The 57,671-nt window shown below is 47.8% G+C and carries 47 protein-coding genes and 1 tRNA gene (1 of these 48 running past the window's edge); 30 read left to right on the top strand and 18 right to left on the bottom strand.

Going from position 1 to position 57,671, the window contains the following annotated elements; all coding sequences use genetic code 11:
* Nucleotides 1-70: 70 nt before the first annotated feature.
* On the bottom strand, nucleotides 71-1,231 hold the full coding sequence (locus OCV81_RS00705; protein ID WP_148327750.1) for a site-specific integrase: 1,161 nt from the start codon (nucleotides 1,229-1,231) through the stop codon (nucleotides 71-73).
* 380 nt (nucleotides 1,232-1,611) lie between these two features.
* Here OCV81_RS00705 and OCV81_RS00710 point away from each other — a divergent pair, with 380 nt between their 5' ends.
* From OCV81_RS00710 to OCV81_RS00725, 4 genes are all read left to right on the top strand, one after another.
* A complete protein-coding gene (locus tag OCV81_RS00710; protein ID WP_148327751.1) occupies nucleotides 1,612-2,775 on the top strand; it encodes a serine hydrolase domain-containing protein in 1,164 nt (387 codons plus the stop codon).
* Between the two features lie 238 nt (nucleotides 2,776-3,013).
* Nucleotides 3,014-3,994 (top strand): aldo/keto reductase, encoded by a 981-nt coding sequence (locus OCV81_RS00715; RefSeq protein ID WP_394802507.1) that lies wholly within the window; start codon nucleotides 3,014-3,016, stop codon nucleotides 3,992-3,994.
* Nucleotides 3,995-4,182: 188 nt separating this feature from the next.
* On the top strand, nucleotides 4,183-4,779 hold the full coding sequence (locus tag OCV81_RS00720) for a DapH/DapD/GlmU-related protein (protein ID WP_148327753.1): 597 nt from the start codon (nucleotides 4,183-4,185) through the stop codon (nucleotides 4,777-4,779).
* Nucleotides 4,780-4,785: 6 nt separating this feature from the next.
* Nucleotides 4,786-5,820 (top strand): amidohydrolase family protein, encoded by a 1,035-nt coding sequence (locus tag OCV81_RS00725; protein WP_148327754.1) that lies wholly within the window; start codon nucleotides 4,786-4,788, stop codon nucleotides 5,818-5,820.
* Here OCV81_RS00725 and OCV81_RS00730 read toward each other — a convergent pair.
* The gene (locus OCV81_RS00730) at nucleotides 5,783-6,682 is read right to left on the bottom strand and encodes a helix-turn-helix domain-containing protein (RefSeq protein WP_072542140.1); all 900 of its coding nucleotides are present in this window, start codon (nucleotides 6,680-6,682) and stop codon (nucleotides 5,783-5,785) included. The genes OCV81_RS00725 and OCV81_RS00730 overlap by 38 nt on opposite strands.
* Nucleotides 6,683-6,892: 210 nt before the next feature.
* On the opposite strand from OCV81_RS00730, the gene OCV81_RS00735 reads away from it, so the two are divergent.
* Nucleotides 6,893-7,993: a carboxymuconolactone decarboxylase family protein gene (locus OCV81_RS00735; protein ID WP_394802508.1), complete on the top strand. Its 1,101-nt coding sequence runs from the start codon at nucleotides 6,893-6,895 to the stop codon at nucleotides 7,991-7,993.
* 55 nt (nucleotides 7,994-8,048) lie between these two features.
* Here the strand turns inward: OCV81_RS00735 and ispE are convergent, their stop codons facing one another.
* Entirely contained in the window at nucleotides 8,049-8,873 is an 825-nt protein-coding gene (ispE, locus tag OCV81_RS00740) for a 4-(cytidine 5'-diphospho)-2-C-methyl-D-erythritol kinase (protein ID WP_148327756.1), read from the bottom strand.
* A 111-nt stretch (nucleotides 8,874-8,984) separates the two neighbouring features.
* On the opposite strand from ispE, the gene dnaB reads away from it, so the two are divergent.
* Entirely contained in the window at nucleotides 8,985-10,547 is a 1,563-nt protein-coding gene (gene dnaB / locus OCV81_RS00745) for a replicative DNA helicase (protein WP_022353813.1), read from the top strand.
* Between the two features lie 78 nt (nucleotides 10,548-10,625).
* Here the strand turns inward: dnaB and OCV81_RS00750 are convergent, their stop codons facing one another.
* Complete coding sequence (locus OCV81_RS00750) at nucleotides 10,626-12,449, bottom strand: alpha-L-fucosidase (protein WP_148327757.1); 1,824 nt, start codon at nucleotides 12,447-12,449, stop codon at nucleotides 10,626-10,628.
* 446 nt (nucleotides 12,450-12,895) lie between these two features.
* Here OCV81_RS00750 and pheT point away from each other — a divergent pair, with 446 nt between their 5' ends.
* The 12 genes from pheT to OCV81_RS00810 all read left to right on the top strand — a co-directional run bounded on the left by pheT (nucleotide 12,896) and on the right by OCV81_RS00810 (nucleotide 33,116).
* On the top strand, nucleotides 12,896-15,358 hold the full coding sequence (gene pheT / locus OCV81_RS00755) for a phenylalanine--tRNA ligase subunit beta (protein WP_148327758.1): 2,463 nt from the start codon (nucleotides 12,896-12,898) through the stop codon (nucleotides 15,356-15,358).
* Between the two features lie 280 nt (nucleotides 15,359-15,638).
* On the top strand, nucleotides 15,639-16,376 hold the full coding sequence (locus OCV81_RS00760) for a YebC/PmpR family DNA-binding transcriptional regulator (RefSeq protein ID WP_148327760.1): 738 nt from the start codon (nucleotides 15,639-15,641) through the stop codon (nucleotides 16,374-16,376).
* A 106-nt stretch (nucleotides 16,377-16,482) separates the two neighbouring features.
* Entirely contained in the window at nucleotides 16,483-16,728 is a 246-nt protein-coding gene (locus tag OCV81_RS00765; protein ID WP_148327761.1) for a TIGR03905 family TSCPD domain-containing protein, read from the top strand.
* 130 nt (nucleotides 16,729-16,858) lie between these two features.
* Nucleotides 16,859-19,378, top strand: coding sequence for a DUF4962 domain-containing protein (locus OCV81_RS00770; protein WP_148327762.1), 2,520 nt, complete (start codon nucleotides 16,859-16,861; stop codon nucleotides 19,376-19,378).
* A gap of 25 nt (nucleotides 19,379-19,403) precedes the next feature.
* Nucleotides 19,404-20,672, top strand: a complete 1,269-nt coding sequence (locus OCV81_RS00775) for a DUF4995 domain-containing protein (RefSeq protein ID WP_022054397.1) — start codon at nucleotides 19,404-19,406, stop codon at nucleotides 20,670-20,672.
* An 83-nt stretch (nucleotides 20,673-20,755) separates the two neighbouring features.
* Entirely contained in the window at nucleotides 20,756-23,917 is a 3,162-nt protein-coding gene (locus OCV81_RS00780) for a SusC/RagA family TonB-linked outer membrane protein (RefSeq protein ID WP_148327763.1), read from the top strand.
* A gap of 11 nt (nucleotides 23,918-23,928) precedes the next feature.
* Nucleotides 23,929-25,611 (top strand): RagB/SusD family nutrient uptake outer membrane protein, encoded by a 1,683-nt coding sequence (locus tag OCV81_RS00785; RefSeq protein WP_148327764.1) that lies wholly within the window; start codon nucleotides 23,929-23,931, stop codon nucleotides 25,609-25,611.
* Between the two features lie 6 nt (nucleotides 25,612-25,617).
* A complete protein-coding gene (locus tag OCV81_RS00790) occupies nucleotides 25,618-26,991 on the top strand; it encodes a sulfatase family protein (RefSeq protein WP_148327765.1) in 1,374 nt (457 codons plus the stop codon).
* Between the two features lie 13 nt (nucleotides 26,992-27,004).
* Entirely contained in the window at nucleotides 27,005-27,751 is a 747-nt protein-coding gene (locus OCV81_RS00795; RefSeq protein WP_258362020.1) for a DUF3575 domain-containing protein, read from the top strand.
* A 21-nt stretch (nucleotides 27,752-27,772) separates the two neighbouring features.
* Complete coding sequence (locus tag OCV81_RS00800; protein ID WP_148327766.1) at nucleotides 27,773-28,792, top strand: DUF6562 domain-containing protein; 1,020 nt, start codon at nucleotides 27,773-27,775, stop codon at nucleotides 28,790-28,792.
* A 44-nt stretch (nucleotides 28,793-28,836) separates the two neighbouring features.
* The gene (locus OCV81_RS00805; RefSeq protein ID WP_148327767.1) at nucleotides 28,837-30,444 is read left to right on the top strand and encodes a DUF6562 domain-containing protein; all 1,608 of its coding nucleotides are present in this window, start codon (nucleotides 28,837-28,839) and stop codon (nucleotides 30,442-30,444) included.
* 116 nt (nucleotides 30,445-30,560) lie between these two features.
* Nucleotides 30,561-33,116 carry a DUF4962 domain-containing protein gene (locus OCV81_RS00810; RefSeq protein WP_449581877.1) on the top strand — a complete coding sequence of 852 codons (2,556 nt, stop codon included), beginning with the start codon at nucleotides 30,561-30,563 and terminating at the stop codon, nucleotides 33,114-33,116.
* 166 nt (nucleotides 33,117-33,282) lie between these two features.
* Here OCV81_RS00810 and OCV81_RS00815 read toward each other — a convergent pair whose 3' ends face one another.
* Together OCV81_RS00815 and OCV81_RS00820 are read right to left on the bottom strand one after the other, a co-directional pair.
* On the bottom strand, nucleotides 33,283-34,695 hold the full coding sequence (locus OCV81_RS00815) for an alpha-L-fucosidase (protein ID WP_148327768.1): 1,413 nt from the start codon (nucleotides 34,693-34,695) through the stop codon (nucleotides 33,283-33,285).
* Nucleotides 34,696-34,717: 22 nt separating this feature from the next.
* Entirely contained in the window at nucleotides 34,718-37,264 is a 2,547-nt protein-coding gene (locus OCV81_RS00820; protein WP_148327769.1) for a DUF4962 domain-containing protein, read from the bottom strand.
* Nucleotides 37,265-37,469: 205 nt separating this feature from the next.
* Here OCV81_RS00820 and OCV81_RS00825 point away from each other — a divergent pair, with 205 nt between their 5' ends.
* On the top strand, nucleotides 37,470-41,513 hold the full coding sequence (locus OCV81_RS00825; protein ID WP_148327771.1) for a hybrid sensor histidine kinase/response regulator transcription factor: 4,044 nt from the start codon (nucleotides 37,470-37,472) through the stop codon (nucleotides 41,511-41,513).
* A gap of 51 nt (nucleotides 41,514-41,564) precedes the next feature.
* On the opposite strand, the gene OCV81_RS00830 is transcribed toward OCV81_RS00825, so the two are convergent.
* The 3 genes from OCV81_RS00830 to OCV81_RS00840 all read right to left on the bottom strand — a co-directional run bounded on the left by OCV81_RS00830 (nucleotide 41,565) and on the right by OCV81_RS00840 (nucleotide 43,822).
* Nucleotides 41,565-42,719: a DUF3667 domain-containing protein gene (locus tag OCV81_RS00830; RefSeq protein WP_148327773.1), complete on the bottom strand. Its 1,155-nt coding sequence runs from the start codon at nucleotides 42,717-42,719 to the stop codon at nucleotides 41,565-41,567.
* A 25-nt stretch (nucleotides 42,720-42,744) separates the two neighbouring features.
* Nucleotides 42,745-42,903: a hypothetical protein gene (locus OCV81_RS00835; RefSeq protein ID WP_262639882.1), complete on the bottom strand. Its 159-nt coding sequence runs from the start codon at nucleotides 42,901-42,903 to the stop codon at nucleotides 42,745-42,747.
* A 217-nt stretch (nucleotides 42,904-43,120) separates the two neighbouring features.
* Nucleotides 43,121-43,822, bottom strand: coding sequence for a Crp/Fnr family transcriptional regulator (locus OCV81_RS00840; protein ID WP_148327775.1), 702 nt, complete (start codon nucleotides 43,820-43,822; stop codon nucleotides 43,121-43,123).
* A gap of 116 nt (nucleotides 43,823-43,938) precedes the next feature.
* On the opposite strand from OCV81_RS00840, the gene OCV81_RS00845 reads away from it, so the two are divergent.
* Nucleotides 43,939-46,128: a DUF5686 family protein gene (locus OCV81_RS00845; protein ID WP_148327777.1), complete on the top strand. Its 2,190-nt coding sequence runs from the start codon at nucleotides 43,939-43,941 to the stop codon at nucleotides 46,126-46,128.
* Between the two features lie 14 nt (nucleotides 46,129-46,142).
* On the opposite strand, the gene lysA is transcribed toward OCV81_RS00845, so the two are convergent.
* The 7 genes from lysA to hisH form a co-directional block, all read right to left on the bottom strand.
* Complete coding sequence (gene lysA, locus OCV81_RS00850; RefSeq protein WP_022353822.1) at nucleotides 46,143-47,303, bottom strand: diaminopimelate decarboxylase; 1,161 nt, start codon at nucleotides 47,301-47,303, stop codon at nucleotides 46,143-46,145.
* A gap of 94 nt (nucleotides 47,304-47,397) precedes the next feature.
* Nucleotides 47,398-48,723, bottom strand: coding sequence for an aspartate kinase (locus tag OCV81_RS00855; RefSeq protein ID WP_022353823.1), 1,326 nt, complete (start codon nucleotides 48,721-48,723; stop codon nucleotides 47,398-47,400).
* Between the two features lie 115 nt (nucleotides 48,724-48,838).
* Nucleotides 48,839-49,519 carry a cell division ATP-binding protein FtsE gene (locus OCV81_RS00860; protein ID WP_022353824.1) on the bottom strand — a complete coding sequence of 227 codons (681 nt, stop codon included), beginning with the start codon at nucleotides 49,517-49,519 and terminating at the stop codon, nucleotides 48,839-48,841.
* An 8-nt stretch (nucleotides 49,520-49,527) separates the two neighbouring features.
* Nucleotides 49,528-50,139: a bifunctional phosphoribosyl-AMP cyclohydrolase/phosphoribosyl-ATP diphosphatase HisIE gene (hisIE, locus tag OCV81_RS00865; protein WP_148327779.1), complete on the bottom strand. Its 612-nt coding sequence runs from the start codon at nucleotides 50,137-50,139 to the stop codon at nucleotides 49,528-49,530.
* A 31-nt stretch (nucleotides 50,140-50,170) separates the two neighbouring features.
* Nucleotides 50,171-50,926, bottom strand: a complete 756-nt coding sequence (gene hisF, locus OCV81_RS00870) for an imidazole glycerol phosphate synthase subunit HisF (RefSeq protein ID WP_022353826.1) — start codon at nucleotides 50,924-50,926, stop codon at nucleotides 50,171-50,173.
* A gap of 22 nt (nucleotides 50,927-50,948) precedes the next feature.
* Complete coding sequence (gene hisA, locus OCV81_RS00875; RefSeq protein ID WP_148327781.1) at nucleotides 50,949-51,671, bottom strand: 1-(5-phosphoribosyl)-5-[(5-phosphoribosylamino)methylideneamino]imidazole-4-carboxamide isomerase; 723 nt, start codon at nucleotides 51,669-51,671, stop codon at nucleotides 50,949-50,951.
* Nucleotides 51,672-51,701: 30 nt separating this feature from the next.
* Nucleotides 51,702-52,292, bottom strand: a complete 591-nt coding sequence (hisH, locus tag OCV81_RS00880) for an imidazole glycerol phosphate synthase subunit HisH (RefSeq protein ID WP_148327783.1) — start codon at nucleotides 52,290-52,292, stop codon at nucleotides 51,702-51,704.
* Nucleotides 52,293-52,555: 263 nt separating this feature from the next.
* On the opposite strand from hisH, the gene OCV81_RS00885 reads away from it, so the two are divergent.
* Nucleotides 52,556-52,629: transfer RNA gene (locus tag OCV81_RS00885), tRNA-Asp, on the top strand.
* A 731-nt stretch (nucleotides 52,630-53,360) separates the two neighbouring features.
* Here the strand turns inward: OCV81_RS00885 and OCV81_RS00890 are convergent.
* Together OCV81_RS00890 and OCV81_RS00895 are read right to left on the bottom strand one after the other, a co-directional pair.
* Nucleotides 53,361-53,555 (bottom strand): hypothetical protein, encoded by a 195-nt coding sequence (locus tag OCV81_RS00890; RefSeq protein ID WP_148327902.1) that lies wholly within the window; start codon nucleotides 53,553-53,555, stop codon nucleotides 53,361-53,363.
* A 236-nt stretch (nucleotides 53,556-53,791) separates the two neighbouring features.
* Complete coding sequence (locus OCV81_RS00895) at nucleotides 53,792-54,223, bottom strand: hypothetical protein (protein ID WP_262639884.1); 432 nt, start codon at nucleotides 54,221-54,223, stop codon at nucleotides 53,792-53,794.
* Between the two features lie 27 nt (nucleotides 54,224-54,250).
* On the opposite strand from OCV81_RS00895, the gene OCV81_RS00900 reads away from it, so the two are divergent.
* The 9 genes in view from OCV81_RS00900 to OCV81_RS00940 are tightly spaced (at most 27 nt apart) and all read left to right on the top strand, a layout consistent with a single transcriptional unit that may run on beyond the window.
* Complete coding sequence (locus tag OCV81_RS00900; RefSeq protein ID WP_148327785.1) at nucleotides 54,251-54,469, top strand: hypothetical protein; 219 nt, start codon at nucleotides 54,251-54,253, stop codon at nucleotides 54,467-54,469.
* An 11-nt stretch (nucleotides 54,470-54,480) separates the two neighbouring features.
* A complete protein-coding gene (locus OCV81_RS00905; RefSeq protein ID WP_148327904.1) occupies nucleotides 54,481-54,702 on the top strand; it encodes a hypothetical protein in 222 nt (73 codons plus the stop codon).
* Nucleotides 54,703-54,720: 18 nt separating this feature from the next.
* On the top strand, nucleotides 54,721-55,017 hold the full coding sequence (locus OCV81_RS00910; protein WP_148327799.1) for a hypothetical protein: 297 nt from the start codon (nucleotides 54,721-54,723) through the stop codon (nucleotides 55,015-55,017).
* On the top strand, nucleotides 55,014-55,262 hold the full coding sequence (locus OCV81_RS00915) for a DUF6926 domain-containing protein (RefSeq protein WP_148327801.1): 249 nt from the start codon (nucleotides 55,014-55,016) through the stop codon (nucleotides 55,260-55,262). Before OCV81_RS00910 ends, OCV81_RS00915 begins: the two co-directional genes overlap by 4 nt.
* A gap of 11 nt (nucleotides 55,263-55,273) precedes the next feature.
* Nucleotides 55,274-55,690 (top strand): PcfK-like family protein, encoded by a 417-nt coding sequence (locus tag OCV81_RS00920; protein ID WP_148327802.1) that lies wholly within the window; start codon nucleotides 55,274-55,276, stop codon nucleotides 55,688-55,690.
* A gap of 4 nt (nucleotides 55,691-55,694) precedes the next feature.
* Nucleotides 55,695-56,978, top strand: coding sequence for a PcfJ domain-containing protein (locus tag OCV81_RS00925; protein ID WP_148327804.1), 1,284 nt, complete (start codon nucleotides 55,695-55,697; stop codon nucleotides 56,976-56,978).
* A gap of 27 nt (nucleotides 56,979-57,005) precedes the next feature.
* Nucleotides 57,006-57,263, top strand: coding sequence for a hypothetical protein (locus OCV81_RS00930; protein WP_148327806.1), 258 nt, complete (start codon nucleotides 57,006-57,008; stop codon nucleotides 57,261-57,263).
* Between the two features lie 11 nt (nucleotides 57,264-57,274).
* Nucleotides 57,275-57,496: a DUF3873 domain-containing protein gene (locus tag OCV81_RS00935; protein WP_148327808.1), complete on the top strand. Its 222-nt coding sequence runs from the start codon at nucleotides 57,275-57,277 to the stop codon at nucleotides 57,494-57,496.
* Nucleotides 57,493-57,671, top strand: the 5' portion of a protein-coding gene (locus tag OCV81_RS00940; RefSeq protein ID WP_148327810.1) for a DUF6956 domain-containing protein. It continues 67 nt past the right edge of the window; 179 of the gene's 246 nt are visible here — the first part of the coding sequence; the start codon lies at nucleotides 57,493-57,495; its stop codon lies beyond the right edge, outside the window. Before OCV81_RS00935 ends, OCV81_RS00940 begins: the two co-directional genes overlap by 4 nt.

The following is a 57,671-nucleotide window of genomic DNA, read 5'->3' on the forward strand; positions in this document are numbered from 1 at the left end:
CGTCGGATAAGCTGATTGACGATAGGATTATATTGAACCCAATCCTAACTTCTTACTACAGAAGTATTTATCAAGCGACCAATCTGGGCGCACTCGCATAGATTTGCGTGGTCTCAATGTTCGTATGCCCCAAAATACGGCTGACGCTCTCGATTGGCATCCCTTTGCTGAGAGCCAGGGTCGCAAATCCGTGCCTTGAGCAATGAAAGCTGATTTTCTTGGTGATGCCGCATTCCTTTATCATCTTTCCCATACGCTTGCATATTGACCAATAGTTGAGATTGGGGAATACAAGATTGTTTTCCTGAAAAGCCTTGTAACGCTCGATTATCTGCAAGGGAATATCCAGCAGCTTTACCTGAAACGGTACGCCCGTCTTATGCCGTTTGGAAATAATCCATTTTTCACCGTTTACTTCCACAATCTGGTCGTTGCTTAATTCCTTTATATCCACGAATGAGAGGGCGGTAAAACTGGCGAAAATAAAAATATCACGGAGATAGAAGTTCTTGGGGGCTTTGAACTGAAATTCCATCAATGTTTTCAGCTCATTCTCCGTCAGATATTCACGCTCTTTCGTGTTCGGGCTTATATGGAACTGGGCAAACGGATTTCTCGGTATATGCCCGTTGAAATGTGCCCGCATCACCACACCTTTCAGCCACATGCAGTTTTCCCATATCGAACCGTTGTGCAGTCCGGCTTCGTTGGAAAGGAACACGGCGAACTCCTTGATGAAGTCGGGCGTAAGTTCAGGCATGGAGATGTCGTTCCGCTTGTAATGTGACCTGATGAATGCCGCCACATGGTTTCTTGCCCGTACCCTTGCCATATAGGTAGCCCTGACCCTGTCTTTTCCGACACGCTTCTTGAACACTTCATTTTCCTTGTCGAAAGCACCGAGCAATGTTTCATACTCACCGCCCAATCCCTGATAGGCATTGCGTACCATTTCTGCCGTTACATACGCTTCACGGTCGGATATACGCTGGTAATGCTTGATGATTTGAGCCTTGATGTTGTCAAGCGCAAGATTGGTTTCCCTCGCTTCCATACTCTTGCCCTTTGCCTTGTTCCCTTTGGCATCCCAAAGCTCTTTCGGGATAGTCCGTTTGCAGCTGAACTGTGCTACCGTTCCGTTGATTGTAACTCGTCCCATGATGGGGACAATTCCGTTCTTTTCCTTACTGCCGTTCACGTAGAACAGCACCTTGAATGTGCTTCTTGCCATACTCGTTTCTTTTTGGTTGCAAAACTATAAATCAACGAGTTACCTATTGATAAGCAAAGCTGCGCAGAACGCCGCAAAATGAAACAGGGACTGTTAAATCTGCACTTTCATCGGGTAATGATTAGGAAACCGTTCTTTTGCTTTAATCTGCTTTAAGACGGTTTTCAACTGTCCGCCCAACTTCTGCGTTTTTCCTATAACTCCCTAATTATCAAATCCTGTTGCGTTAATCTGCTGCAATTCGGCGGATATCCCAGAGATTTTATGTAAGTTTGTAAAAACAGTATACCTCATTTCAGACAAGAAACCGAATCTATCCCGCTTGGTATACAGGCTTCTGAAGAGCTACGGAAAGAAAACATTCCTTACAGCATATCCCTATGAAAACAAAGAAGAAAACCATTCTCCGCCTGCTCATCGCCCTGGTAGTGGTGCTGGGGGTGGTGTATGCCTCCTTGCCCTACTATGCCCGTCAGGCGCTCATTCACTGGATGCCCGTTATCGATGACTTGGAAACCTTTCACCGACACACGGTGCATCATAATCCCGATGACGTGTGGTACTGGCCCCTTTCTGCCGACTATAACCGCTACCGACTGACGGAGCAGGATGCGCACTATCTGGACAGCCTGCGCACCGTGTCGTTTCTCGTCATTCATCGTGACAGCATCCTTTTTGAGAGTTACCGTGACGGGTGGAACGACACGCTGACCTCGAATCTCTATTCTGCCACAAAGACCATCGTGGGACTGTTGGCGGGTGTGGCCCTCGATGAAGGAAAGATTCACAGTTTGGATGACCCTGTATCGCGCTATATTCCGGCCTATACGAAAGGGATGCAGGCCGATGTCACCCTGCGCGACTTGCTGACCATGAGCGGCGGCATGGCGTGGGATGAGGCATACACCTCGCTCTTCTCCGTTACCACGCACGGCTACTACGGCAATGATCTGTACGACTTGGTGATGGGCTTGGACGTGACGGAAAAGCCCGGCGTGCAGTATTCTTATCGTAGCGGTGAGACCCAACTGCTGGCTTTTGTGATTGAAGCGGCCACCGGGAAAACACTAAGCGACTATGCCGAAGAGAAACTCTGGCGTCCGATGCAGGCCGAACGTGATGCCTATTGGTTGCTCGACAAAAAAGACGGCGACGAGAAAGCCTTTTGCTGCTTCCATACCACGGCCCGCGACGTAGCCCGTTTCGGAAGTCTCTTGTTGCATCGCGGCAATTGGCACGGCCGCCAACTGGTATCCGAAGCCTATATGGACGAGCTGATGCGTCCCGCTTCGTACCTGAAAGACCAGTGGGGAAAGGATTCTCTCAGCTACTATGGTTTCCAGACGTGGGTCATGGATTATCGCGGGATGCGTTGTCCTTACATGCGCGGTATGCTGGGGCAATACATCATCGCCATCCCTGCACTGGATGCCATCGTGGTGCGCTTGGGTCGCAAGCGTAGGGATGTCTATCACCGCGAACTTACGACCGACATCACGCGGTATATGGACATCGCCCTGAAGATGCTGAAAGAAAATCAGTGAAACGGGTACACACCTCCGAGTTATTGTTACATACCTACGGCCTGTTCTCCGCTACCTTTGCATAAAGACTAAAAAACAGGAGATGATGGACCGAAGGAAATTTTTGAAACAGGCTTCCAGCTACACCTTGGCCGCAATCGGAATGATGACAGGCATAGGGCAGGCCTTTGCCGGAACGAGGCTGATGGGGGAGAGCGCAGCAGATGCGTCGTCAAACAATCGGGCACAAAGAAAAGAGATGGAACACCGCAAGCTGGGTGGAATGGAAGTTTCTGCCATCGGCTTGGGTTGCCTGCCGATGGTGGGCTACTATGGAGGTAAATACGAGAAGAAGGAGATGATAGACCTGATTCGGAGGGCATACGACCAGGGGGTTACGCTGTTCGACACGGCAGAGGTTTACGGGCCTTACACCAGTGAGGAATGGGTGGGTGAGGCCGTTGCCCCATTTCGTGACAAGGTCAAAATCGAGACGAAGTTCGGCTTCGGGGTAGAAGAGGGGCAGCCGACCGCCCTGAACAGCCGGCCGGACCATATCCGGCGGGCGGTGGAAGGTTCGTTGCGCCGTTTGCGTACAGACCACATCGACCTGCTCTATCAGCACCGTGTGGATCCGAATGTGCCGATGGAAGAGGTGGCTGAGGTGGTAAAAGACTTGATGCAGGAAGGGAAAGTCTTGCATTGGGGATTGTCGGAGGCAAGTGCCCGCTCCATACGCCGGGCACATGCGGTATGTCCGCTTTCAGCCGTGCAGAGTGAATATGCCATCTGGTGGCGTGAACCGGAGACCAAGATTTTTCCCACGCTACAAGAGCTGGGCATTGGCTTTGTGCCTTATTGTCCGCTGGGGCGGGCTTTCCTGACGGGAACAATCAACGAACACAGCCGTTTCCAAAAGGGAGACAGGCGGTATAATCTGCCGCAATTCCAGCCTGAAGCATTGAAACACAATATGCCGCTGGTTTATCTCGTGGAGGAATGGGCGAAACGTAAAGGGGTGACTCCGGCGCAGTTTGCTCTGGTTTGGATGCTCTCGCGTAAATCATGGATTGTCCCTATTCCCGGAACAACCAATCCTGACCATCTGGATGACTTCCTAGGTGCCGCTTCCGTACGGTTGACTCCTTACGAAATGGAGGAGTTCGACGCCGCCTATGCCAAGATAGACCTGATGGGGCACCGTGCCGACCCGTTCACGGAGAGTCAAATAGATAAATAAATGATTCTACCATTATACAGATAATTTGGAGGTCATCATCCAAGAAGAGAGGTGCATGAAAGTGTTTGTGGGGTTTATAAGTTCATTTTCAGTGAAATTGGTATAAACACAGAGGATATGTCTACTCTGTATCGGGTGGTATTGTCGTATCTTTATCACATAGAAAGAACTAATCAATTAAAGACAATATGGAAGATATTTTCAAGAAAGACTTGTCGGGAGAAATGGTTTCTCCTAATGAACCGGGATATGACAAATTAATCAATGTGATTTGGGACACCATGAAGCTGGCAAATGAATTGAATACCGGCTGGCACACGCCTGAAGAAGTGCGCGACTACCTGTCTCGTATCACAGGCCGTGAGATTGATTCGTCGGTCACGCTGCTACCTCCGTTTTATGTGGATTACGGGAAGAACATCCGCATAGGGAAAGGTTGCTGGATACAGCAGGGATGCACTTTCTTTGACAGGGGTGGCATCACGTTGGGCAACGGCGTGTTCATCGCCCCGAAAGTGAACCTTATCACCATCAACCATGACCCTAATCCGGACAACCGCAGTGCCACTTACGGGCGTCCCATCGTCATTGAAGACAAAGTATGGATAGGCATCAATTCCACTATCCTGCCCGGTGTGACCATTGGTTACGGTGCCATTGTAGGGGCAAACAGCGTGGTGACGCACGATGTGCCGCCGATGACGGTAGTAGGAGGCAATCCGGCGAAGGTCATCAAAGAAATTAAATGCAGAGCAACAACGACAAGTACAATAACCGGGGAATAGAAGGTAATGAATAAATTGATTCTGACAGGGGCATTGTGTGCGGCATTCGCTACTGTATCTGCACAGATGGTGGATGTACACAGCCACATCATTCTTCCTGAATACAGGGAAGTGCTGAAAGCACACGGGGCAGAATTGGAAGAAACTTTTCCGTTGCCTGAGTGGAATGTAGAGCGGCACATCGCTTTTATGGACAGTGCAGGCATCCGTACCGCTGTGCTGACCATGCCAGCTCCACAACCTTATTATGGCGATGCGGGGGAAAGCGCTGCATGTATCCGCAGAGTGAACGAGGTTTCTGCAGAAATAAAACAGCGATACCCTGAAAGATTCAAGTTCTGTGCCTCACTGCCGTTGCCGGATGTGGAGGCTGCCATACGGGAAGCGGTGTATGCACTCGATACGTTAGGGGCCGATGGTGTGAAACTAGCGACCAACAGTCGCGGGCAGTACTTGGGGGATGAGGCATTGGACCCGTTGATGGAAATCCTGAACGAGCGTCATGCGGTCGTTATCCTCCATCCGCATCGTCCCACGCCTTATCCGAAGGAAATCATAGCCACCACACCGCTGGCGATGTATGAATATCCGGCGGAGACCACTCGTGCCGTGGTGAACATGCTGGCACGAAATGTATTGGTGCGCTATCCGAACCTGAAAGTGGTTGTGCCCCATTGCGGTTCGTTCCTGCCGTTGGCTTTACCTCGCATGAAATCCATTCTCCCGGCAATGGTGAAGCAGGGCTATATGCAGCCGATAGATTGGGAAGGCAACCTTTTGCGCCTTTATTTCGATCTGGCGGGCAACCCGACCATGGAAATCTTGCGCTCGCTGCTTACCCTCACCACGCCCGACCACATTCTTTACGGCTCGGACTATCCTTACCTGCCTGATGCCGTGCTGAAAGCCAACCTGCAAAGGCTGAAGCAGACGCTTGCTTCTGATAAGGAACTTGCCGGATATGCCGACTTGTTTCTGTGGAAGAATGCGGATGGCTTGTTTGTTAAGTGTGCAGCTGCTGGCAGTATTCGGAAGGAGTGATGCCTTCTTGCTTCTTGAACATGCGACTGAAATGCTGGGGATATTCAAAGCCGAGTCTGTCGGATACCTGCGATACGGTTTCGCCCGCTGCCAGTCCGTTCTTGGCCAGCCGGATGATGAATCGACGGATGTGATTGCTTGCCGTATCGCCAGTGGTTTTCTTGATGACGTCGCCGAAATAATTGGGTGACAGGCACAGCTTGTCGGCACAATACTGCACGCTAGGCAGGCCGAGGGTCAGCTGTAGTTTGTCTTCAAAATAATCGCGAAGCAGATGGTCGAAACGGACGAGAATGTCGGAGTTCTCTACCTTACGAGTCAAGAACTGGCGGTTGTAGAACCGTTGGCAGAAGTTGAGCATCAGTTCGATGTAGCCTACAAGGATGGTGTTCTGTAGCTCGTCTGGCTTTTTGAACAACTCGTCTTGTATCTGGCGCATGAGAGAGATAAGGATGTCATGCTCCTCATCTGTCATGTGCAGGGCTTCATTGACACGGTAGTCGAAGAAAGAATATTCCTTGATGTGCTTTTCGAGTGGAAAGCCGTGCAGCAGGTCGGGATGGAACAGGAGTGCCCAACCCGTAATAGATACCTGTTCGCCGTTGTCTTCCTTGCCTCCCACTTGTCCGGGTGCCACGCACAGCAGCGTACCTTTGTGGTAGTCATACTTGCCACGGCCATAATCCAAGGCTACATCGGCATCGTCCCGCAGGAACAGTCCGTACACACTGTAATTGTTCAGGCTGTGACGTATGGGGGACACCTCGGCATAGTCTACCACGCAAACAAATGGATGTTTCGTGACGCAGCCGAGGTAATTCCCGTAATCATTGACATTTCTTACTTTCAATATAGTGCTCATACTCTTTCTTGTTATGTCTATACAAAAATAAAGTATTTAACTGACAATGTTTTATGCAGGTTGTAAATTCTGTAAAAATGGTATATTCTGCCAACTTATGGTTACGGGATTTTCGTTCATCACGATGTATTTTTGCATTTAGATAAATAACAGGAAATTATGAGAAAAGTAATCAGTATCATAGCCTTCGTGCTGGCAAGTAGCTTGTCCATGATGGCACAAACAATAAACCATAGTATGAATAGAATAGAAGTATGCAAACAGAATTACCATACGCTGTTCGGCGGGGAAGTTTTGACCGGACAGGGTACAGACCCGGAAATGATAGATATTTTGCAGAAGTTTATCTTCGGCGAGGTATTTCAAACGGGCAACCTTACCTTGAAACAGCGTGAAATGATTACCTGCATCACCCTTGCTACCATGCAGACACTTCCGCAATTGAAAGCCCATGCAGGGGCGGCACTTAATGTCGGAGTTACTCCTGAAGAGCTGCGAGAGGTGATGTACCTCACTGCACCGTTTATTGGTTTTCCAAAAATGTTGAATGCCATGTCTACGGTGAATGAAGTGTTTCAGGAGCGGGGCATCTCTTTGCCGTTGGAAAAGCAAGGCACGGTGACGGAGGAAACCCGCCATGCGACGGGCAAGGCCATTCAGGACCGACTCTATCCCGGCGGTATCGCTTCGGTGATGGAAGGATTGCCCGGTGACATGGGCAAGCAGGTGGAACAATTCCTCACGGATTATTTCTTTGGCGAAATATACAGCAGGGGCGCCATCGATTTGCCGACACGCGAATTGTTAGGCTATTGTGTGCTGACAACCTTGGAAGCCGAAAGCCAGCTTCGTTCGCACTATCATGGCAATCTCAACGTGGGAAACACACCCGAAACATTGACTGCTGCCGTCATCCAGTGTCTGCCGTATATCGGTTTCCCGGCGGCCATCAAGGCGTTGCGCATCATCAAGGAAGAATATTCCCGGCCGGTTCCTGCTGAAAACAACCTGGTGCGCCTGTCAAAGATTACGGTCGATTCGACCCAGTTGGAGGCCTACAATGCTTTCTTGAAAGAGGAAATCGAAGCTTCCATGCGGTTGGAACCGGGTGTATTGGCACTCTATGCCACTGCCGAGAAGGAGGCGCCGTATAATGTGACCATCCTCGAAATCTATGCCGACCGTGCGGCCTACGACAACCATTTGAAAACATCCCATTTTCAGAAATACAAGCAAGGGACACTTTCAATGGTGAAAGAATTGGAACTGGTGGATGTGAAACCCCTGATGCCGGGATTGAAAATCAAATGACGTGATTGGAATAATGGATTTTGCTTCGTATAGTATAAGAGAAAACCGGACTTTATCAGTCCAGTTCTCTCTGACGGCAGAAGCAGCCGCCGAATTTCTCGTCCACGTTTTCTACCGGCTGGCGGAAGATGCCGTACACCGAGGAGCCGGAACCGCTCATGCTGGCATAAACCGCGCCCAGGTCGTAAAGTTCGTCCTTGATGGCGGCAATTTCCGGGTATTGCAGGAAAACGCTGTCTTCAAAATCATTCTTCATGCTGTCTTTCCATGTTTCCACGGGCTGGCGGGCGATGTCCTTTAAAGAAACCTCCGGCTTGTGGGGAGTGATGTGGGCAAAGGCCTCGCGGGTGGATACGAAAATGTCCGGTTTCACCAGCACGAGGTAGCAGCCGGAAAGTGACAGACGGATGGGCTCAAAAATGTTGCCGATGCCGGTGGCAAAGACCGGCTGGTTGCGGATGAAGAAGGCACAGTCGGCACCCAGACGGGCGGCGTAAGCTTCCATTTCTTCCAGACTCAGGTTCAGGCGGAATTTCTCGTTCAGCAGCTTGATCATGAAAGCGCAGTCGGATGAACCGCCTCCCAGTCCCGCACCCGTAGGGATGTGCTTGAACAGGTGGATGTCGATGGGCGGCATCTCGTGGTCTTTTTTCAACAGTTCGTAGGCTTTCACCACCAGGTTGTCTTCCGGAGCGCCTTCAAGGGCGGTTCCTTTTACGTGGAGGGTATAAGGAGTATCATCTTTTTCTCTTCGCGTCACCTCCAGTGCGTCTTGCAAGTGGATGGGATAGAAAATGGTTTCCAGGTTGTGGTAACCATCGGCGCGTTTTTCAGTAATATTCAAGCCAAGGTTTATTTTGGCATTTGGAAAGGTAATCATAGTGTCGTTTGTTTTGTTTGTTTTTTGTTGCTCAAATATACACGAAAGTTTTTAGAAAAATGGGATTCACGGAAAAAATCGTATCTTTGCCCCACTTAAAAAAACAAACTAATGGCAGAACCGAGAAGAAATACACGTGTGGCAAAAACGGCCAAGACCAAGCCGATGGATGAGTACGGGCATCTGCAACCGCAGGCTCCTGAACTGGAGGAGGCGGTGCTGGGTGCGCTGATGATTGAAAAGGATGCATATTCGCTGGTGAGCGAGATTCTTCGCCCGGAATCGTTCTACGAGCACCGGCACCAGCTGATTTATGCGGCCATCACCGACCTGGCCATCCAGCAGAAACCGATTGATATCCTGACCGTGACGGAACAGTTGCGGTCACGCGGCGACCTGGAAGAGGTGGGTGGACCGTTTTATATCACGCAGCTGAGTGGTAAGGTGGCGTCGTCGGCCCACATTGAATACCATGCCCGTATCATTGCCCAGAAGTTTCTGGCGCGTGAACTGATTTCTTTCACGAGCAGCATACAGACCAAGGCGTTCGACGAGACGCAGGATGTGGACGACCTGATGCAGGAGGCCGAAGGAAAGCTTTTCGAGATTTCTCAGCAGAATATGAAAAAGGATTACACGCAGATTAATCCGGTCATTCAGGAGGCCTACGAGATGTTGCAGAAGGCAGCGGCCCGTACCGACGGTCTGAGCGGACTTTCAAGCGGTTTCCATCAGTTGGACAAGATGACTTCGGGTTGGCAGAATTCCGACCTGATTATCATTGCGGCCCGTCCGGCCATGGGTAAGACGGCGTTCGTGCTTTCCATGGCGAAGAACATGGCGGTGAACAACAAGGTGCCGGTGGCGTTGTTCTCGCTTGAAATGAGCAATGTGCAGCTGGTGAACCGTCTGATTGTGAACGTCTGCGAGATTCCGGGTGAGAAAATCAAGAGCGGTCAGCTGGCGCCTTACGAGTGGGGACAGCTTGACTACAAAATTAAAGAATTGTATGACGCCCCGTTGTATGTGGACGATACGCCGTCATTGTCCGTATTCGAATTGCGAACCAAGGCGCGTCGTCTGGTGCGTGAGCACGGGGTGAAGATTATCATCATCGACTACCTTCAGCTGATGAATGCCAGCGGTATGTCGTTCGGCAGCCGTCAGGAAGAGGTCAGCACCATCTCGCGTTCGTTGAAGGGACTGGCCAAGGAATTGAACATTCCGATTGTGGCCCTGAGTCAGTTGAACCGTGGCGTGGAGAATCGTGAAGGTATCGACGGAAAGCGTCCGCAGTTGAGCGACCTGCGTGAATCAGGAGCCATCGAGCAGGATGCCGATATGGTATGTTTCATCCACCGTCCGGAATATTATAAGATTTATACCGACGAGAAAGGAAACGACTTGCACGGTATGGCCGAAATCATCATTGCCAAGCATCGTAACGGTGCGGTGGGCGATGTGTTGCTGCGCTTCCGTGGCGAGTATGCCCGCTTCCAGAACCCGGATGACGAAATGATTGTGCCGATGCCAGGTGAAGAGAAGCCTGCGCCGGTGCTCCGTTCGAAGATGAACAGCGGCGGGGGACAGGATTTCGTACCGCCTCTACCTTCTGACATTCCTCCGATGCCCGATAATCCGTTTGGGGCTCCGGTGCCGGATGTACCATTCTAAGAGGCAAGACTAAAATAACACAGGCGGCTCGTTTGGATGCGGGCCGCCTGTGGCGTATCTATACGGGTCGTTTCTGAATTACTGTGCAACGGTCACCCCGAATTCCTCCAGTTCCACCGTAGCGGTAGTGGCATCGGGAGTTGTAGCTTCCAGTTTGATGAACCGGACAGATTCTGCCTGCGGAAGGGTCACGGTCTGCGGCAGTGGGTTGTGCATGATGTTACTGAACTCTCCGCGGCTGATCAGTTCCTTCCATTTCTTTCCATCCTTGCTGACAGAGAACTTATAGCGGAAAGCCATGGTCGGTTTGGCTTCTGCGTTCAGGGGGGCATAGGTAAAGGCCTTGAGGGTAACGGTCTTTCCCAAATCGAGGGTCAGCGGGGAAGCCGACAGCTTTTTCCAGGAGTCTCTGGACAGGTTGTTCCAGTTGGCTGCGCTTCCTTGTTCAGCCAGCGGCTGGGCGTAGTAAGCCGCCACTTGCTGGATGTGCGCGTTCAGTCGGCTCTGGTGAATGGTGACTTTCAAGGAGTCGGTCACGGTATCAGGAAAACGTACCATGCGTTTGTAGCCCACGGTGGTTCCTTTTCCCAAAAGCTTCCAGCTGCCGTTGTCCCAGGCTTCGAGGGTGAAGTCTTCCACTCGCTGCCCTTTGGCGATGTCTTCTTGCAGCATCACTACGTTGATGGGGCTTTGGCTTTTCACGGCATAGGTGCGTGCAGCTCCCTGCGGGGCTTCCCACGGCTGGTCTCCACGGAGCACTTTGTTGTCTTTGAACGTTTCTTGGCGATAAGCGGCAAATTCTTTCAGGCGGGCCACATCGGCTTCATGAATCCGTCCCCGGCGGTCGGGAGGAATGTTCAACAGGAGGACAGAGTTGTAACCTACCGACTGGAAATAGATGTCCGACAGTTGCTTCAGACTTTTTACCTTGTCATTTTCTGTTTCATGCCAGAACCATCCCGGACGGATGGATACGTCGACTTCCGACGGATACCAGAAAAGTTCCGTGGCATCTTTCAGCATTTCGCGGCTGCCCAGGTCCTTGGCCTGGCTGTACACTTTCAGGCGGGCATTGTTCGCTTCCGAGCGGGCGTAAATTCCCGGGGTCAGTACCGTGGCGCTCCATTCGGTTTCGCGTCCGAGGCCTTTTTCGTTGCCTACCCAGCGTACGTCGTCGCCCATGATGGCCATGACGGCTTTGGGTTGCAAGCGCTGGATGGTCTTGTAGAAGGCATCCCAGTCGTAGGTTTGTTTTTTTCCGTTGGGACCTTCTCCGTTCGCGCCGTCAAACCAAACTTCGTGTACTTCTCCGTAGTTAGTCAGCAGTTCGGTCAGCTGTTCGATGAAGAATTTGTTGTAGGCAGGCGAATCGCCATAGCAGCTGGCGTTCCGGTCCCATGGTGACAGATACACACCAAATTTCATGTCGTATTTGGTACAGGCATCACGAAGTTCCTTGACCACATCGCCTTTCCCATTTTTCCAGGGAGAAGACGCGACGGAGTGAGTGGTGGTTTGGGTAGGCCACAGACAGAACCCGTCGTGATGCTTGGCGGTGAGCAGTACCATCTTGAAGCCGGCTTCTTTCAGGGTCTTTACCCATTGTTCGGCATCCAGGTCGGTGGGGTTGAACAATGCCGGATCTTCCGAACCGTCGCCCCATTCTCGGTCTGTAAACGTGTTGATACCGAAGTGCAGGAAGGCCGTCAGTTCCATTTGTTGCCAGGCCAGCTGTTGAGGTGTGGGAACCAGGCGGGCGGCCATGGATACTTTTTGCTCCAGGGTTTCATTGCCGGAAAAAGGCAGGTGCTTCACGAAATAGGCAGTGTCTTGCTGTGCGTGCATTCCTACAGGAAGCGAAAGCATGGCACATGCCGCGAGAAATTGAGGTAGTTTTTTCATAATGTGATGATTGTCGGATTGTGATTTCATTTCATAATAGGGAAACTGTCGCTGAATTTGATTCAATGGAACGCTCCCCGAATATTTATTGAGTAAAAGTAATATAACTTGTTCAATTTTCTGCCATTTCAGCGAATAAAAGCGGTTTGTATAAGAATTTTTATGTTTGAAGAATAAGATTTTCGTTTGGGAAAAATACCTGTCGTTTGCAAAATGAGGATATAAATATTGGATAAGAGGAGGTTCCCGATATTGGAAATGAACGAGTAAGGGTGGGGCATACGGGTCATGCATTCTGCTTTTTGACTTAGGAGTGTTGAATATTTGTTAGGCTAATTCTTTAGTATTCAGTTGAAATTAAAGCAATCTGTGGATTTTATTAGAATATTCCATCTAATTTTTATAACTTTGCGCATCATTCTTAGGAAATTATAAATAACAACAATATGAATATCTCTTATAACTGGCTGAAAGAATACGTCGACTTCGACCTTACCCCGGACGAAGTGGCAGCCGCACTGACTTCCATCGGTCTGGAGACTGGGGGAGTGGAAGAAGTTCAAACCATCAAGGGGGGATTGGAAGGCCTTGTGGTAGGCGAGGTGCTGACTTGCGAACCGCATCCCAATTCCGACCACATGCATATTACCACCGTCAACTTGGGACAGGGAGAACCTGTACAGATTGTCTGCGGTGCGGCTAACGTGGCTGCCGGACAGAAGGTCATCGTAGCCACACTGGGTACGAAACTATACGACGGCGACCAGTGCTTTACCATCAAGAAGTCCAAACTCCGTGGCGTGGAGTCAAACGGTATGATTTGTGCCGAAGATGAAATCGGCGTGGGCACAAGCCACGAAGGTATCATTGTATTGCCGGACGATGTGGTTCCGGGTACACCCGCCAAGGATTACTATAATATCAAGAGTGAATATGTACTTGAAGTGGACATCACTCCGAACCGTGCCGATGCCTGCTCACACTATGGGGTAGCCCGCGACTTGTATGCATGGCTTATCCAGAACGGACACAAGGCTACATTGAAGCGTCCGTCGGTCGATGCATTCCAGGTAGACAATCATGACATGAACATCGACATTGTGGTGGAAAATACCGAAGCCTGCCCGCGTTATGCCGGAGTAGCTATCAAGGGAGTGACGGTGAAGGAAAGTCCTGAATGGTTGCAGAACAAGCTCCGTCTGATTGGGGTGCGTCCGATTAATAATATCGTCGATATTACCAACTACATTCTGCATGCCTACGGTCAGCCGATGCACTGCTTCGATGCCGACAAGATTAAGGGTGGCAAGATTGTGGTGAAGACTTGTGCCGAAGGAACTCCGTTCGTGACACTGGACGAAGTGGAACGTAAATTGTCCGATAAGGACCTGATGATTTGCAACGCGGAAGAACCGATGTGTATCGCCGGTGTGTTCGGAGGTCTGGATTCTGGTACTACCGAAACTACTACCGACGTGTTCCTGGAAAGTGCTTACTTCCATCCTACATGGGTGCGTAAGACTGCCCGCCGTCACGGATTGAGCACCGATTCTTCTTTCCGTTTCGAACGTGGTATCGACCCGAACATCACTATCTATGCCTTGAAGGAAGCCGCTCTGCTGGTGAAGGAACTGGCGGGAGGTGAAATCGCTTCTGAAATCAAGGACAACTATCCGCATCCGATTGCTGATTTCCCGGTAGAGCTTTCTTACGACTATGTCAACTCACTGGTGGGTAAGGTGATTCCGGTAGAAACCGTGAAGAGCATCGTTACCAGCCTGGAGATGAAGATTGTGAATGAAACGGCGGAAGGTCTTTCGTTACTGGTTCCTCCTTATCGGGTGGATGTACAGCGTCCGTGCGACGTGGTAGAAGATATTCTCCGTATTTATGGATATAATAATGTGGAAATCCCCACTACGCTGAAGTCCAGCTTGAGCGTGAAGGGAGAAGTAGACAAGTCGGTGAAACTGCAGAACCTGGTCGGCGAACAGCTGGTGGGTTGTGGTTTCAATGAGATCCTGAACAACTCACTGACCGCTGCGGCTTATTATGACGGACTGGAAACGTTCAAGCCGGAAAACTTGGTGCGTGTGATGAATCCGTTGAGCAACGACTTGAACGTGATGCGTGCCACACTGCTTTTCGGCGGTCTGGAAAGCATCCAGCACAATGCCAACCGCAAGAATGCCGACTTGAAGTTCTTCGAATTCGGTAACTGCTATCACTTCCATGCCGAGAAGAAGAATCCGGAAAAGGTACTGGCTGCCTATTCGGAAGAATTGCACATGGGCTTGTGGCTGACTGGAAAGCGGGTAAGCAACTCTTGGGCACATGCCGATGAAAATTCATCAGTATATGAATTGAAGGCTTACGTGCTGAATATCTTCCGTCGTCTGGGGGTAAACTTCGGAGGACTGGTATTCGGAAATCTTTCGGACGACATTTACTCGGTAGCTATTTCCGTACACACTCGTGGCGGTAAGCTGCTGGCTACCTTCGGTGTGGTTTGCAAGAAGATTCAGAAGGCGTTCGACATTGACCATGAAGTATATTATGCCGACTTGAACTGGAAGGAACTGATGAAGGCTATCAAGAACAATGTGGTAAGCTACAAGGAAATCTCCAAGTTCCCGGCTGTAAAACGTGACTTGGCTTTGCTGATTGACAAGAAGGTACAGTTTGCTGAAATCGAAAAGATTGCTTACGAAACCGACAAGAAGCTGCTGAAGTCTGTTGAATTGTTCGACGTGTACGAAGGCAAGAACCTGGAAGCCGGCAAGAAGAGCTATGCCGTAAGCTTCATGCTTCAGGATGAAAATGCCACACTGAACGACAAGCAGATTGACAAGTTCATGCAGAAGCTGATTGGCAACCTGCAGAACAAGCTGGGAGCTGTGCTTCGGTAAGATAAAGACCTGAATGATGCGTTACGATATTCAACCAGATTATCACCTGAAAGTTAAGCGGAGATGTCTGACGGCATTCTCCGTGGGCTTGGTGCTTGCGTTTCAGGCCGTAAGAGTCCTTTGGGATTTTTCTCTCAATGCGCCATGGAAGAATGGATTGGCCATTGTGGGCGGTTTGGGATGCTTACTGATTAGCGGAATAGGGTACTGGAAATACTGGAAGCTCATTCAGCATAATAAAAAGAGAACTCATTAAAAATAAATTTAAAAATATCATCCAATGGGAAGAGCGTTTGAATATAGAAAAGCTACAAAATTGAAAAGATGGGGTCACATGGCGAAGACTTTCACTCGTCTGGGTAAACAAATTGCAATTGCAGTAAAAGCTGGTGGTCCGGAACCGGAAAACAACCCGGCTTTGCGTTCGGTAATTGCTACTTGTAAGCGTGAAAACATGCCGAAGGATAACATCGAACGTGCCATCAAGAATGCAATGGGTAAAGACCAGAGCGATTACAAGAGCATGACTTACGAAGGATACGGTCCTCACGGAATTGCCGTATTCGTAGATACTTTGACTGACAACACGACTCGTACCGTAGCCGATGTACGTTCTGTATTCAACAAGTTCGGAGGTAACTTGGGTACTACAGGTTCACTGGCCTTCTTGTTCGATCACAAGTGTGTGTTCACTTTCAAGAAGAAAGAAGGCATTGATATGGAAGAACTGATTCTGGACTTGATTGACTACAACGTAGAAGACGAATTCGATGAAGATCTGGAAGAAGGAACTATCACTATCTACGGTGATCCGAAGAGCTATGCGGCTATCCAGAAACATCTGGAAGAATGTGGCTTTGAAGATGTCGGTGGTGATTTCACTTACATCCCGAACGACTTGAAAGACGTGACTCCGGAACAGCGTGAAACTATCGACAAGATGGTAGAACGTCTGGAAGAGTTCGACGATGTACAGACCGTATATACTAACATGAAACCGGAAGAAGACGCTGAATAAGCTTTTTCTTGAAAGATAATGACGGAACGGAGTATCCGGCCGGAATAAACCGGCAAGCGGTGCTCCGTTCTCTTTTTATGTCTAACTCGAATAGAATGTGATGGCGATGAAATATAGTTATCGTACGATGGGAACATGTAGTTCTCAGATTGATTTTGAGGTAGAGAATGGCGTACTGAAAGATGTGCGTTTCATGGGAGGTTGTAACGGAAATCTGAAAGGAATTTCCGCTTTAGTAGAAGGAATGAAGGTGGATGAGGTGATTGCTCGTCTGGAAGGTATCCGTTGTGGCGGGAAACCGACTTCTTGTCCCGACCAGCTCTGCAAGGCTTTGCGGGAAACTATGGATTAACCTATAAAAAGTAGACTAAACAGCCTTACGGGGCTGTTTTTTCAACGGTTTTGAAATTGTTTGCAACAGTATTGAAAGAAGTGTCTTTCAGTGGCAGACTATCTTTGCAGAGAAAAGAATAGTATATGCCATGAAAAATAATTTGCAAAAGATTTTTGTAATCGTATGGGGGCTCTGTCTGAGTGTGATGAGTGTTTCCGGACACTCGGAGCAAAAGTGTATCCATGAGAATGTGCGGACAGTGCCTTACCCTCAGGAGAAAACTCCTTTATATATTAACCCTTCTGCTTTATTTGTTCCTTATTCTTTGAAAGGGGAAGATAAGCTTCAGTTTGCACTTTCTTCGGATGCAAGTTTTCCTGTGCATTCCACTTTTCTTTCTTCTCCTAAACCCTGGTGTATGTATAATCCGCACCGTACACTTTCCCCGGGTGCATGGTTCTGGAAATATCGTCGGGTGAGTAGGGAAGGTGTGTGTGCTGAGTGGAGTAAAGTATATCGTTTTGTGGTAGGTGAGGACGTTCCTCGTTTTGTGACTCCACCTTTTCAGACTTTTCTTTCGAATATTCCAGAATTGGGAAACCGGATTTATTGCTACTTGTCGGATAGTTTGGCTTCGGCAAGAAAGAATGTGTATGCGCATCCTGAATTTAATGATATGATAGCCCAGGCACGTATGGGACTGGCATTTAATCTGTCAACGGATACCGATCCTTATGGAAAGGTGAGTGAGATGGCAGAATTGAGTGTCAGACTGCACACGGCTTATCTGCTTTTGCAACGTCCTGTATATGCGAAGAAAATGGTACAATACGTGCGCTGGCTCCTGAAGGCACGTTTGGATGATAAACGACTTGAAAATGACTTCTTTGCCGGTGACTTAGCTTTTCTGCTGGCAAATACTTATGAGACTTGTTATACGTTTTTTACACCGAAAGAACGGGATGAGATACAACGCCTGGTGATGCAGGTGTTCCGTGTGTATCGTTCCCGTTTGTTCGGGCATGAAGAGAATCATGTGTTTGACAACCATTTCTGGCAGTTCCCGGTACGGAAATTCATGCAAGCCGCTTTGGTATTTTATGACAAAGAGCCCCTGGCTATGGAATATTTGGAATATCTGTATGAGGTCTGGACAAGCAAGGCACCGGCCTCCGGTTTCAACAGAGATGGAAACTGGCACAATGGAACCAGCTATTTTAGTGCCAATGCGGTGACTCTGTATTACATGGCTTCCCTGTGTTCTTATCTGACAAAGACCGATTTTATGAGTCATCCTTGGTACCAGAATGCGGGGAAGGGATTGGTGTATAGCTGGCCTCCACGCTCCATGTCTGCCGGATTTGGCGATGGGCATGAAAAGACCAACGACCAGCCTTTGCGCATACGGAGTGGATTTGCTGATTTCCTGGCCCGCGAAAAACAAGATGCTTATGCGGCATGGTATTCTTCCATTAATCAGAAATATGAAACAGATTACGAGTTTCGTCTTTATCGTATGGTGAGTGGAAAGCTCCGTCCGGCATCTTCTTCTTTGCCGGCAAATGCCCCTAAAGCCGTTTGGTTTCAAGATACCGGTGAAGTGATAGCCATAGACTCTTTGGCCGATTGTACTCGCGGCATGTATCTGAGTTTCCGTTCCAGTCCGTTTGGTTCTGGAAGTCACACTCATTCTAACCAGAACGCCTTTAACTTGCATTATAACGGAGTACCGGTTTATCGTTCGAGCGGTTATTACTTGAACTTTAGTGATAGGCATAATATCTTGTCTTATCGGCATACTTGTGCTCATAATACGCTGCTTGTGGATGGTATCGGACAGGGATTTACCACAAAAGCCTACGGAAACGTGACTCGGATGCTTCACGGAGAACATATTACTTATTGTTTAGGGGATGCTTCTCATGCTTATGGTGGGGTAAGTGAATATCCTATGTGGCAGAAAAATTTTGAGGCTGCAGGATTGGAACAGACTCCGGAATATGGCTTTGGAAAAACTCCTCTGACCAAATATCTCCGTCATATTCTGGTTTTGCGTCCAGGAATTGTGGTAATCTATGATGAGATGGAAGCCAGTCGGAAAGTCCGGTGGGAATGGCTCCTTCATAGTCCGGTTCGCTTTCAGATAGATGCTTCTTCGAATACCCTGGTGACTCCTCATCCGGAAGGAGGTTTTGTCTCCACGGCCCGTTTGTTTGCTACGGAAGCTTGTGAAATATCCCAATGTAATGAGTTTCAGGCTGCTCCCAATCCTGATTTGGCCATTCGGGGAGAAACACTGGAAAATTATTGGCATTTAACGGCTTCTTTTAGTCCCCGTAAGGCCAATCGTCTGCTGACGATAATCACCTTAGATGAAGAAAGTGGCAAAAGTCATGTTGTTTCCGGAGGAAAAGATGGAAAGCTGATGGTAGATGGCTGGCGTATATTTGCAGAACTGGATGTCCGGAAATCCGCTGCATTGACGGTGGAAAACGCCTCAACCGGGGTCGTGTTTAGCTACGGTGACAAAGATTGCCTCATCGAGGGAGAGACTTATCATCGTAAGGCGAAGGGTACCACGGTGTTGTATGACAGAATCAATGGGGTATGGAAGTGTGAAGAAGTGGCAGACCGTCCGGCATTGCCGACTACTTGTGCTGAAGAATAATAATTTAGAATAGATACATAATATCATGAGAACAACGACATTTTTATCATTTGTACTGGCGGGTGTGGTTTTTACTTCGTGTCAACCTTCTACGAAGAGAGAGGCCTGGATAGAAAAAGCACTCGATGTAGCCTCTTACCAGCTGAATCTGACAGCGGAAGAAATGAAAGATTCTGTCAAAATGCCCCGCTCTTTGTGGACAGGTTATACAGTCGATTTTCTGGAAGAACAGCTGGAACGCGAATCTGCTACCTTTGCCGATTCCTTATGGCCTAATCCGGCAAAAGAAAAGCTGGGAACGCTTCGTAGTTGTGATATATATGACTGGACAAGCGGTTTCTTTCCCGGCAGCCTTTGGTATGCTTATGAACTTACCGGGAATGAACGCTTGAAGGAAGAAGCCATCCGTTATACCAACCGGCTTTATCCAGTCCGTAAATACAGAGACAATCATGACATAGGTTTTATGATGAATTGCAGTTACGGAAATGCTTTACGATTGGCTCCGAATGATTCTATCATATCCGTATTGTCAGAAACCGCCGATAATCTGTGTTCACGTTTTAATGTACAGATTGGCTGTATTCGTTCCTGGGATTTCGGTACATGGAATTATCCCGTCATCATTGACAACATGATGAATCTGGATTTGCTTTTTCATGTCAGCAAGCTAACCGGTGATATGCGTTATCGTCAGGTGGCCATACAGCATGCCCGTACGACAATGAAACATCATTTTCGTCCGGATTATACTTCCTATCATGTGGTGAGTTATAATGCTGACGGTACGGTGGAAAAGCGTCAGACACACCAGGGAAAAAACGATGAATCTGCCTGGGCCAGAGGACAAGGATGGGCTGTGTATGGCTATACTGCCTGTTTCCGTGAAACAGGAGATACTTTATTCTTGCAAGAAGCAGTACATGTGGCCGATATGATTAGAAAACGCAATACAGCTCCCGACCTGATTTGTTATTGGGACTTTGATGCACCGGTGAAAGCAGATACTCCTCGTGATGCTTCGGCTGCTGCCGTGATAGCCTCGGCTTTCCTGGAGCTTAGTACGTTCGTACCCAATGGTGAGGTTTATTTTAATTACGCCGAAACTATATTGAAGAATCTTTCTGGTCCGGCTTATCTGGCCCAAAAAGGAACAAACGGAGGTTTTATACTGATGCATTCCGTAGGCTCTCTTCCACACGGTTCGGAAATAGATACTCCGTTGAATTATGCAGATTATTATTATCTGGAGGCCCTGAAACGCTATCTGGACTTAAAAAATAAACCTTTTTGAAAGAAGATAAAACGGATTTAAAACCGATATTGGGGTAAACAACCTACTTTTGTGGTGATGATCATAACTGAAATTTAAGTATTATGAGAAATATAAGAATAGTTGTTAGTTTTCTTTTGCTTTGTCTGGGACATGCTATGCTTCTCGCGCAAACATTGACCATTACAGGAAAGGTAGTGGATGAAGAAGGCCTGGAGGTTATCGGTGCCAATATTCGTGTGAAGGGCAACGCCTCGGTAGGTACGATTACCAGCCTGGATGGCACATATTCTATTCGTGCGGGAGCAAAAGACGTGTTGCAATTCTCTTACATTGGTATGGCTTCACAGGATATACCGATCAAGGGAAGGACGAAGATTGATGTGCAGTTAAAGCAGGATAACAAAGTGCTGGATGAGGTGGTTGTAATCGGATATGGCACCTCCAAGCGGAGTGACTTGACCGGCTCGGTTGTTTCGGTAAAAAGTGATGACTTGATGAAAACGCCGACTTCGGATGTTACACAGGCTTTGGCGGGACGGGTGGCCGGTGTACAGGTTACCCAGTCAGAAGGAGGTCCCGGTTCCTCCATTTCCATCCGTGTGCGTGGTGGTATCTCCATTACCCAGAGTAATGAACCTTTGTATGTCATTGATGGTTTCCCTAGTGAAGATGGAATGGCAGAGCTGGATCCAGGTGAGATTGAATCCATTGATATTTTGAAGGATGCTTCGGCGACGGCCATCTATGGTGCCCGTGGAGCTAATGGAGTCGTGGTGATTACTACGAAGAACGGAGGGAAGGAAGATTCCAGGCTGTCTGTCAGCTTTGACTCGTATATTGGTTTTGCCAAGATTGCCCGTAAGCTTCCGGTGCTTTCCTCCGAAGAGTTTGTGACACTGGATTATGAGCGAAACCTGTATCTGAATGGAGAAGAAGGAGTCACACGTTTTCAGAATGTGTATGGCTCTTTTCGGGAAATTCAGGAGAACTATGCGGAGCGAGGGATAGACTGGCAGGAGGAAGTGCTCGGACGGACTACTACCAGCCAGAATTACCGCGTCAACATCTCCGGAGGAAATAAGAATACGAGTTACAGCCTGGGCTATGCGTATTTTAAGAACCTGGGTGCCATGGTGTATAGTGGAGATGAAAAACATAATGTATCTTTGAATTTGTCTCATAAAGGAAACAAGCGACTGTCGGTGAATGCCAGGGTAAATTTTACGCAGTCCAAGGTATATGGCATGGGAACTTCCGAAGGAAATGCCAGATTCAATAAGATGGAGCAGATTCTTCAGTCGCGTCCTGTGGCAGGAATTAATGGAACGGAAGAAGAGTTGCTGCAAGGAGAAGATCCGTTGTACGTGGATGATGAGTCGAATCCGATGCAGAATCCTTTGATTTCTGCCCAGCAGGAGCAGGATGACCGTATGACACGTACCTTTCAGTTGAATGGTGGATTAAACTATCGGCTTGGGAAACGCTGGTTTTTCAGAAGTACCATAGGTACACGTTACCAGATTCTGCGCCGTGACCGTTTTTATGGAGAACTGTCTTCAACTGCCAAGCGTTCCAGTATTAACGGGAGCATTCAGTACTCGGAGAATGGAAGTTTTCAGACATCCAATGTGCTGAATTATGAATATAAGACAAAAAAACAGAAATTTACGGCCATGTGGGGACAGGAATGGGTGTCACGCTGGACACGCTGGGTTGTCTCTTCAGCCACGAACTTTCCCAATAATGACATCGGACTGGATGACATGAGCCTGGGTACTCCGGGTTCAATTACTTCCAACGTGAATTATGATGATAAGTTAATCTCATTTTTTTCTCGTCTGAACTACAATTGGGGGGAGCGTTATTTGCTGACAGCTACCATACGTGCCGATGGCTCTTCTAAATTTAGTGCCAATCATAAATGGGGATTCTTTCCTTCCGTATCGGCTGCCTGGCGGTTGAGCGAAGAAGAGTTTATCAAGAAACTGAATTTGTTTTCTGATTTGAAGTTGCGTGCCGGCTACGGATTGGCCGGAAATAACCGTATTGCGAGTTATGCTTCCTTGAATCTTCTGAAGTCGGCCAGCTATCCAAGCGGAGAAACCGTATCGCCTGGTTATGCACCTTCGGGTATACCAAGTGTAGAACTGCAATGGGAGTCAAACAAAACATTGAACGTGGGATTGGATATGGGCTTCTGGGGGCAACGTCTCATTATTTCTCCGGAATTCTATCTGAACAAAAGTTCTCATTTGCTGCTGAACTCCAAAGTTCCGTCTTCTTCCGGTTATACGACTATGTTGCGTAACGTAGGAAAGACCCGAAATATCGGTATGGACCTGACCATTTCTTCGGTAAATATTCAGCGAAAGAATTTTACCTGGTCCACAGACTTCAATTTGTCGTATAATAAGAACCGCATTGAGGCTTTGTCAGGTGAAGATTATTTTCTGGAAGAAGCACAGTTCGGATTCAATCAGAACACCCATAAGATTGAGGTAGGTCGTCCTGTCGGACAGTTCTATGGCTTTAAGACCATTGGTTTGTATCAGGTGGATGACTTTAATTATGATGCTTCCACTCAGACCTATACGCTGAAAGAGAATGTGCCTTATCGTGAAGGGGTACAACCCGGTTACTGGAAGTTTGAGGATGTAGATGGAAACGGCATTATAAACGACAATGACCGTACGGTGATTGGAAATGCCAATCCCGATTTCTATGGAGGATTGAACAATAGTTTCTCATATCGGAATTTCGATTTAAGTGTCTTCTTTACTTTCAGTTATGGAGCTGAAGTGCTGAATGCTACAAAACTGAGTAATACGTTGGCGGGTTCAACCAATAAGAACGTACTGGATGTGGCCAATAGTTCCAACCGTTGGATGACCATCGATTCTGATGGAAATGAGGTGACAGATCCGGATGTGTTGGCGAAACTGAATTCCGGTAAGACGGTTGCTTCGGTAGCCGACCTGGAGAACGGTGATTATTATGTGCATTCCTGGGCTGTAGAAGATGCTTCATTCTTGCGATTGAGTAACCTTACTTTGGGATATACATTTCCTCGGAAGTGGATAAAACCATGGGGAATCAGTAAACTGAGACTATATTTTACCGGCAGTAACCTGTTTATCTGGACTCCTTACAGCGGTTTTGATCCGGAAGTGTCTACCAAGGGAAATAACCTGACTCCCGGAGTTGATTTTGGTGCATATCCACGTAGCCGTTCGTTTGTGTTCGGATTGAATTTAACCTTATAATTAATGAAGCCATGATAAAGAGTTTGAAGATATTTTTGATGGGAGTGGGAACGCTTCTTTGGATGACAGCCTGTCAGGATACGTTGACGGAGCATCCTGATTCCTATTATGAAAAAGAAGATTTTTTCACCAGCGAGGCGAAAGCCGAGATGGGAGTCATCGGCATTTATAATGTATTGCCCACCTTGTATGGCGACAGTGAGATGGCTTTTGGTGCTTCAGACGACACGTATTACGCATCGGGTACCAATACGGATAACGCTCGACGCGACATTGCGCATTATATGTTGTCTACAACCAATAAGTACGTGGAAGCTGTTTGGCAGGCCACTTATCAGGGAATTGAACGTGCCAACTACATGATAGAAGGTATTCAGAAGATGCAAGGTTTTGCAGAAAACGAGAAACTGCAATCACTGGTGGCAGAGGCAAAATTTCTCCGTGCGTTTCTTTCATTTAATCTGGTAAAGTATTGGGGAGATGTACCTTATAAGACTACATCGACCGGAAGTTATGAGGAAGCTTATCAGCCCCGTACTTCGCGTGAGGTGATTTATGATCAGATTGTGGACGATCTGGACGATGCCAAAGAAAATATGAGCTGGGCCAATGAGACCTCTTCGCCAGAACGTGCCACTCAAGGCGCAGCCCGTGCTTTGCTGATGCGGGTATTGCTTCAGCGTGCCGGATATTCCTTGCAGATGGACGGTACAATGACTCGTCCGGAAGAAGAATTACGGCAGACTTATTTTGCAAAGGTGATAGATGAATGGGAGGCTTTCCAGGAAAACGGTTACCATGATTTCTATGAGGGAGGTTATGAGGCATTGTTCAAGTCGTTTTCAGCTGGAGAACTTCATTCGAAGGAGAGTATCTTTGAAGTGGCCTTTTATACGGTAGATGGTCGTACGGGAGCAAGGGGATATTGGGGAACGTACAACGGTCCGTTGGTCGCAGCTCCAGGAATAGAGGCTACGGAAACGGACAAGTTTATGGGGCGTGCCAATGCCTTGTTTCGCGTAATTCCGGAATGGAGAGACTTCTTTGAGGAATCGGATGTACGTCGGGATGTAATGATTTGTACGTATCAGTATGATTGGGATAAAACTCTTTACAACCATGTGAAGAAAGATAATATCAGGAATAAGAAAAACTGGTATCCTGGCAAATGGCGGAGGGAATGGATGCCTTTGGGATACAAAGACCCTAATATTACCGATGTCAATTATTGCAGCCTGCGTTATGCCGATGTGGTACTGATGGCGGCAGAGGCTTATAACGAAACGGGAGAAACTGCACAGGCCTGGAAGTTGCTTAATCGGGTACGTCAGCGTGCCGGAGCAACGGAGATAACTTCTGCTAACTATGCTTCCCTGATGAAGTCGCCGAAGGTATACGATCTTCCTTTCATAGAGGATGGAGATGAGGCCGGACGTTTTCGTACTGCACTTTATTGGGAAAGGGGCTTTGAGCTGGCTTTCGAATTACAGCGCAGATTTGATTTGTTGCGCTGGGGAGTACTGGGAGATGCCTTACAGTTGATGGCTTCAAAAACGGTGGTCAATCAGTCTGCGGAAAAATCTTTTTTGGCCGGATACAACTTTGTGTCTGGCAAACATGAGCTTTTCCCCATTCCACTGGATGAAATACAGGTGAATTATTGTCTGGAAAATAAGAATAACCCTAATTACTAAGTTGCTATGAATTATAGATTGCTTTTTATTTGTGGGGCGATGGTTCCTTTCGCAGCATGGGCGCGTCAGCATCGTCCGAACATCATTTATATCATGACCGACCAGCAGTCGGCCAACGCCATGAGCTGTGCAGGTAATGCCGACCTGCATACGCCCAATATGGATCGTCTGGCCGCTATGGGGGTGCGGTTTGAAAATGCTTATTGTTCGCTGCCTTTGAGCGGCCCTTCGCGTGCCTCTATGTTTACGGGGTATATGCCGGGTGAGGTCGGACTGACAGCCAACGGTACTCCGCTTCCCGATTCGTTGCGGACGGAGACTTTGGGGGATGTAATGAATGAAGGTGGATATACTTGTGCTTACGGAGGAAAGTGGCACGTACATACCAATTCGCTTCCATCAGCGCATGCCTTTGGTTTCGAGCGCTTGTATGAGCATAACGACTACGGGCTGGCGGAAGCCTGCGTGAAGTTCCTCCAACGGAAGCATGACAAGCCTTTCTTCCTGGTGGCTTCGTTCGACAATCCGCATAACATTTGCGAATATGCGCGGAAGCAGCCGCTTCCTTTTGCCACAATTGACGAGCCGGAAAGCATTGAGGATTGCCCGAACTTGCCGGACAACTTTTATGTCGCTCCCTATGACGCGGATGCTGTTGCCTACGAGAAGTCGTTGAAATATCGTCTGCATCCCACGCGGAGCTATACGCCCGACGACTGGCGGCGTTACCGAAACGCATACTTCCGCCTTGTGGAGGCTGTGGATGCCGAAATTGGAAAGATTGTCGACGAAATAGACCGTCAGAACTTGTGGAAGAACACGGTGATTATTTTCACCAGCGACCATGGCGACGGGCAGGGCGCACACCAGTGGAACCAGAAGTCGGTGCTTTACGAAGAAGTGGTCAACGTGCCTTTCATCGTCTGCCTGCCCGAAGGCAAGCACGCCGGAAAGGTGCTTCCTCAGCTGGTGAACAACGGAGTGGACCTGATGCCGAGCCTGTGCGACTGGGCAGGAGTGGAAGTGCCTGCCGGACGTCAGGGGGTGAACATCCGTCCGATAGTGGAAAAAGGCGATGCGTCGGTTGAAGGACAGTCGTATGTGGTTACCGAAACGGACTTCAGCGAGAACGGAGGAGGAACCATGGGATGGATGGTGCGCAGCGGAAACTACAAATACGTGCTCTACAATATGGGGCTTTACCGTGAGCAGCTCTTCGACATGACGTCCGACCGTGGCGAGATGCGCAACCTTGCCGTAGAGGAGAAGTACACGCCGGTGCTCGAGCAATACCGCCGGATGTTGGAAGAATGGATGAAAAAGCATCCGGTAAAAGGAGGGTTGCCTTATTTAAGATATATTCCAAAAGGTAAAAACTGAAAAAATTAATATCATGAGAAGGAAATACATTATGGCCGGTGCGATGCTTTACTTGTCTCTCTTGGCAGGAACGGCATCGGCAAACTCCTCGGCGCTTGTAGAGGAAACAGAAAACAGCACAGAGGTGTGGCAGGTACCTCACAAACCGAAAGGCACAAAAACCCGTCTGAAAATCCAGCCCAAGGCAGAACAGCCTGCCGCAAAGAAGGCGGACAAGCAGAAGCCGCAGGCTAAGAAGTCTGACAAGAAATCTGTTAAGAAGGTGTCTTCTTCTTCACGCTATGTGGCGATAAAGACCAATGCAGTGTACTGGGCCGGTGCCATTGCAAACATTGCGGCCGAGGTAAAGCTGCACAAGCATGTGTCGTTAGAGTTGCCGCTGGATTTCAGCCTTTGGGACATTGAGCGGGAGCACGGTGTGCGTCTCGTTCTCTTCCAGCCGGAAGCCCGCTGGTGGATGAAGGGTGTGGGTGAAGGTCATTTCGTAGGCGTGCATGCACATGTAGGAGCTTTCAACGTGAAATGGAACGAAGACCGTTATCAGGTGGCAGGCCGTCCGTTGCTCGGAGCCGGACTTACCTACGGGTATTCACTTTCGTTCGATGAGCATTGGGGTGCGGAGTTCCTCATCGGGGCCGGCTATGTCAATATGAAGTACGACCGTTTTTATAACATTGACAATGGGGCAAAGTTTGATGCCGGAACCTATAACTATTGGGGAGTGACTCGCGTGGGGGCATCGTTAGTTTACCGTTTTTAAGCACTGAAAAAGCATTATATCATGAAAAAGAATAGACTGAAAAGAGAACTCCTGCGCTGGGGAATGCTGCTGGCTTTTCCGGCACTGATGAGCAGTTGCCTGATGGAGTATCCGGAAATGACGGCAGATGGTGAGCTGGGGGTAGACCCTACATCTGTGACCGTAAAAGCGAAGATTCTGATTGACTTGAAAAGTCTGGCTGCACAGAAAACAGGCCGGCTGGCGCGTGCCGAGGATGAAGAAGCAGCCTATAGTCACCGCATTGTGGTAGCTGCGTATGAAGACCGTCAGCTGGTACAGCAGGAGGTGATTTATGAGGACCTTTCTGCCAGCAGCCGCTTGCAGACTGAGGTGCGTCTTCGTTTGCATGCCCGTCGTTACCAGCTGGTGGTGTGGGCCGATTATGTGCAGGAAGGAGAAGAACCGTTTTACGACATAGACGGTCCGGAAGGACTTGCCAGCATCATTGGTCGCGAGGGTTACACAGGGAATACGGAGTATAAGGATGCTTTTTATAGCAGTAAGGAGATTGATTTGACGGGATATAAAGACGAATGGAATGCAGAATTCCCATTGGAAGTCACTCCTGAACGTCCGCTAGCACGCTATGAACTGACAGCCACGGATGTGATGGCGTTTTTGCGGGAGTATCCTGAAGTGACGCAAGTTCGTCTGACGCTGAAATACGACGATTATTTACCCAAAGGCTTTAATGCCTTGGATGGGATTACCAAACACGCGTTTAAATATTTGCAGTATAGTCGTACGGTGTCCCTGCCGAAAGACGGAGCTACGTCACTTCCTTTGATGTTCGATTATGTATTTGCTGATTCGGAAGGAAATACTTCCGTTCCGGTCACCTTACTGGTGGAAGATGCGGATAAAGGGACACTTCTTGCCAGTTCCAGCTTCCGCCTGTCGTGTACCCAGGGAGAGAATAAAGACATTCAGTTTGATTTTCTGACAACAAGTCCGGAGGATGGAGTCGGGTTCAATCCCGGATTTGATGGAAATCAGGAAGTTGAGCTACCGGTAGAATAAAATGATTCAAACAAGCTATTTATAAAAATCTTAATATTATTATCATGAAAAAGAGTTTATTGTTTTCGGCAATGGCCCTGAGCTTAGGGTTGTTGTCATGTAATCAGGAAGATATGTCGGATGTGGAAACTGTAACCGGTACTCCGGTAACGGTGTCTGTAGAAGTCCCCGGAGTGTTGTCAGGCAGTGAATCACGTACTTTGCCTGCAGCTCCCGAAGGCCATCAGCTTCGTTGTATTATGGTAGTAGATTATAATACGGCAGCAGATGTGCGTATGGAGCAGGTAGCCGGAGAGACGATGGTCAACGAGAAGTTCCGTTTTACCTTTACTCCGGCAGAAGAAGATTATACCTGTCTTTTCTGGGCTGACTATGTGGATGGAACAACAGAGTCGGATGGTAAGTATACCGACAAATATTATAATACGGCCGATTTGACCAACGTGACCTATAAAGTTTCAGACAACACTTTGTTCAATAATCCTGCTTGCGATGCCTTCTTTGGCAAGAGTCTGGCAGGTTCTCCCAATGCCGTGTTGAAGCGTCCGTTTGTGAAACTTTCTTTCAAAGACCAGAAACATGAAACTGTGCAGACTACTTCTCCACTGAGCGTGACTTATACTGTACCTTCAGGTTTCAGTGTGAAAGATAACACGGTTTCTGGAAGCAGCAATCAAGAAATCAAACTGACTGCATCAGCTCCAGCTGATAAAGATAACGATATTTGGTTCTATAATTATGTATTCGCTCCTGCAAATGTGAATAAGTTGCCTGGTGATATTCTGATGACGGTAGGTGAGGACGATGTGATGATTAAAACAGCCTCACTGGTGCTGACTCAGAATTACGATATTACGGCAAATATCGATTTTGCATCGGGCGATGGCAATGTAGATGTGGATGTAGATATTGATGACGAGTTTAATGACCCTGATGCACCTAAGGTAGGCCAGTTTATGCAGAAAGACGGTACTTTCTCTGATATATATAGTGCGGAAAATTCCATTGCCATTGTGTTTGCCGCAGGTCCTAAAGGAGGTGATGTGGCAACGAATTACGGACAACCAGATGGTACGAAGATATGGGGGTATGCCATGGGGTTGAACAGTGTGAAACGTGCTGCTTTGACTACAGCTGAGACACCACTTGACTTAATCAGTTATGGAATCGCATCTCCATGGGCTGCAGACGATTATAATGGATATGTATATACACAACAGTTGGAGGCTGCAACAGCTAGTTTAGGAACAGAGTTGATGCCAGCATATAATGAATGGAAAACAACTAATTCAGTGGCTGAAATAACGAATGTCAGTGGTTGGTATATTCCATCGGCTCGTCAGTTATTGGATGTAATGGGAATGACTTTAGGATATGCTGGAGGAGAAGGTATAGATGTTGTTGCTCAAAATGAACAGTTTGCATCACGTTTAGCTGATTTGATGAATGAAGGAAAATCGTCCTGGTTTGGAACTCATACTTCTGCCTCTAATGTGATGTCTAGTTCTGTAAATACAGGTGGCCAGATTATGGCTGTACAGACAAGCTATGCAGATGGAAAGGAAACTATCTCAAAAGCATTAGGAGTAAATGTAAATGAAAAGGCTTCTACATTTGCCATCCGTCCTGTTCTTACCATATTTAATAAATAGTATCACTTCAAATAAATATTATTTATCAGGAGTGCTTTTTCGTTGTGGTGTTCTGTTTTGGGCAGGCGGCACAGGAGAAAGCACTCTTTGTTTTTAATGAATTTTTATAGGATATGATGAAGATGAATTTTTTATATTGGACATTGGGATGCTTTTGTCTGTTAGGGTATGCTTGTGCAGATGAGGAGGTACCCGCTGCTTCACCAGAAGAAGCCCAGGAAGTTGAAATGCCCGAGGCTTGGCATGACAAGACACGTACGCAGCCTTATCCCAAACTTTCCAATGAGTTATATTTGAATCCGCCTCCATTGATTGTGCCTCAGTCACTGAAAACAGGTGCTTTCCTTCGGTTTGCATTGTCGCAGGATGCCGGTTTTCCCGAAGCATCTACGCAACTTTCAGAACAACAGGAATGGTGCATGTTCAATCCTCATGTGAAACTTGCTCCGGGACGCTGGTTCTGGCGTTACCGGAATGTGTCTGAAGATGGGAAAGAAGAAGCATGGAGTGAACCCATTGAATTTGAGGTAAAGGAGAAAACGCCAGTTTTTGTGACTCCTGCATTTGAGGATTTTCGTCAGGGACTTCCTCTGCGTCATCCTCGGTTGTATTGTTTTCTCGATCCGAAGATAGATGAGGCTCGTCGCCACGTGACATCCCACGAAGAATATCAGGCACTGAAAAATCGCGCGGAGAATGCCTTGCAAGCCGATTATGAGTCGTTGATTGCACCGTATAGCGCCTCCCACATGGAAACGGTGGCAGCCAATGTGGAATATCTTTATCAGGCCTTTCATCTGACTCAGCGTGGAAACTATGCGCAGAAGATGGAAGAAATCCTGAATGTGCTGCTGGAGCATCCTTTCACGGATACGGAATTGTTTGCTGGGAATTTTGCTTCTACGGACATTGCCTATAGTTTCCTGGCTCCCTATGACATGTTGTATGACAAGTTGGGAACGGATGTACGCAGTCGGGTTGAAGAACAGCTGTGGCGGGTGGCCACGTATTATTTTGACGCTTATTGCGGCATGCAGGAAAATCATATTTTCGACAACCATTTCTGGCAGCAGAATATGCGTGTATTGTTTCAGATTGCTTTTTGCCTGTATGACAAGAGTGAGTATGCCGCACAGGCTTTACGTATGTTGACGTACTATTATGAGTTATGGACAGCCCGTGCTCCGGCTTCCGGATTCAATCGCGATGGAGCTTGGATTAACGGAACGGGATATTTTGAGGCGAATGTCCGTACGTTGTTTTATATGCCCATGTTACTTTCGTATGTGTCGCGTGCCGACTTTCTGCAACATCCCTGGTATCAGCAAGCCGGGCAGTCGATGGTTTATAGCTGGCCGCCTTCTTCGAAAAGTGCCGGATTTGGAGATGGCAGTGAGAAGAGAGAGGAACCAGGAAGACTGCGTGCTGCTTTTGCTGATTTTCTGGCTCGCGAAACGGGCGATGCGTATGCCGGATGGTATGCCGGAGAATGTCAGAAAGACCTCGTGCAGGATGTGGAACTGCGCTTGTATCGCATGGTAAATCCGGCTACGTATGCGACAGACTTTCCTGCTTCTGCCCCGAAACTGAAATGGTATAAGGACATCGGTGAGGTGGTGATGCACAGTAACCTGGCGTCGACGGAAAATAATCTCAGTCTTGCTTTCCGTTCGAGTACGTTCGGCTCGGGAAGTCATACGCTGGCCGACCAGAACAGTTTTAACCTGCTGTATGGAGGGAAGGAGGTATATTATCACACAGGATATTATCTGAATTTTAGCGATGCACATAACCTGATGTCTTATCGTCATACAAGGGCACACAACAGCATTCTTGTAGATGGCATCGGACAGCCTTTTTCTACCGAAGGATACGGCATGCTGCTGCGTGCAGCCGGAGGAGAACATATCGGTTATTGTCTGGGGGATGCATCGCATGCATATTGCGGCATCAGTGAGGACCCTATGTGGATAGAAAGTTTTCAGAAAGCCGGTATTGAGCAGACACCTGAAAACGGATTCGGCGAAACTCCGCTGACCAAATATCGTCGTCAGATGATCATGCTCTATCCGGACATCGTGCTGATTTATGATGAGCTGGAGGCATCCCGCCCGGTACGATGGGACTGGTTGCTGCATAGCCCGACGGCGTTCGAATGGACAGACTCACAGAAACAGTTTACGTCGCATTTGCAAGATGGAGGAGTAGCTGTGGCTGCGATGTTTTGTGAGCATCCTTGTGAAGTGTCACAAACTGATCTTTTTGCGGTTCCTCCTACCTCTGTACCCAATGACCCGCAGTATCCGAATCAGTGGCATTTGACGGTTTCTGTGCCAGGGCAGGCAAAGTGTCGCCTTTTGACACTGGTACAGGTAAAGCCGGATGCAAAATCTGTTCAGCCAATAACGCAGGAGGGTGACTGCCTTCTTTGTGGTCCTTGGAAAATAGAGGTTAATTTGTCTTCCGAAAAGCCGGAAAATCTGTGTGTGACGAATACGGAATGTGGAGCGGTCTATAGTTACGGTTCCTCCAGTCCGTGGCTTGGAGGAAAGCCTTATTATCGTCAGTATCGTAATTCTTCGTTGCTTTATGATGAGGTGGACGGGGAGTTTACGGTGAGCGAGATGACTGATTGCACACCGGTTTCAAGTCGCTCCGGAGCCGCCTTCTGAAAACGCAAGTACGTTTCAAACAAAACGCAAGTGCGTTTTGAAATAATGAAATGAGAAAGTATAAACTATTATTATTCAGCTGATTGCAAAAAAAGAAGATTCGACAGGTTTTTATAGGGTCAAATCTTCTTTTTTATATGTTTTCTATTTAGGCAGATAAAGCTTTTTATTTTCTGTTATAATAGAAGGCTATCGGTTCATTTTTTAATTCTTTGGGTAATTCTACGGTTATTATTCCGTTTTTGCAGGTATGCTTTACTTTACGATTTCCTTTTATGAGGCGTATGGCTCCTTTGGGTTCATTGCCTTTCCAGGTAATGGTGGAAGGCAGTGTTTCTCCTTCGGGAAGTGCATACAGCGCATACAGCGTCTTGTGGTCTTTGGAAGTCGTAAACCATACATTTCCGTCGTTATAGTGAGGAGTGATTCTGGTTGCATAGATTGCCTTTCCATAACTTTTCAGCCATTCTCCTACCTGTCGGAGACAGATGGCGGCCTTTTCTTCTATGGTACCTTGTGGAGTGGGGCCTACTCCCAGCAGAAGTGCTCCCCCTTTTGCGGTTATCTCAATCAGGTTATTGATAATGGTTTGTGGAGATTTATATATACTGTTTTTTCTCCATCCCCATCCGTTAGCTAATTGTAGATTGCTTTCCCAAGGATAGTTCAGTTGTGTGGAAGGGATTCTCATTTCAGGGGTCGCATAGTTTTCGTTGCGTCCGGGCACTGTGCGGTCTACTGCAAGCATACCAGGCTGTTTCTGGCGTGCCTTGTCAATAATCCGGTCCAGGTGGATGTCTTGTCCGTTGTCAGGACGTACCTGGCCTCCGTCCAGCCATAAAATATCTATTTGGCCATAGCGGGTTGTCAGTTCGTCTATTTGTCTGGCTGTATATTCCTGGAATTTCCTCCACCATTCTTTATGCAGTTTTATTTGATAATTTACGTTTCTGTCTGGGGTTGCCATGTCCGGATTCCAATAATATTCACAATGCCAGTCCGGCTTGGAAAAATAGGCTCCTATCATAAAGTCTTTTTTGCGGAAGGCATCAAACACATGGTAGGCCACATCTTTCTTGGGGTTATTGCTAAAAGGACCATGAGCAATTGAAAACGAAGTGGTTTGAGTGTCGAACATGCAGAATCCATCGTGGTGTTTGGTGGTAAATACTACATATTTCATCCCTGCGTCTTTCATTATGTCGGCCCATTCTTCGGGGTTAAATTCTGTGGGGTTAAAATTATTGATCTGTCCCCAGTACCATTGCTTGAATTCTTCATAATTCATTTGAGGCTGAATGGATTTGCGGCGTTTCAAGAATCGTTCTTCAGAGCATAGCGGCCATGATTCGTTGATACCTTTTACCGAATATAGTCCCCAGTGGAACAATACCCCGAATTTCAAATCCTGCCATTGGTCCAGCTTTTGCAGTACTGCCTGGTCTTGAGGCCAGGTATAGGTCTTAGACATTACATGCACATCTGTTTGTTTTTTGTCTACGAACTGTTGTGCCTGTACTGTTCCGGTCGTAATGGCTAATGCCATTACGGTTCCGGTGATTAGGTTGAATCTTTTCATAAATAAAATCTATTAGTATTTGTTATTTGGCAGGTCCTGCACCTGTAAATTGAGGTTCATAGTCTGACATTTCATGTACGAGCCATTCTCCGTCAATCTTATCGTATAATACGGAAGAACCTTTTTCCAGCCGTTTGTAGGTGGTACCTCCAATCTGTACGTCGTCATTTCCCAGACTGAATGTGGCATTGTTGCGGGTATTGACAACCTGAAGTGAAGCCGGTTGTGTCGGGTCCAGTTCTGCCTGGATTTTCCATCGGCCACAGGTGAAGGTGTTTCCTTTTCGGATAAGTTCCGACATTTTCTGTCCGTCAGGAAGAATGCGAATCACAGTCAGGATGCGGTTGGCGGCACTTGGCTGGAAGGTAGCCGTGAGATGCCATTGGTTGACATATTTGCTTTCCTGCCCTTTTTTCATCTTTTTCGGGTCGGGCGGGCACACAAACTGGTCGGTCTGTGTGATTTCGCACGGCTGATTGCTGAACAGTTGTGCCACGGAAGAGAATTGTTTCTGCTCATAACGCGTGGTGAGTGTGGCATTTTTTCCGTCAATCTGGAATTGTACGGGACTATGCAGCAGCCAGTCCCAACGTACCGGACGGGATGCCTCCAGTTCATCATAAATCAGTACGATGTCCGGATGCAGCAGGAAGATGTGTCGACGGTATTTGGTCAGCGGAGTTTCGCCGAATCCGTTTTCAGGTGTCTGGGTAATGCCGGCTTTCTTGAAGTTTTCTATCCACATGGGGTATTCGCTGACACCGCAGTACGCATTCGAAGCATCGCCTACTGCATAGGTGATGGTCTCACCGTTCAGCATGCGGGTGATTTTTCCGTAGGCACGTGTGGTAAAGGGCTGTCCGATACCGTCCACAAGGATACTATTGTGCGCCCGTGTGTGACGATAGGACATCAGGTTATGTGCATCGCTGAAATTCAGGTAGTAACCTGTGGAACGGTACACCGGTACTCCTCTGAAGTGCAGGTTGAAGCTGTTCTGGTCGGCCAGGGTATGGCTTCCCGAACCGAAGGGGCTGGAACGGAAGCTCAGGAAAAGATTCCGGTTGGTATTCTGAAGGGCAGAATGGGCCACTACTTCTCCAATGTCTTCCAGCCAGAGGGCATTGCCTCGGTCTTCGGGCAATTGCTTGTTGTCGGAATAAATCTTTTCACTACGCGCCATGCGGTAGAGACGGAGCTCAAAGTCTCTTCTCAGGTCTCTTTGGCAGTGGTTGACGTACCAGGCTGCATACGGATTGCCTGTCTCACGGGCCAGAAAATCGGCAAAGGCCAGGCGCTGGCGGTCGGGTACCGGCTGGCGTTCGTTCCCGTCGCCGAATCCGGCACTCATGGTGCCTACAGGGAAAGTGTAGAGTAAGGCTTTTCCGGCATTCTGATACCACGGGTGTTTCAAGAAGTCTGTGCCTGTGAGGTAAGAGAACAAGCTGGGTACATAATACAATGTATGCGTATTTGCAGTGAAGTATCCTGTGCCGTTATGCCATTCTCCGTCGCGGTTGAAGCCCGATGCCGGAGCACGTGCTGTCCATACTTCATAGCAGTATTCCAGCATTTCGCGTGCCGTTTCATTCCGGTCGGCAAACATCAGGCCAATTTGCAGCATCTGACGGAAGCAGTGCTGCCAGTAGTGGTTGTTGAAGATGTGCGTCTCTTCATTGCCAGAACGCTGTACCATGTGATGGCCTTTGGCTACTTCGAAAATCATTTGTTCCATCTGCCGAAGTTCCTGTGGAGTAAACATGTCATGACAGGAATCGTACGCATACAGCAGGCTTTCAATCAGCTCGCCGGAATAGAAGTCATCCTTCCATAGTGTCTTGTCGGGTTTTGTACGGAGCAGATGGCGGGTGTAGGATACCATCTTCTGTGCGTATTGTGTGTCGCGAGTTAGCAGCCAGGCAGTCTGAAGCCATGCGACGTATGGATTATATTTGCGGATGTAGCGATACACATTGGGGTCAGTATCGAAATTTGATTTCATGGCAGTGGCCGCACGGCTTGTCATGTCTTTGTATTCGGGATGTGACGCGATTCGCTGAGGAGCCGTTTTCAGGTCCTTCTCTAAAAAGCAATATAAGCGCGGATACCCCTTAGGCAGGTTTTGGAAAAAAGCCTGGAAAGAAGGTGTCACAAACTGAGGTTCTTCTCCGCTTATCTGGAACTTCCAGACTGTACTCCATGCTTTTTTCTCTCCCTTGTCAGTCACGGAGCGAACCCGCCAGTACCAGGTACCTTTTTCCAGTATGCGGTGAGGGTTGAACATCAGCCACGGCTTCGGAGTGTCTGTCATTGTTTTTCCGGCAGGAAAAGTAGAGTCATTACTTAACTCAAATTGTATCACTGCCTCCGTTTTCATGCTTTTGGGAACAAGCAGGGGAGTAGGGTTTATGTACACCTGATGCTCTTTCTGCGGATAAGGAGTCTCGCGCACATTCTCATGCACTCGCACAAGAGATGTTTTTTGTGCCTGGATTTTATCCGGTCCGTACAAGATGGAGAGGCATAGGATAAATGCCATTCCATGAATAAGTAAAGAGTGTTTTTTCATTTTGATAACTACTGTTTAGGTTTTAGATGTGTTTGCAAAAATAGCTTCTACCTAAGTGTACGGACTTTCGTTTCTGTTTTAAAATATACCAAATCCGTGTTTTTCATGGAAAATGAGACAGATTTGATAATATATTCCACAGAAATGACCTTTCGGGATGAGCGAAACGCTTATTTTTGTATCTGTAAATATAAGAAGTAAAACTATGAGAGTCATTATTTCCTTGATTGTTTTTTTGCTGACGATGGCCGGACTGAGGGCTGCAGATAGAATCAACTTCTTCCACATCGGACTGGAGCAGGGGCTTTCTCAAAGTACGGTGGTAGACATTATTCAGGATAAGCGGGAAAACATGTGGATTGCAACTCATAACGGATTAAACCGTTATGACGGTTACGATTTTACGGTTTATCATCACAACGATGCCGATACGTCGAGCATTGCCAGTGATGTCATCCGTTCCTTGGCTTTGGATGAGTCTGGAAAAATATGGATTGGAACGGGAGCCGGACTGTCTTTATATAATCCTGAACTGGATATCTTCTATAATTATTTTTGTGTGTGCGAGGGGAAGAAACAGCAGGTGCTGGATGTGGCTTGCCTGGAGGAAGGGAATTTGCTGGTGGCTACAGATGCCGGACTGATGCATTTTGACAGTCGCAGCGGCGTGTTTAACAGCACGCAGATTCCGACAGAATTACAGAAAATAAGTCCCAGAACATTGGCCAGATACGGGGATGAAGTATATATAGGCTCTTACCAGGGCTTGTTTGTCTATTCATTGAAAGAAGAAGTGGTGCGTACTCTTCTCACGGGAGACTACAGTTTGTCACTCATACTGGCAATTCTGAAGGAAAAGGATAACCGCTTGTGGGTAGGCACGGAAGGAGAGGGACTGTACTGCCTGAATCCGGTGACAGGAGAATGTAGGAAATACAAGGACGGACGAGGGGGACTGAGCTCCAATTACATTCGTTCGCTGGCTCTGGATATGTCAGGAAATCTGTGGGTGGGGACATTGACTTCACTGAATGTGTACGACGAAAAAACAGACCGTTTCGTGGTGTATGACAGTAACCCGATGAAAGAGGGAAGCTTGTCGCAGACCTCTGTCCGGAGCCTGTATAAGGATACGCAGGGAGGTATGTGGATAGGAACCTATTTTGGTGGGCTGAACTATTACCATCCGCTTCGTCAGCGTTTTCATAACATTCGGAACGTGCCTTATCATAATTCACTGAATGATAATGTGGTGAGCTGTATCGTGGAGGATGATGAACGGAATATCTGGATTGGAACGAACAATGGGGGATTAAACCGGTATGACCTCGGGAAAGAATGGTTTACTTCTTATACGGTGGCAGACGGACTGCTGTCGAACGACATCAAGGTGATTTATGTAGATGAGCAAGCGAAGAGGGTGTATGTGGGAGCTCACGCTTCGGGTGGACTGAATGTGCTTGACTTGAAGACGGGGCGTATCCTTAGCTTTTTGCCGGAGGAAGGCTTGCAGACGGGAAGAGGTTTTTATGGCATTCTTCCAGAACCAGACGGAGAGCTGCTTTTAGGAGCTGTAACCGGAAGTATGGTGGCTTTTGTTCCCGGCACGGGTAAATTCCGCCGGCTGTCATTTTCAGACGGCAGGTTGCTGGAGAAGCGCATTATCACTTTGTTTCGTGATTCGCGCAGCCGTATATGGATTGGTACGCAGGAAGGGGTACGTGTGTATGAACGGAAAGGTGATGTATTGTCGGTTTGTCTGACTTTACCGGTGGGCAAAGGGTTGGAATATACCTCGGTCAATGTAATTCATGAGGGAACGGACGGAATCTTCTGGATAGGAACCCGTAACGGGGTTTATTGTTTCAATGAACAGAAGAAAGAACTGCGTCATCTTTCCGTAAATCAGGGACTTCCGGATAATGTAGTACACGGTATACTGGAGGATGCGGAAGATCATCTATGGTTCAGTACGGAGCGCGGGTTGTCATGCTACTCTCCGTCTTCCGGCGAGTTCCGTAATTTTACGGATATTGACGGCATTCAAAGCAATCAGTTTACGTCTTATGCCTATTGCAAAGGGAAAGACGGGCAGATGTATTTTGGAGGAGTGAACGGGATTACCGTGTTTAATCCGGCTGTGTTCCCGGAAAATCCTTATATCCCTTCGGTGGTGATTACGGAACTGTCTGTGTTGAACCGGCAGGTTCGTCCGGGAGATGTTACGGGAATTCTGTCACGCCACATCAGCGAAACGAAACAGATTGAATTACCTGCCGGACAGTCTACTTTTTCATTGCAGTTCTCGGTGGCCGATTATATTTCGGGCATGCACAACAAGTTTGCTTACCGGCTGGAGGGATATGAAGAGGAGTGGATATATACCGACCACATGAACCGCGGGGTTTCTTATTCCAATCTTCCTCCGGGCGATTATTGCTTTATGGTGAAGGTGGCCAATCGGGATGGTTTATGGAATGAGGTACCTACTCAGCTTCGGATTGTGGTATTACCGGCATGGTATGCCACCTGGTGGGCGAGACTGTGTTTCGTATTATTGTTCTTAGGAGTCGTAGCATTGATTTTCCGCTATTTATGGATTCGTAAAAGCATGAGGGTGCAGTTGGAGATGGAACGTCTTGACAAAGAACGGATGAAGGAGGTGAATGAAATGAAGCTTCGCTTTTTTATCAATATATCGCACGAGCTGCGTACTCCGCTGACTCTTATTGTAGCTCCGCTGCAGGAGGTGATAGGAAGAATCACAGACAAGAAAATCTTGTCGAAGCTGAAATATGTCAGTGACAGTGCCAATCGGCTGCTGCACCTGGTCAATCAACTGATGGATTACCGCCGGGCTGAACTGGGAGTCTTTCGTCTGAAGGTAAAAAAGATTATGTTGCATGCGGTGCTTCAGAACATATATCAGGTATATACCGGACTGGCAGAATCCAAACAGATAGATTATCGGCTGGATTCGGATTTGGAAGGGAGAGACGTGTGGTGTGATGAAAAATACATTGAATTGATTTTGAATAATTTGCTGTCGAATGCCTTCAAATACACTTCTGCCGGTGATTGTATCGTGCTTCGGGCCCGTGAAACATCAGGAAATCTTCTGCTGGAAGTGCAGGATACAGGAGCGGGCATTCCGGTAGAAAAACAACGGCTGATTTTCGAACGTTTTTATCAGGTGGATCAGGAACATGTAGGTAGTGGAATCGGTCTGTCGCTGGTGAAGCGTCTGGTAGAATTGCATCACGGTACGATTGAACTGGAGAGCAAACCGGGCGAAGGATGTGTCTTTTCTATTGTATTGCCTGCTTTGGAAACGGCTTATGCATCGGAAGAGATAGAGAACGTGGCTCAGGAAGGTTCGGAAACTTACCATTACTCAACAAATACATCGGAGATGTATCTGATGGATGCCGGGGGGGATAGGATAGAGACCGGAGAATCAGTGGAACCGGAAGAAGTGGAGGAAGGGAAGAAGTCGTGTGTGTTGCTGGTGGAGGATAATACCGACATTCAGGCATATTTATCTGAAGGACTCTCTGCGTATTTCCGGGTATTGCGGGCCAATAACGGGAAGGAAGCATTGGAAATATTGGAAGAAAATGAGGAAGTTAATCTGATTCTTTCGGATGTCATGATGCCAGTGATGGATGGAATAAAGTTGTGCAGACAGGTGAAGCGAAACTTGAAGTATTGTCATATCCCTCTCATCATGCTTTCTGCCAAATCGGATGTGAAAGACCAGTTGGAAGGTTTGCAGACAGGTGCGGATGATTACATACCGAAGCCTTTCTTGCTGGAAATGGTGGTTGCCAAGGTCCGTAACCTGCTCCGTACATACCGGCAGGCCGTGGAACATTATTCGAAATCCATGGAGATTGAACCGGAAAAGGTGGCATTGAATCCTTTGGATGAAGAGTTCTTGCGCAAGGCGATGGAGGCTGTGAAGCGTCACCTAGATGATATCTCTTTCTCTGCCAATGCTTTTGCCAGTGAAATGAATATGTCACGCTCGACCCTACACTTGAAAATGAAGGCTGTAACCGGAGAAAGCACAATGGATTTTATTCGGAAAATTCGCTTTGGAGAAGCTTGTAAGCTGTTGAAGGAAGGGCGTTACAACGTGACGGAAATCAGTGAAATGGTAGGTTTCAATACGCCGTCTTATTTTGCAACGAGCTTCAAGAAGTATATGGGTTGTCTTCCGTCTGAGTATGTGAAGACGGGAGAATAAAAATGTAGCCCCACAAGAATCACAGCGGGGCTACAAGTCTTATTTAAAGTGTTAAAGTGTCTCTGAGAGCGAGGACAGCAGCATAATGAGCAGCACAGCCGCAATAGCCAGTGAAATGAAGGTAAAGACAGCTAGGAAAACGGTTGTCTTGACAAATGTACGTATCCATCCCCGGCGGTATACCGTGTGCAGGGAAATGTAGGTGTACACAAACATGCCTGTTACGAAGATAAGTAGAGTATACATCGGCATGTTTCCTTTAAACGATTCCATAAAAGTGTCACTTGTCAGCACGGGTACCAGTGGAATAGGAATCAGTATCAGAAACACGGTGTTCAGGTGGATGGCATGTACGAAATGCCACATGTAGGGGAATTTGGCTTTCCGGAACATTCCTTGTAGAAGCCAGGCAAACAAGGGCAGAAGGAACATCATGTAGAGCGGAGTCCACTTGGATAGGTCTCCAAAAAACTGGTTGAGAAATGACTCCTGACGAAGTTGTTGTGCTTCATCGCTGTGGTCTTCTTTCCATTCGTATACGGGAGTAAGGGCGGTACCGGTGGAGTCTACCTGAAAGTGGCGTGCAGCTTGCAGGGATTCAGAGGTAATCTCTTCTTCCTCGACAAAGTCATCCAGGTACTCACCTTTTACTTTTTTGAGATTCAGAATGGTATTCAGGTCTTTTTGTCGGAGAGTGGTTTCATGCAGGCAGGAGTCAGCCACGATTCGGGGCATTCGCACGTAGGAAAGAGAGAAACGGTCGTCCAGTTGTTGTACCTTGAACAACTCCTCGGCCTTTTCTACTCCTCTTTCCTGAAAGGCTTTCACTAACTCAGGACCTTGGTATACATACACACATGTGTCGGGCAAGGTAGCAGACGATTTGAGTTGTGCTACGATTCCGTCGTTGATATTGAGGGAGCTTACCGCCTGCAATGCCTGGTTGGCCTTGTCGGAAGCCAGCATGAAAAAGAGGGTGAAGAAGACCACAGAGATGCACATGTAAAGGCGGAAAGGATGCACGTAGGAGTTGATTTTCCCGGCATTGAACTCGTTGGTCAGGAAACCCGGGCGGGTGAACATGAGCCACAAAGTTTGCCAGATTTTGCTGTCGAACTGGTAGACATTTTCAAAGTATTGCTTGAAATATTTCCAGAACGGCTGGTAGATGTCGAGGGCATATTGTCCGCAGCAATGGCAGTACATTCCTTCCAGTTTGGTACCGCAGTTCTTACAATAGGTGTATGCGGGTACGGTTTTTTTTGCGGATTCGCTGGAGGCGTTTCAGTTCGATGAGCCGCATGATTCGGCGTTTTCTTTTTTTCAGTTCCTGTCGCATCCGGGCAAGAAAGCCCATTTTCTGCTGTGTGTTGTGTGTGGTATTCTCCATGTCAGTAAAGATGAATAATCAGTGGTATTTTGACACAAAAGTACGTTGGGGAAATGAATTTTGCAAATATTTATAGGAAAAGCCGTATGGAAGGTCTACTTTTCTATTGCGTTCTGAAAGGAATAAAAAAAGCAGTTATATTGTTTCCTTCTGTGTTTTGTAGTTCTTGGGAATCAATATAACTGCAATAAATACCTTTGGGGTATGTGGGGGAGTGTTAACCGATTTTGCTTATCTTTTTCAGTTTTTCTTCATCGATAAGTTTTATCTTTCTTCCGTCAATGATAATCAGTTTCTCGGCGGCAAAGTTCGACAATGTACGGATGGCGTTGGAAGTGGTCATGTTGGAAAGGTTGGCCAAGTCTTCTCTCGAGAGGTAGATGCTCAGCGTGCATTGGTCTTCTTCCACTCCGTAGGTTTCTTTCAAGAAGAGCAATGATTCTGCCAGACGTCCGCGGATATGCTTTTGAGTGAGGTTCACTGTCCTTTCATCGGAGATGCCTAAATCCTTCGATAATTGTTTGATAAAAAACATGGCCAGTTCCGCATTTTCCATAATCAATTGGACAATGATTGGCATGGGAATCAGACACATGGTACAAGGTTCAAAGGCAGCTGCGGCGGTTACGAAATTTTCTTCCGCAAAATATGCACGGTAAGCGAAGTATTCTTTGTTCTTGATGACGCGGATAATCTGGCTTCTTCCTCCTACACCGTCTTTGTAAATTTTGACTTTGCCGTTCAGCAGGCACATCAGATTCTCGGGAGTCTCTCCTTCACAGTAGATTGTTTCATTTTTCTTGTATTTTTGAATGGTGAAGTTTTGAGCGAGCAGTTCGCGTTGTTGCTGGGTCAATGGTTGCCATAAATCTGGTATACTTTCGGCAATCTCAGCTTCTGTTAATTCCTTTTTTACCATAAATGTTCCAAAACCATGTTATTTAGCACAAAGATAGAAAGAAAAATTGAAAATATTCTTTTTTCATTGTAAAAAATACCCTTAAAACAAGGCTTTGTTATATATTTGCTTTGGATATGCGAAGACTGAAAAGCTTATATGTGGTTTTGTGGGGACTGCTGGCAATCTGTTTGTTGGTTGGTTTTCCTCGTCAAGGCATGGCACGTGACAATGCTCCGTCGCTTCCTTGGAAACCGCTTGTGGCTGATTCCATTCTGGAACACATGTTTCATGCCGCTTCCATCTATTCGCGTGAGGTGAAAAGTTACAAGGCTGACTTGTATTTGAAAGGCCATCTCACGGTGCACAAGCAGAACCGTATCATTCGTTACGTACCTTCCATGTTCCGGTTGGAAAAAGGGATAAAAGATTATCTTCACGAATCAATCAGTGAACTTCAGTATACGGCTCCAGGGCTTATCGACCGTAAAGTCCGGGCTATCTCTACTACTTTCCCCAGTTATAAGGGGCAGATTTTCGATGTGATAGATTACATGAAGTTTAATATTTATGCTCCTTCATTGATGGGTAACAAATTATTGTCGCCGTTGAGTGAGAAGGCGCGAGTTCATTACCGTTATTTGTTGGAGAGTGTGGAACACAGGTTGGGAGGAGAGTGGTATTGTATCCGAGTGGTGCCCCGTTACCGGAGTACACAGCTTGTGGAAGGGGTGTTGTGGCTTTCTTCTACCGACTGGACCATCCGGAAGATGAGTTTAAGGGGGCGTTATGACCTGATTCATTTTCATCTGAGCATGCAGATGGGGGAGGAGGACGAGACTAAATATCTTCCGATATTAATGAATTTGGACTTGAATTTCAAATTCTTGAAGAATCATCTGGAAATGAAGTATACGGGCTGGATGCGCTATTCTTCCGTGGTGTTCCGACAGCCGGGGGAGGAGTGGATTGTAAAGAAAACAAACGAACATAATCTTTCCAACTCCTATACGCTGACGTGTGATACCAGCCGGCTGGTGGTGGAGAGGGATTCGTTCAATCGTATCCGTCCGATTCCTTTGTCGTCGGAAGAAGATTCGCTGTATCTGCAGGCTGATGAGAGAAGCCGTCAGAGAGCAGCCGATACCCTGATGACCGAGCCTACGAAATTTAAAAAGAATATGGTGTTCCTCGGGCAGATAGGAGATGCGTTGATCAGCAGTTACGATATTGATATGTCGAGAATAGGAAGTATTAGCTGTTCGCCGATTATCAATCCGTTGTTGGTCAGTTATAGCCATCGGAATGGAATTTCCTACCGGCAAGTGTTCAAATACAACAAACTGTTTCATGACGGACGTCTGTTGCGTATCGCTCCCCAGATTGGTTATAATTTTACCAAGAAGGAGCTCTATGCCAAGGCAGATGTAGAGTATATTTACAATCCCCGCAAACTGGGGTCTATTGAAGTGCATGCCGGAAACGGTAACCGGATTTACAGTAGTGTGGTACTTGACCAGCTGAAGGAAATGCCGGACAGTACTTTCTCGTTCGAAGGACTGGAACTGGACTACTTTAAGGATGTGTATGTGGATATGTCGCACAACATCGAGTTGTGCAACGGTCTGAAACTGGGTACGGGTCTGGCCATGCACTGGAGGTATACCAAAAGTACGCCGGAAGTAGAGGCCCGCGTACGTTCCCGCTACAACAGTTTTGCTCCCCGTATCCGGTTGGAATGGACACCGGGAATGTATTATTACATGAACGGCAACCGAAAGATCAACGTGGGTTCGTTTTTCCCGACCTTTATGCTGGACTATGAACGAGGAATCAGGTTGCTGAAAAATTCGGGGACGTATGAGCGTATCGAATGTTCGGTGGAACAGGTTATCCGTCTGAAAAATGTCCGTTCAATTGCCTACCATATCGGAGGCGGAATGTTCACCAACCAGTCGGACATGTATTTCGTGGATTACGTACACTTTGCCAACCTGAATCTTCCGCAAGGTTGGAACGATGACATTGGAGGAACTTTTCAGATGCTGGACGGACGTTGGTACAATGCGTCCAGTCATTACATTCGTGGAAACATGACCTTTGAAGCACCTTTCATCTTTCTTTATCCGGTAACTCGTCTTCTGTCTTTTATTCAGAAAGAACGAATCTATGCAGGCGTTCTGTTCATGCCCCACCTGAATCCTTACCTGGAATTTGGATACGGTTTTGCCACCCATCTATTTGATGCCGGTGTGTTTATCGGAAATGAAAAAGGTAAATTTACCTCCGTGGGATGTAAATTTACCTTCGAGTTATTCAATAAGTAAGCTATCTGTTTAAATCAAATCAGCTCGTCCGAGGTGTAGCCTTTCGGCAGCGGACGGCAGTTGTAGCCTGAAGCCATGATTTCTCCATAAGCTCCGGCCGAGCGCAGGGCAATCAGGTCGCCGCGGTGTACCTTGTTCAAGTCGATGGCCTTGCCGAACACGTCGGATGATTCACAGATAGGCCCTACCACGTCGTAAGTCTCTACCGGTTCTTCCGAAGTCAGGTTTTCAATCTTGTGGTAAGCCTGGTACAAAGCCGGACGAATCAGGTCGGTCATACCCGCGTCTACGATGGCAAACTGCTTGTTCGTACCCTGTTTCACGTAAGTCACTTTGGTGATGAGGCTTCCGCATTGTCCCACTACCGAGCGTCCCAGCTCAAAATGGAGTGTCTGTTGCGGGCGCAGGCGCAGGTGCTTGTGATAGGTAGCGAAGTACTCGGCGAAGTCCGGAATCGGCTGGCGGTTTGGATGTGCATAGTCGATGCCCAGTCCGCCTCCCACGTTGATGTGTTCCACGATAATCTGGCGGGCATAAAGTTTTTCCTGCAGTTCGTTCACACGGTTGCAGAGCGCCACGAAGTCGCCCATGTCCAGAATCTGTGAGCCAATGTGGAAATGCAGTCCCACGAACTTCACGTTTTTCATCTCCAGTGCCAGGTCGATGATGTGGTCCATGTCCTGCATGCTGATGCCGAACTTGTTTTCTGCCAGACCGGTAGTGATGTTGGCATGCGTATGCGCACCTACATCTGGGTTGATACGGAACGCCACGCGGGCAATCTTGTTCTTTGCCGCAGCCAGTTCGTTGATGACCTCCAGTTCCGGAATGGACTCTACGTTGAAGCAGAAAATGTCATAATCCAGTCCCAGATTGATTTCCTTGTCGGTCTTTCCCACGCCGGCATAGACAATCTTGCTGGCCGGGAATCCAGCCTGGATGGCTGCCTGGATTTCACCACCGCTCACACAGTCGGCCCCCAGTCCGCTTTCGCGGATGATACGCAGGATTTTAGGATTGGCATTGGCTTTTACGGCATAATGCACGCAGAATTTATTGTATTTCCCTGCTTCTTCCTTGATTTTGTCCAAGGTTTCACGCAGCAGGTTCGCGTCATAAAAATAAAACGGAGTTTCAAGTTCGCTGAAACGCGCTATAGGAAAATTAGCTTTCATGTGGGTTTAGTTGTTTTGTTTGATTAGGATGATAAAAAAGCGGACGATGCGGTTTTGCCCGTATCCTCCGCTTTCTGCTGTATAAAAATGTATTTTATTTCTTGTTGCCGTTGAACAGCACGTCACTCAATGACTGGAGTGCTCTCTTCTTGTCTGCTTCACGAATCAGGAAAGAGATGTTGTAGTTGCTTCCGCCGAATGAGATCATACGTACCGGGATTTCGCGCATGGCATCGAGTGCCTTTGCTTCAAAACCTACGTTTTCCCATTCCAGGTCGCCCACTACGCAAACGATACACATGTCGTGGTCTACCGTAACGGTACCGTACTTCTTCAGGTCGTTCACAATCTCATTCAAGTGCTTCGTGTTGTCGATAGACATGGACACACCTACTTCAGATGTGCAAACCATATCGATGGCTGTCTGATAGCTTTCGAAGATTTCGAACACCTTGCGCAGGAAACCATGAGCCAGCAGCATACGGCTGGATTTGATTTTGATGGCCGTGATGTTGTCCTTGGCAGCAACTGCCTTGATTTTTCCCTTTTCCGTGTCGTTAGAAATCAGCGTACCTGGAGCCGACGGTTCCATGGTGTTCAGCAGACGTACCGGGATGTTGGCATATTTGGCCGGCTGGATGCAGGTGGGGTGCAGAATCTTGGCACCGAAGTAAGCCAGTTCGGCAGCCTCCTCGAAGTGCAGCTGACGGACAGGAGAAGTCTTGTCCACCACGCGCGGGTCGTTGTCGTGCATACCGTCGATGTCCGTCCAAATCTGGATTTCAGACGCGTTGATGGCTGCACCGATCAGAGAAGCTGTATAGTCGCTTCCGCCACGCTGCAAGTTGTCGATTTCACCGTACGCATTGCGGCAGATGAATCCCTGCGTGATATAAATCTCATAGCCCGGATTGGCTTCCAGCTGTGCGTTCAGTTTCTCGCGGATGTACGTCAGGTCCGGTTCACTGTTTTTGTCCGTGCGCATGTATTCCAATGCCGGAATCAGTACCGCCTTCACGCCCTGTTCGCACAAATAGTTTGTCACCATGTTTGTAGAGATGATTTCCCCCTGTGCCAGGATGACTTTTTCTTCAAAAAGCGTAAATATGTCTTTCGTGTAAGAACGAATGTAATCAAAAACCGATTTTACGAAATCCAGTGTTTTCTGTTTATATTCTTCGGTAGAATACAACTCATCAATGTGCTGTTTATATTTAGATTCCAATCTATTGATGATTTCATTTGCACCTTCTGGATTTTTCTTGTACAGATAATCCGAAATTTCAACCAATGTGTTCGTCGTACCCGACATGGCAGACAGGACTACAATTTTCTGTTCGCCGTCATTGATTAATTTGGCCACATCCTTCATTCTTTGTGCGGAACCTACGGATGTACCTCCAAACTTTAAAACTTTCATTTTACGTTTCGAATTTAAAATGTTTTATAATTAATTATTTTCGGGAGCAAATGTAGTAATAAAAACCCTATTTTAAGTTCATTTTGGCAAAATTCCTTTTACTCCTTTGTCTTTTTTATGAATTGCCGGTTTCTGTCAGGCGATGGCACTCACATTTGTACACTTTTCCCGGGTATTCCGACAGCAGGTTCAGGTTGTGCGTGGTCATGATGATGGCCGACCCTTGCCGGCAGATCTCCTGCAACAACTCCACGATGTGCCGACCAGTTTCTACGTCAAGGTTGCCCGTCGGTTCGTCGGCCAGGATAATGTCCGGTTTGTTCAGGATGGCCCGGGCGATGACGATACGTTGCTGTTCACCTCCCGAAAGTTCGTTAGGCATTTTATAGCCTTTGTTTTCCATGCCTACCTGTTGGAGTACCTCGTTGATACGCGTTTCTATTTCCGTACGCTTTTTCCATCCGGTAGCTTTGAGCACGAATTTCAGGTTCTCGTATACGGTACGGTCGGTCAGCAGTTGGAAGTCTTGAAACACGATACCCAGTTTCCGGCGCAGGGGAGGGAGGTCTTTTCTTTTCAACTGACGGATAGAGTATCCCATCACCTGGGCCTCTCCGTCGTTGATTTCCACTTCTCCATAGAGTGTTTTCAGAAAAGTGGATTTTCCGCTGCCCACCTTCCCGATAAGGTAGATGAATTCTCCCTTCTTCAGCTCAAAGTTGATGTCTGAAAGAATTTCCTGTCCCTGCAGGCTGATGCTGACATGCTGGTATGTGATAAGCGGTTGTTCTTCCATGCGTTACATTAATGTTTTTTCCAGTTCGCGCTGTGACGTTCTTTCAGTTCGCGGGCCAGGTCTTCAATGCGGTAGCCTTTGTAGGTGAGCAATACAATCAGGTGGTACAGCAGGTCGGCTCCTTCGTAAATCAACCGTTCGTCGGTACCGTTGCAGGCCTCGATGACTGTTTCCACTGCCTCTTCGCCCACTTTCTGCGCCATCTTGTTGACGCCTGAATTGAACAGGCTGGTCGTGTAGGATTTTTCCGGCATCTCCTGGCGGCGTCGGTCGATGAAATCCTGCAGCTCTTTCAGGAACATGATATCCTGTTCGTTCTTTTCCCCCCAGCAAGTGTCGGTGCCGGTGTGGCAGACAGGGCCGTCCGGGTGTACCATGATGAGCAGGGTGTCGTTGTCGCAGTCTGCCTTAATGGATACCACGTGCAGGAAGTTGCCGCTCTGTTCGCCCTTGGTCCACAGACGGTTTTTCGTACGGCTGAAGAAAGTCACCTTTCTCGTTTCCACGGTCTTTTCGTAGGCTTCCTTGTTCATGAAGCCCAGCATCAACACTTTCTGTGTGTAGTTATCTTGGATGATGGCCGGAATCAGGCCATTCATTTTCTCGAAATCCAGTTCCATAATTCTTTATTTTTATATATAATGAGTGTTTTTATCTGCGCACGGTAACGCCTTCTTTGCAAAGGTAATCTTTTAATTCGGGAATCCGTATCTCTCCGAAGTGAAAAACGCTGGCTGCGAGCGCCGCGTTGGCTTTTCCCAGCGTAAATGCATCGCGGAAGTGTTCTTTTTTACCGGCACCTCCCGAAGCGATGACCGGGATGGTCAGTCTGTCGGCCAGTTCAGCCAGTGCCTCATTGGCATAGCCTTCCTTCACCCCGTCGTGGTCCATGCTCGTGAACAGGATTTCTCCTGCGCCCCGGCGGTTGGCCTCTTCCGCCCATTCCATCAGGAACCGGTCGGTCTTCAGCCGTCCCCCGTTGAGGTAACATTTCCAGCCCTGCGGAGTCTGGCGCGCATCGATGGCCACCACGCATACCTGTGAGCCGAAATGGAGAGCAATGTCATCAATGAGCTGCGGGTTGCGGAGGGCAGAGGAGTTGATGGACACCTTGTCCGCTCCGGCGTTCAGAAGCCGTTCCACGTCGCTCAGTTCATGGATGCCGCCTCCCACCGTAAACGGGATATTGATTTCTGCCGAGATGCGTTTCACCAGTTCCGTAAATGTTTTCCGCCCTTCATGGCTGGCCGTAATGTCCAGGTATACCAGTTCGTCTGCCCCTTGTTCGCTGTACGCCTTTCCCAGTTCCACCGGGTCGCCGGCCTGCCGCAGGTTGACGAAGTTGGTTCCCTTTACTGTCTGTCCGTCCTTGATGTCCAGACAAGGTATGATTCTCTTTGCTAACATAGTTTTGTTTCTTGAATAAGTTTTAAGGAAGGAAAGCCTTCAAGTCGTTCAGGGTGATGCGTCCCTCGTAAAAAGCCTTTCCGAATACCACCGCCGGGATGCCGGCCTCTTCCAGCGCTTCAATGTCCTTCATGCCGCTGATACCTCCGCTGGCAATCAGGTGCAGGTCGGGATGAGCCTGGATAATTTCCTTGTACAAGTCGATGGACGGTCCGTTGAGCATGCCGTCGCGGGAGATGTCCGTACAGAGCACTTTCGTGGCCCCTTTCTTGATGTATTCGTCGAGGAACGGCATCAGCTCCATCCGGCTGCATTCCAGCCAGCCGTTCACGGCGATTTTTCCATCCTTGGCATCCGCTCCCAGGATAATCCGTTCGCTACCATAGGCCTCCATCCATCGGCTGAACGTGTCCGGCTCCTTCACGGCGATACTGCCCAAGGTAACCATCTGCGCCCCGCTCTCGAAAGCGATGTGCAGGTCTTCGTCACTTTTGATGCCTCCGCCGAAGTCGATGGTCAGTGAGGTCTGTCCGGCCAATGCCTCCAGTACCTTGTAATTTACGATGTGTTTGGAAGCCGCTCCGTCCAGGTCCACCACGTGTAGCCGACGGATACCGTGTGCCTCAAACATCTTGGCCACTTCCACCGGGTTCTCGTTGTACACCTTTTTCGACTGGTAGTCTCCTTGTGAAAGTCGTACGCATTTGCCGTCGATGACATCGATGGCAGGAATAAGTTCTATCATAGGATGTTCTTATGCAAATTGAGTGAAAGATTAAAGATTCAGAAAGTTGCGCAGGATACATTCGCCCACCTTGCCGCTCTTTTCCGGGTGGAACTGGGTGGCATAGAAGTTGTCCTTGTGCAGTGCCGCACTGAACGGAGTGATATATTCCGTAGTAGCCGCTGTAAACTCGTTGACCGGCACATAGAAACTATGGACGAAATACACGAATTCTTCCTCCTTGAGTCCCTGGAACAGCGGGCTGCGGAGATGCGAAAGCGTGTTCCATCCCATGTGGGGCACTTTGTCCTCTGGATGGGTTGGCTGGAATTTCTTCACTTCCGCGTCGAAGATGCCCAGACAGTCGACGTCTCCTTCCTCGGAATGGCGGCAGAGCAGCTGCATGCCCAGGCAGATACCTAACACCGGTTGCTTGAGGTCCTTGATGAGCTGGTCCAGTCCACATCCCTTCAAGTAATCCATGGTGGTGCGTGCTTCGCCCACTCCCGGAAAGATGACCTTGTCGGCACTGAGCAGTGTTTCCTTGTCGTGGGTGATGATGGGTTCCACGCCCAACCGCTTCAGGGCACAGTCTACCGAGAAAAGGTTGCCGGCATTGTATTTTATGATGGCGATTTTCATTCTGTACTATTTTTTTTGTAGAAAAATTGTTTTTGCAAAAGTAACGAATTATAATCAATCTCCTAATAAACGCAACGAAAAGTTTGTCGCTTACTTTCTTTTTCTGACAAGATGGAGTGGGATGGCCCTCTTTTTCTTATTTTTCATCTTTCGTCTGTGAGACTTCTGCTGAATTTTTTTTCATGAAGCTATTGCAGGTTCAAAAAATTGTACTACCTTTGCAACCGCAATCGAGAGAGAAAGCAACGAAAGAAAAACTTAATGGTGCGTTAGTTCAGTTGGTTAGAATACATGCCTGTCACGCATGGGGTCACGGGTTCGAGTCCCGTACGCACCGCTGAGACTCAAGGACAACTGAGAGTCTGAAAGTGACAAAGTCCACAATTCCAATGAATTGTGGACTTTTTTTATGTCTTGTAAGTACCAATCCAAGGACATCAAACAGCCCACTTCGGACAAAGTTCCGTTACTAAATCGTTACAGAAAAACCGACGTCTGATTATTGTAACGATTTTCATGCTAACTCGCTGATTTTTCAGCTGTTGTCTTAATTCTTTCTGCTCATAATTCAATTAATGACATTTCCTTTGTGAGATTGTGTAACGATTGTAACGAAGGATATAAAAACAGATGCAGTTATGAGCAAATTCAGGTCCTTTCTGGGAAATCTAAAAAAGATTCTGAAATATGTCTTTTACTTGATTGTCCAATAGAAATTGACGACCTTTACTTGGGGAAAAGGAAAAAAGAATAAATTGCTTCTGTTTCTGGCCTTCTGATTATTATTATTGATTTTTAGCGAATTATCCATGCTATGTATGGGGATTGGAAGATTTGTCATTGTCGGCCGATGGAATTTGTTTAATCAGATATTTTTATTATCTTTGCGAAGGATAATTAAAAAAGCTGTATCTGATTGATACACAGAATGGAATTGAAGAGTATATGATTTTAGGTAACGATTTAGCGACATTCAGAATGCTCTGACCTGCTGCGGTTTACCTCATAGCTTCAAACAACTCTTTCGTACTTGCAAAGATACTTTTTTTATCCTATACCGCCAAATCATTACCGGTTTTTTAGGGATTTTGCCATTACCTTGTTCTGAAAACGGCTTCCGGCTTGATGTGCGCAAGCCCATTTCAGAAGCGGCACAAGCGAAGAAAAGCCCACGACGACCACAATGTCACAAGTGACACTGCCATCGTCGCGGGCATTTCTTTTATGTGCTTGTGCAGAACGGACAAGTCCGTTTTCATCCATTTCCTTTTTTCGTCTCCATTTGGCACGGAAATGCCGCCGGATACAGGACACGTAAACGTGAATCTGCACCTGCGACTATTTCCGGCTGTTGTATCTTTCTTGTCCCCAAACCGTCTTGCCCCACTTTTGCCGGACCGGGCAATGGCAGGCAAGACCATTTGAAGACAAATGCCGCCGGAAGAACATCTGCAAGCGCAAGCCATGCACGCATGACAATGACGCTTGCAGGACTTCTGTCACGGCGGCACGAAAGCGTTGCTTTCCCCTTGTCCGTTGCACTGCCCTTTGTTTTTTTCCTGTGGCGCATCGCGCCATCCCACACTCTTTCCCTTTTCCTTTCCGCCTCTCCAAAAGTATGCCAATGTTCCCATGCCGCCATTCCAGACGGCATCAGTGGTCATTTTCGTTGCAGGGGCAAAGGTAATTCCGGGATTGTACGGGGCTGCAAGGTCGGGCCGCCTTGCGGTTGCCTGGAAAAATCTCCACCCTCGCAGGCTCAGGTAGTATTTTGTCCGGCAAACCTTGCATCCCCGAATCCCGACCTTTGAGAAGCCCCCGAAACGAAAACGACCGATGCGCGGTCGGAAGACGTCACAAGAGAACATCGGACATACGGAGAGGCGAAAAGAAAAAGGACTCGACCCGACCTCACCAACCGAACAAGACAAGTAACAACAACTTAAAATTTGGAAGATATGAGAATGACATTGAGCGACATCGGAAAGGCATTGTGGAGGGCATTATCCGCAATCGTAAGGACGGCATCGGACATCGCCCTTTGCGCAGGAGGCTTGGCGGTAGGCATCGCAGGGGAAATCCTGCTGGGTGTGTTGAACTTCATGTTCGGCATCATTATAGTCCTGCTTTCAATCGTGGCGACTATCGCAATTTTCATTTGGCTATTAACCCTTTAATTCATACAGACATGGCGAAAAGACACAGCAAGACGGCAGCGCAGCAGTGCAGGTATTACGAGGTGGACAACATCTTCGAGTACATGGTGGAAACCTACATCAACGGCAATTTCACTTCATTCAGAAGGCTTTACCACGAGTTGGACAAGGAAACGAGAAAGGGCTTCATCTATTTCCTCATCGTGGAATGTCCGCCCCGATACCACATCGAGATTTTGCAACAGACCGTTTAATCATTCAACACTAAGCGTATGGACACATTCAACTTTTATCAGGACTGCAAGGTTACCTGTTGGGAACGTACCCGTTTCTCCATCAAAGCAAACAGCTACGAAGAAGCGAAAGCCATAATCCTTTCGTGGAAAGACAAGGACGTGAACAGCCGTATCGGCATTGACAAGGATATCGTTTATTCCGACTACGAGTTGAACCCCGAAACAGTGGAAGGACTTTCCCCATCAGAGAACGGCAATAATCCGACAATGGAAATCTATGGTGAAGCAGACGAGTTGTTATATGACAATATGAATATGGAGGACGGGATATGAACAAGACAACGGAAAAGATACCCACATGGAGTTTGGGATACATCATCAACGGAGATACAACGGGACTGACGGACGAGGAAATCCGCATGATTGACAAATGGCAGAGCGAGTGGAACGTGCAGGTTGTTTCACCCCTCACGGACGAGGAAGGCAAAGCACAGCCCTACTTTTCACATTACCCCCTTTTCGGACCTCCTGCCGAAGTGGAGGACTGCGAGATACTTTACACGAATGACAACATCTAAAATATGACGATATGAGCAAGACAACAGACCATTTCAAGCGGACAATCCAAGCCTATCTGGACAGCCGTGCAGCGGAGGACAAGCTGTTTGCAGCCAGTTACAACAAGCCGTACAAGAACATAGACGAGTGCGTGACCTATATCCTCAATTGGGTGAAGAACAGCGGATGCAATGGCTTCACGGACGGGGAAATCTACTCCCAAGCCGTCCATTACTATGACGAGGACGACATCGAAGTCGGCAAGCCCCTGCAATGCCAAGTGGTGGTGAACCATGCGGTGGAACTGACGGACGAGGAAAAGGCGGAGGCAAGGCAGCAAGCCATCCGCCAATACCAAGCCGAGGAACTGCGCAAGTTACAGAACCGGAACAAGGCTAAGGCGAGCCAAAAGACAAACGCACAACAAGTTGAACTTTCATTATTCTGACCCTATGAAACCCAAAACACCCATACAGAAAGAAATCATCCGTTTGAGCGCAAAACTCCCCGAACTGACAAAAGCACAGCGCACCTACGCTTTCCGCCATTGCTTCAAGCACTACGGCAAGCGCAACGCAAAAGGCGTCATCACCTGCACGGAGTGCGGACACGCATGGAAGAGCGGGCACAGCCTTGCCGATACCATTTGCGGATGCACCTGCCCGAACTGCGGAACGGAACTTGAAATCACGGACACCCGAAAGAGGGTGTTCGTGGACAATGAGTATTTTTCCATCATCACCACCTGCAAAGGCTACCAGGTGATACGCTTCTTTCTCGCCAAGAGCCGTCAGAAAGTCGGGCAGAAGGCGGAGTATTCCATCTGCGAGGTGGCACAGCGGTGGATTGCGCCCGACGGCAGGTCGGAAACGGTGGCGCGGTTGCGTGGCATGTCAATCCTCTACTATGACTTGTGGATAGAGGACAGCCCGATGGAAATACGCAAGAACAATGGACACAGAGTGTACGACATAGCCCCCGTCTGCACCTACCCACGTCAGCGAATTATCCCCGAAATCAAGCGCAACGGCTTTGACGGCAATTTTCACGGCATATTGCCTTACGACTTCTTCAAGACAATCCTTTCGGACAGCCGAGCGGAAACATTGCTGAAGTCGGGGCAATACCCGATGCTTTCTTACTACCTGCGCAACCGCTTTAACATGTCGGAGTATTGGCAGTCGGTGAAAATCTGCATCCGCAACGGCTACACCATCCAAGACGCTTCGATGTGGCGTGACATGGTGGACTTGCTGCGCTACTTAGGAAAAGATACCAACAGCCCGAAGTATGTCTGTCCGCAAAACCTCAAAACCGAACACGACAAGTTGGTGCGGAAAAGTGAACGGCAAAGGGAGCGTGAAAAGACGGAAAAGGAACGGCAGGAGGCATTGGAAAACGAGAAGGACTATCTGAAAGCCAAAGGGATGTTCTTCGGACTGACGTTCACCGACAACCTCATCCTTGTCAAGGTGATAGAGAGTGTGGCTGAAATGTTTGCCGAAGGCAGGGCGATGCACCATTGCGTGGGGCAATACCACAAGAGAGAGGACTCCCTTATCCTTTCCGCCACGATTGACGGAGAGCGCATTGAAACGGTGGAAGTGGACTTGCGGACGCTGAAAGTGGTGCAGAGCCGTGGCGTATGCAACTCCAACACCGAATACCACGACCGCATCATCAAGCTTGTGGAGGACAATGCCGAGCAGATACGGCAGCGGATGAATGCGGCATGATTGTATAACAACCTAATAATTACAGATATGGAAGTGAAAATAGAAAATCTGATTTTCGGGTGGCACGAGGAATTGCCCGAAATGTTCATCGAATTGTTGAACACGCTTGTACTGACAAAGAACGAGCAGGATGTAAAGGATGTAATGGAAGTATTCGCCCGAAAGGAACTTTTCAATGCCCTTTTCGCATTCGGGTATGGCGCACACCATTTATGGGTGACGCAGAAGAAGGCTTCCGACCCCGACCAATGTTTGGAGAACAGATTACTGATTGTTGAATTTTAATTGATAAGGCTATGGCAACGAGAATGACCATTAACGGAACAAGCACCTGCCAAGCGGCAGGAACGGAGAAATATGAGAGTTTTCAAACAAGTATCGGCAGGAAAAGTCGCACTTTCGTGCAATACGACTACCGCCATACAGACGGAGAATTGTTTTCCTGCGTAAAGCCCACGCTGGACGAGTGCAGGCGATTGCGTGACGAATGGATTAAAACGAAGGAGGACAGGCTATGACGGCAGGATATGATACGCTGATAGTTACGTTCAGCGACCCAGTCAATGTATTGGACAATATATTTTCCGATGCGTCCGCATGGGGAACAGACTCCCTCAAAGGTTGGATTGAAGGGTACGAAAGCACACGCATGACCCCGATAAACGGGCATACGGCAGTCATCACCTCCGAATA

The sequence above is a fragment of the Phocaeicola fibrisolvens genome (genome assembly GCF_025567125.1).
Taxonomy (GTDB): domain Bacteria; phylum Bacteroidota; class Bacteroidia; order Bacteroidales; family Bacteroidaceae; genus Phocaeicola; species Phocaeicola fibrisolvens.

Coding starts and splice junctions, on each gene's coding strand:
- OCV81_RS00705 (WP_148327750.1), bottom strand. CDS start 1,231: ATGGCAAGAAGCACATTCAAGGTGCTGTTCTACGTGAACGGCAGTAAG.
- OCV81_RS00710 (WP_148327751.1), top strand. CDS start 1,612: ATGAAAACAAAGAAGAAAACCATTCTCCGCCTGCTCATCGCCCTGGTA.
- OCV81_RS00715 (WP_394802507.1), top strand. CDS start 3,014: ATGGAACACCGCAAGCTGGGTGGAATGGAAGTTTCTGCCATCGGCTTG.
- OCV81_RS00720 (WP_148327753.1), top strand. CDS start 4,183: ATGGAAGATATTTTCAAGAAAGACTTGTCGGGAGAAATGGTTTCTCCT.
- OCV81_RS00725 (WP_148327754.1), top strand. CDS start 4,786: ATGAATAAATTGATTCTGACAGGGGCATTGTGTGCGGCATTCGCTACT.
- OCV81_RS00730 (WP_072542140.1), bottom strand. CDS start 6,682: ATGAGCACTATATTGAAAGTAAGAAATGTCAATGATTACGGGAATTAC.
- OCV81_RS00735 (WP_394802508.1), top strand. CDS start 6,893: ATGATGGCACAAACAATAAACCATAGTATGAATAGAATAGAAGTATGC.
- ispE (WP_148327756.1), bottom strand. CDS start 8,873: ATGATTACCTTTCCAAATGCCAAAATAAACCTTGGCTTGAATATTACT.
- dnaB (WP_022353813.1), top strand. CDS start 8,985: ATGGCAGAACCGAGAAGAAATACACGTGTGGCAAAAACGGCCAAGACC.
- OCV81_RS00750 (WP_148327757.1), bottom strand. CDS start 12,449: ATGAAAAAACTACCTCAATTTCTCGCGGCATGTGCCATGCTTTCGCTT.
- pheT (WP_148327758.1), top strand. CDS start 12,896: ATGAATATCTCTTATAACTGGCTGAAAGAATACGTCGACTTCGACCTT.
- OCV81_RS00760 (WP_148327760.1), top strand. CDS start 15,639: ATGGGAAGAGCGTTTGAATATAGAAAAGCTACAAAATTGAAAAGATGG.
- OCV81_RS00765 (WP_148327761.1), top strand. CDS start 16,483: ATGAAATATAGTTATCGTACGATGGGAACATGTAGTTCTCAGATTGAT.
- OCV81_RS00770 (WP_148327762.1), top strand. CDS start 16,859: ATGAAAAATAATTTGCAAAAGATTTTTGTAATCGTATGGGGGCTCTGT.
- OCV81_RS00775 (WP_022054397.1), top strand. CDS start 19,404: ATGAGAACAACGACATTTTTATCATTTGTACTGGCGGGTGTGGTTTTT.
- OCV81_RS00780 (WP_148327763.1), top strand. CDS start 20,756: ATGAGAAATATAAGAATAGTTGTTAGTTTTCTTTTGCTTTGTCTGGGA.
- OCV81_RS00785 (WP_148327764.1), top strand. CDS start 23,929: ATGATAAAGAGTTTGAAGATATTTTTGATGGGAGTGGGAACGCTTCTT.
- OCV81_RS00790 (WP_148327765.1), top strand. CDS start 25,618: ATGAATTATAGATTGCTTTTTATTTGTGGGGCGATGGTTCCTTTCGCA.
- OCV81_RS00795 (WP_258362020.1), top strand. CDS start 27,005: ATGAGAAGGAAATACATTATGGCCGGTGCGATGCTTTACTTGTCTCTC.
- OCV81_RS00800 (WP_148327766.1), top strand. CDS start 27,773: ATGAAAAAGAATAGACTGAAAAGAGAACTCCTGCGCTGGGGAATGCTG.
- OCV81_RS00805 (WP_148327767.1), top strand. CDS start 28,837: ATGAAAAAGAGTTTATTGTTTTCGGCAATGGCCCTGAGCTTAGGGTTG.
- OCV81_RS00810 (WP_449581877.1), top strand. CDS start 30,561: ATGAAGATGAATTTTTTATATTGGACATTGGGATGCTTTTGTCTGTTA.
- OCV81_RS00815 (WP_148327768.1), bottom strand. CDS start 34,695: ATGAAAAGATTCAACCTAATCACCGGAACCGTAATGGCATTAGCCATT.
- OCV81_RS00820 (WP_148327769.1), bottom strand. CDS start 37,264: ATGAAAAAACACTCTTTACTTATTCATGGAATGGCATTTATCCTATGC.
- OCV81_RS00825 (WP_148327771.1), top strand. CDS start 37,470: ATGAGAGTCATTATTTCCTTGATTGTTTTTTTGCTGACGATGGCCGGA.
- OCV81_RS00830 (WP_148327773.1), bottom strand. CDS start 42,719: ATGTACTGCCATTGCTGCGGACAATATGCCCTCGACATCTACCAGCCG.
- OCV81_RS00835 (WP_262639882.1), bottom strand. CDS start 42,903: ATGGAGAATACCACACACAACACACAGCAGAAAATGGGCTTTCTTGCC.
- OCV81_RS00840 (WP_148327775.1), bottom strand. CDS start 43,822: ATGGTAAAAAAGGAATTAACAGAAGCTGAGATTGCCGAAAGTATACCA.
- OCV81_RS00845 (WP_148327777.1), top strand. CDS start 43,939: ATGCGAAGACTGAAAAGCTTATATGTGGTTTTGTGGGGACTGCTGGCA.
- lysA (WP_022353822.1), bottom strand. CDS start 47,303: ATGAAAGCTAATTTTCCTATAGCGCGTTTCAGCGAACTTGAAACTCCG.
- OCV81_RS00855 (WP_022353823.1), bottom strand. CDS start 48,723: ATGAAAGTTTTAAAGTTTGGAGGTACATCCGTAGGTTCCGCACAAAGA.
- OCV81_RS00860 (WP_022353824.1), bottom strand. CDS start 49,519: ATGGAAGAACAACCGCTTATCACATACCAGCATGTCAGCATCAGCCTG.
- hisIE (WP_148327779.1), bottom strand. CDS start 50,139: ATGGAACTGGATTTCGAGAAAATGAATGGCCTGATTCCGGCCATCATC.
- hisF (WP_022353826.1), bottom strand. CDS start 50,926: ATGTTAGCAAAGAGAATCATACCTTGTCTGGACATCAAGGACGGACAG.
- hisA (WP_148327781.1), bottom strand. CDS start 51,671: ATGATAGAACTTATTCCTGCCATCGATGTCATCGACGGCAAATGCGTA.
- hisH (WP_148327783.1), bottom strand. CDS start 52,292: ATGAAAATCGCCATCATAAAATACAATGCCGGCAACCTTTTCTCGGTA.
- OCV81_RS00890 (WP_148327902.1), bottom strand. CDS start 53,555: ATGGATGAAAACGGACTTGTCCGTTCTGCACAAGCACATAAAAGAAAT.
- OCV81_RS00900 (WP_148327785.1), top strand. CDS start 54,251: ATGAGAATGACATTGAGCGACATCGGAAAGGCATTGTGGAGGGCATTA.
- OCV81_RS00905 (WP_148327904.1), top strand. CDS start 54,481: ATGGCGAAAAGACACAGCAAGACGGCAGCGCAGCAGTGCAGGTATTAC.
- OCV81_RS00910 (WP_148327799.1), top strand. CDS start 54,721: ATGGACACATTCAACTTTTATCAGGACTGCAAGGTTACCTGTTGGGAA.
- OCV81_RS00915 (WP_148327801.1), top strand. CDS start 55,014: ATGAACAAGACAACGGAAAAGATACCCACATGGAGTTTGGGATACATC.
- OCV81_RS00920 (WP_148327802.1), top strand. CDS start 55,274: ATGAGCAAGACAACAGACCATTTCAAGCGGACAATCCAAGCCTATCTG.
- OCV81_RS00925 (WP_148327804.1), top strand. CDS start 55,695: ATGAAACCCAAAACACCCATACAGAAAGAAATCATCCGTTTGAGCGCA.
- OCV81_RS00930 (WP_148327806.1), top strand. CDS start 57,006: ATGGAAGTGAAAATAGAAAATCTGATTTTCGGGTGGCACGAGGAATTG.
- OCV81_RS00935 (WP_148327808.1), top strand. CDS start 57,275: ATGGCAACGAGAATGACCATTAACGGAACAAGCACCTGCCAAGCGGCA.